Below are 56,257 nucleotides of genomic sequence, written 5' to 3' on the forward strand. Positions count from 1 at the left end.
TTTGTGGTCGATCCCATTGACGGAACCCGCGCCTTTATTGGTGGGCGGGATACATGGTGCATCAGCGTTGCGGTGGTGCATGAGGGCCGGCCGGTGGTCGCGGCGCTCGTCGCACCGGCGCTTGCCGAGGAGTTTACCGCATTTGAAGGCGGTGAAGCTCTGAAGAATGGGTTGCCCGTTTTTGCCGCGCGCGAAAATGCCGGCATCTTCCATCTGGCAGCGCCCGAAGACGTGATCACGCATCTGCCGGAAGGGGTGCGGGGCGGCGTCAAGCGCATTCCGCACGTGCCCTCGCTCGCCTACCGGCTGGCCATGGTGGCGGATGGCCGCATCGATGGAACGCTCGTCAAGGCCAACTCGCACGAGTGGGATCTCGCCGCCGCCGACCTCATTCTGGAGAAAGCGGGCGGCCGGCTGGTCGGGCTCGATGGAAAACCTCTGATGTATAATCGCCGGCAGGTAAACCACCCCGCATTGTGCGCCGCAGCAAATTATGCGCTGCCGGAACTTTTGAAAGCGTTTTCACATCTGTCTGACGGTTGACGTTTGCCGGGAAATCCCGCAGATGAAGGCCTCTCTCAGCGTTTAAGAAAGAGATAAAGACATGACGGAAACTGGCAAACCGAAACAGCTGCTGCACCTCGTCTTCGGCGGCGAACTTGAAAACCTTCAGGATGTTCAGTTCCGGGATTTGAACGCACTCGATATCGTCGGCATCTATCCGGATTACGCTTCTGCGCTGACCGCATGGAAGTCCAAGGCGCAGATGACGGTCGACAATGCCCATATGCGTTATTTTATCGTGCATATGCACCGTCTTCTCAATCCCGACGATAAAATTTGAGTCCTTTTCCCCTTGCGTTGTAATACTATTGGGTGAAGGCGGTTTTACCCGTGATTCCTGCTTGAGACAGCAGGGCACGGTATTGCGACACGAGAAAATGTGATCGCGCTTTCGTTTCCGATGACAAAAAATGACGCAATTTGAGAAGAAGTAGGCGGCGATAACAACCAGAACAGGGGCAGGGCATTGCGCGGAATGATCAAGGGCAGAATGTCATGAGCAGCCGTCTCGCACGTTTCGCTCTTTCCGGTTACCGGATTGCCGGTATCGCCGCTTACCCGTTCGCCAAGCCCTATCTTTCCTATCGGGCCGCGAAAGGCAAGGAAGACAAGCGCCGCCGGCTCGAACGTTTCGGTTATGCGAGCGCCGAGCGCCCGCGCGGGCCGCTCGTCTGGTTCCATGCCGCAAGTGTCGGTGAAACCCTTGCCCTCATCCCGCTGATCCGCGAAATCCGCAAGCGCGATATCTACGTGCTTCTGACCACCGGCACCGTCACATCGGCTGAACTCACCCGCACCCGGCTCGGTGACGACGTGATCCACCAATATGTGCCGCTCGATATCAAGATCGCGGTCAACCGTTTCCTCACCTATTGGGCGCCGGATGCCGCCATAACAGCGGAATCGGAAATCTGGCCGGTGACGATGATGGAACTGGAGCGCCGGCACATCCCGCAGATCAGGGTCAATGCGCGCCTCTCCGACCGTTCCTTTGACCGCTGGAAAGCCCGCCACGACATTGCGGAATCGCTGTTCTCAAAGCTGGCGCTGGTGGTTGCGCAGTCCGATCTCGATGCTGAACGTTTCCGCGATCTCGGCTCCTGGCCGGTGGTGATTTCGGGTAACCTCAAGGGTGATACCGATCCGCCGCCCTGTGACGAGGCGCTTTTGGAGCACTATCGCAAGCAGGTCGGCAATCGCAAGACATGGGCCGCCATCTCCACCTTCGACGGCGAGGAGAAGGCTGCCGCCACCGTGCATGCGGCGATCAAGTCGCGCAACGGCCAACTGACCATCATCGTGCCGCGCCATCCCGAGCGCGGTGATGATGTGGAAGCCATGCTGAAGAGCATGAACCTTTCCGTCGCCCGCCGCAGCCGCAATGATGTGATTACCCCGGAAACCGATATTTTCCTCGGCGATTCCATCGGCGAAATGGGGCTCTACCTTCGGCTGACCGAACTTGCCTTTGTCGGCCGGTCGCTGACGGCCGAAGGCGGGCAAAATCCGCTGGAGCCGGCGATGCTCGGCTGCGCCGTCCTCTCAGGTGCGCATGTGCAGAATTTCCGCGAGGCCTATCAGAAGCTGATCCGCGCCGGCGGCGGTCGTATCATCCGCGATGTGGAGATGTTGGCCAAGGCGGTGCATTATCTGCTGGTCAACGACAATGAGCGTTACAAGATGATCGATGCGGGCAACCGGGTCATTCAGGATATGCGCGGTGCGCTGTCCTCCACCGTCAAGGCGCTGGAACCCTATATCAATCCGCTTACCGTTTCCGCCAAGCTGCAACCGCGGAGCGCCATCGGTTCATGGTAGCGGATATTGAACTTGATGCGGCACAATCGATTGCCGCAGTCCTTTTCGACAAGGACGGAACGCTTCTCGGCTATGACGCCAGCTGGGGTCCGGTCAACCGCGAGCTTGCGACCATCGCGGCCAATGGCGATCCCGTTCTTGCCGACCGGCTTCTTTCCGCCTGCGGCATGGACCCCGTTACCGGTCATGTGGTGCCGGACAGCCTGCTGGCCGCCGGCAATACGGCGGAAATCGCCGCCGGTCTGGTTGCCGCCGGCTCGCCCTGCGATGTCGGGGAACTGACGGCGCGCCTCGACCGGTTATTTACCGAGGCTGCGGATAAATCCGTGCCGGTAACCGATCTCAAGGCATTTTTCGCAAGGTTGAAGGCGCGGGGCTACAAGCTTGGCATCGCCTCCAGCGACAATGAAAACTCCATCCGCCAGACCGCCATCCGCTTCGGTTTCGAAAAGGACCTCGATTTTGTCGCGGGATATGACAGCGGTTACGGCACCAAGCCGCAGCCCGGTATGGTCCTGGGTTTCTGCGAGGCGATAGGCTTCCCGCCGGAACGCGTGGCTGTTGTCGGCGACAATAACCACGATCTGCACATGGCAAAGAGTGCTGGCGCCGGTCTGCGCATCGCCGTTTTGACCGGAACAGGCTCACGCGAAAGCCTTGACGCGGATGCCGATTATTGTTTCGATGACATTACCGCGCTCGAAGCGCTTTTGCCGGAACGGGCTCTCTGAACCCGGCGGGTTTCCGCCGGGCGGGGTGCGGCTCGGTCAAACCCGTTTATTCCATTTTTGCAATTTACGGTTTTTTCTGGCAAACAACCTCCTGACATGTGACGGGCGAACGGAATGCCGTGGGCGACGCGGCCGGGAGCGGGAATAGATGGTTTCTGAAGCGCCGCCGTTCTGGTGGCAGAAAGCGGGATGGCAGGCGTGGCTCCTGTCTCCTTTCTCGCTTGTTTACGGCAAGATAGCCGGCCGGCGGATGCAAACGGCGAAGAGGGCAAGCGTTGCCGTTCCGGTCATCTGCATCGGCAACTTCACCGTGGGAGGGGCCGGCAAGACACCGACGGCGATGGCAATTGCGAGAGCCGCCGTCGCCAAGGGCCTGAAACCCGGATTTCTCAGCCGTGGCTACGGCGGCACGCTCGACGTCACCACCCTTGTCGATCCCCGGCGTCACCGCTCCGCCGATGTCGGCGATGAGCCGCTGCTTCTGGCACGGGAGGCGATCACAGTCATTTCCCGCAAGCGCGTGGAAGGCGCACACCGTCTGGTGAAAGAAGGCGTCGATCTCATCATCATGGATGATGGTTTCCAGAGCGCGCGCCTGACGCTGGATTATGCGCTTGTCGTCATCGATACGATGCGCGGCATCGGTAACGGCCATCTCGTGCCGGGCGGTCCGGTGAGGGCGCCGCTTGCTGAACAGATGCGGCACATGACAGGGCTTCTGAAGGTCGGCAAAGGCCACGCGGCCGATGCGCTGGTCAGGCAGGCGGCAAAGGCCGCCAAGCCCGTCTTCGTTGCGGCAATCACGCCGCAGGAGCCGCAGGATTTCAGGGGAAGACGCGTGCTGGCCTATGCCGGCATCGCCGACCCGGCCAAGTTCTATCGAACCGTCGAGGCGCTCGGCGGCGACATCGTGCTGCAGCGCTCTTTCCCGGATCATCACCATTTCAGCGACGACGAGATCGCCGATCTTTTGCAGGACGCCGGCAAAGATGATCTGCAGCTGGTGACGACGGCAAAGGATGCCGTGCGGCTTAACGGACACCACGGCAGGGCGGAAGAATTGCTGTGGAACAGTCTGGTGATCGAAATCGACATGGTGTTCGACGACCCCAACGCGGCCGCGGCGATCATCGATACGGCGGTGGGAAACTGCCGCGCGCGTTTGCTGCGGGAAAATGCGCGGACGTCGGTTTAGAGTACCGAAGAAGATAAACCGCCGTGCACCCACTTCCTTCTCATCTCTGTGACAAGCACAGGGATGAGGGAAGGCACATGACGCGCAATACTCAACGCGCCGCTTCCCAACTCACGCGGGCAAATCGCCAGCCTTCTTTTCGGCTTCCAGCGAAGCCGCCGCATCCACATAGGCCTCCTGCCGCGCCACGCTCCAGTAGCGCAGCTCATCGAGCGGAATGGTCTTGGCCGTCATGGCGCAGATGACGTGCGAGCCGGTCTGGACGATGCGGAAGTCACCGTCGAGATATTCGATGACGGCGAGGCGGTTACCGCCTCCTTCAAATCTGTTCATCCGTTTTCGTCTCCTGCTCTGTCCTGTGAGCGCACCCAGTCCGAAACGGCGCAGCGTTTTCCTGAACAATTGGGTGCTCCAGTATCTCGAATTTATATAGCGCGGCGTGGCGCAAGGCCAGCCCCGCCTGCTTGCGGCGTCAGCTACGGCCGAAGAGCCGTTCTATATCGGAAAGTTTCAGTTCGATATAGGTCGGACGGCCGTGATTGCACTGGCCGGAACCCGGCGTGTTTTCCATTTGCCGCAGAAGCGCGTTCATCTCCTCCGGCCGCATGCGCCGGCCGGAACGCACGGAGCCGTGGCAGGCCATGGTGGCCGCGACATATTCCAGCTTGTTGGCAAGCGTTGAGGCTGCGTCCCATTCGGCGATCTCGTCAGCAAGCTGGCGCACCAGCCCCTGCACATTGACTTCGCCCAGCATGCCCGGCGTTTCCCGGACGGCGACCGCGCCCGGTCCGAAACGCTCGATGACGAGCCCGAGCGCATCGAAACCGGCGGCATGATCCATCAGCCGGTCGCAATCCTCTTCCGGCAGGTCGATGATCTCGGGGATGAGCAACACCTGCGAAGGCGGCCGCCTCGAATGCAGCGCATTGCGCATCTGTTCGAACACCAGCCGCTCGTGCGCGGCATGCTGGTCGACGATGACGAGGCCGTTTTCCGTCTGCGCGATGATGTAGTTCTCGTGCAGTTGCGCCCGCGCCGCTCCGAGCGGATATAGCACAGGTTCAGACGGGGGGCTTGCGGCGGTCTCGTCAGTGTCCCGAGGCTCGGCCCTCGCAGTCGGCATGGTGATGTCGGAAAAACGTGACTGCACCGCCTCGGCAAATTGCATGTCCCCGGAAACCGCAAGCGGGCGCGAAGGCGAGGTGGCAGCGGACCATGGCGCGGCGGCTGCTATGGAAGGCGAGGGCCGAAGGCCGGACGGGCTGTAGCCGGGGCGGAAGGCGTTCATCATCTGGCTCGCCCCCGTCGTCGCAGCCCTGTCGCCGTCGCGCGTCAGCGCCTGTCGGATCGCGCCGACGATCAGCCCGCGAATGAGGCCGGGATCGCGAAAACGCACGTCGGACTTTGCAGGATGCACATTCACATCCACAAAGGCGGGGTCGAGCGTGATGGACAGCACCGCGACAGGATATCGCCCATGCGGCACGGTTTCGGCATAAGCGCCGCGAATGGCGGATAAAAGCAACTTGTCCTGCACCGGCCGGCCGTTGACGAAGACATATTGATGCGCCGAGTTACCGCGATTGAAGGTCGGCACGCCGGCAAAACCGGAGAGCGTCACATCCTCGCGCCCGGCGTCGATCTCTATCGCATTGTCCTTGAACTCGGCGCCGAGAATTTGCGCCATGCGGGCCAGATGGTCATCGCCGGTGGAGGGGATTTCAAGCGTCGAACGATCGGTGCCCGATAGCACGAAACGAATATGCGGAAAGGCGATCGCCATGCGTTTGACGACCTCGGTGATCGCGGCCGCCTCCGCCCGTTCCGTCTTCAGGAATTTCAGCCGCGCGGGGGTGGCGAAGAACAGGTCCCGCACCTCGACGATGGTGCCGGCATTCGAAGCGGCGGGCCGGACATCGGACACCTTGCCGCCGGTGACGGAAATCACCGAACCCTGTTCAGCGCCCTGTTGCCGGCTGGTAATCGTCAGCTTGGCGACCGAGCCGATGGAGGGCAGCGCCTCGCCGCGAAACCCGAGCGTGCGGATATCGTCCAGCGTATCGGAAATTTTCGAGGTGCAGTGACGCCTGACCGCAAGCTCCAGATCGGCAGGCGACATGCCGGAACCGTTATCGGTAATCCGCACCAGTCCCTTACCGCCGCCGGCCGTCGCGATCTCGATCCGCGTCGCGCCCGCGTCGATGGCGTTTTCCACCAGTTCCTTCGTGGCGCTGGAGGGTCTTTCGATGACCTCGCCGGCGGCGATCTGGTTGATAAGGGTTTCTGAAAGCTGCTTGATGGCCATGATCGTCATTTTCGCGGATTCGCTACGGCTTCGAAAGCAAAAAACTCGGGCTGCGGAAATTTGCACATGTTTTGCGGCCTGTCTGGCATTTGATCATTTCCGTCAACATGGCGCTAAGCGTTAATCCGCCTTTAATCGGCCTTGATTATGGTGAGGCGGCTTGAAATGACCGCAGGAACGGGGGCCGCCTTCGCCGGGTGGCGTGTGACGTCGACTATGGGTGAGCGTCATCTTCCCCTCAAGACTGCTTCAAGTTGCAAACCCTGATGTCTCTTTTGCGGAATTTTTCGTTTCATCCCGGCATTTGCCCTGGACGATTCCACTAGAAACATAAGCCTGACCCCTGAAAAACAGGCGGGAGTTTGCAGTTGAGTGATTTGGCGTCCTCTGGCGCGGGCGTTCATACGGTGATGCTTGATGCCCTTTGCGACGCGCTTGGCGCGGCGATAGTCGTTTACGACCGGAACGATCACATTATTTTCGCAAGCCGGAAACTCCTCAGCTTTTTTCCACTGGAAGAGGCCGTTATCGGCCCGGGTGCGCGGCTGCGCGACTATCTGAGCGCGCTATATGATTGTTATCTGCTGGAAGCGGAAAGTCTTTCCGCCAATGCCCGCCCCCTCGGCCGGGAGGAATGGATCGGCGAACGCCTGGCGCTGCACTGGAAGGAAAGATCGGAAAAAACCGAACGGCTGAAGGGAGAGCGCTTCCTGCGCTTCGTCATGAACCGCCTGCCGTCCGGCCTCGGCATCAGCGTGGTTGCGGATATTTCCGAACAGAAGAAACGTGAAGAGCAATGGCGCATCGATCTCGAGCGCGTGCAGCTCATCGAGGACATTCTCGACAATCTGCCATTTCCCGTCTTCGTCAAGGATCGGAACATGGCCTATGCCGCTGTCAACAAATCCGCCTGTGCCCTTGTCGAGACAAGTCCCGAGAGCATTCTTGGCCGTACCGTTTTCGATCTCCACTCGCGCAAGGTTGCCGGACGGATCGATGTCGCCGATCGTATGGTGCTGGATAGCGGCGTGCCGAGCATCATCCCGGAAAGGGTGCGGCGTCTGAATGGCGAAGAGGTGCTGACCATCACCCGCAAGCAGCGTGTGGGCAGGCCCGGCCGATATTTTCTGGTAACGACGATGGAGGACGTGACCGCTCTCGCTACCATCGACGCCAACGGCACGCCCGTCATCCCCTCGCTCGAACATGTCCCCTTCGTCGCCTCCACCTATGGCAAGGACGAAGAGCCGGACAATCATGGCGGGGTATTAAAAAGCAAGGCAGTGCTGATCGTCTCTGCAAGCGGACATTTTGCGGAAGCCGCCGGTCGCCGGCTGACGGCGGGCGGCATGGACCATGCGGCGGTGACGAGTGAGGACGAACAGCGTGCCTTCATCGAGGTCGCAGCCTCCGCCGGGGTGAGCATCGATGTGGTGGTTGTCGATGCCCAAATGAGCGTTGCATGCCTCGATATTGCCTCGGCGCATGCCCTGCCCGTCGTCACTATCGAGGAAGAGGAGATTGAGGCCTCCCTGCTGCATTATCTCGCCGCTGCCTCCCCGAAGGAGAAAGCCGCTGACGAAGACTGGGAAATCATGACGGATGATCTGCCTGCAATCTTGAAGACCGGCGGTGTCTGCGAAATACTTCTCGTCGAGGACAACAGGGTTAACCAGATCGTCTTTTCACAGATACTCGAAGGCCTTGGGCTTTCCTGGCGGCTCGCCACCTCGGGCGAAGAGGCGCTGCGGCTCTTTGCCGAACAGCCGCCTTCCGCCGTCCTGCTCGATACGACGCTGGGCGATATCGACGGCTTCGAAGTCGCCCGCCGCATGCGCAGCCTTGGCGGAGACAAGCACATTCCCATCGTCGGCGTCATCACCCACGCTTTCGAGGGCGATCTCGACAAATGCCGGGCATCCGGCATGGACGACATGCTTTTGAAACCCGTCAGCCCGGACATGGTCGAGGCGGTTTTCCTGCGGCTTTTCGGCAAGGACGGCTTGCGGCTACGGGCCTGAAATTGCCATTGCCGGAAGGCTATGGCTTTTTTAATACTTGCACTGCATTGTGACCGCGGGCGACACAGGATTCACGAGATGCAGAAATGAAACGGGCAGAGCCGCAAACGTTGCAGGTCAGCCAGAACGAGCTGCAGGCGATGGCCTACAGCGACCCGCTGACGGGGCTCGGCAACCGCTACCGTCTGCGGGACAAGATTCGCATGCTTGCCAGCGAGCGCTCCAGCGATCCGGCGCCCTTCACGGTCGGCATCGCCAATATAGACGGCTTCAAACCTATCAACGATCTGTTCGGCGTGCAGGCGGGCGATGAAATCCTCTGCCAGGTCGCGCACCGGCTGAAAGCCTGCATTCCCGACGGCGCGATCGTGACGCGCCATGACGGCGACGAGTTCGCCTTCGTGCTGCCGCTGGTCTTCGAGCGCATCGGCGCGGAACGCATTGGCAACATGATCAAGGACGTGCTTTCGGCCCCTTACGATCTCGGCGACCGCAACGTCCGTCTGTCCTCCTCCTTCGGTTTTGCCATCTATCCCTTCGCCGGCGATGAATTCGAGGATTTGCTGAAAAGCGCTGAAACAGCGCTTTATCGCTCCAAGAGACGCGGCCGCGGCCAGATCACCGTCTATTCGCGCGAGATCGCGCAGGAAATGAAGCGCGCCACGCAGCTGGAACAGGCGCTCAGAAACGCCATCATCACCGACGCCATCGACGTGCATTTCCAGCCCATCGTCAGACTGGAAGAGGCGAAGGTCATCGGTTTCGAGGCGCTCGCCCGTTGGAACGACCCGGATCTCGGCTTCGTATCGCCTGCCGTTTTCGTGCCGCTGGCAGAAGAGCGCGGCTTTATCGACGCACTGTCGGAAGCTTTGCTCCGAAAGGCGGCGGAGGCGGCCCTGTTCTGGCCGCGCGAGCTTTTCCTGTCTTTCAACCTCTCTTCCGCGCAATTGATGGACCCAAGCACGGCGGACAATATTTTGTCCATTCTCTCGCGTGTCGGCCTCGACCCGCACCGGCTGGAGCTTGAAATCACCGAAACGGCTGTCATGACGTCTGCCGATACCGCGCAGCGTATCATCAGCGAATTGCAGAGCGCGGGTGTTCGCATCTCCCTCGACGATTTCGGTACCGGCCAGTCCAGCCTCGGCCGCCTGAGGGATTTCACCTTCGACAAGGTGAAGATCGACCGCGCCTTTGTCTCGCGCATCAGCAGCGACCGCCCTTCCGAACATATCATCAAGGCCATCGTCGCCATGTGCGAAGGCCTCGATCTCGAGGTGGTGGCCGAGGGGATAGAAGAACGGGCGGAAGAGGAAAAGCTGCTCGCACTCGGCTGCGCCATGGGGCAGGGCTATTTCTACGGCCGCCCCGCCGACGCCGCCGCGACCCAGCGTTATCTGCACGAGAATTACCGCGAGATATTGTCGGATATTTCCTGATGCGGTGCGGCTTGGTCGTTACGCTTGTTGGAGAAAGCAGTATCTCAGCCGAGCTTGTGCGCGCCGGCGCATCCCCACAACCCTCATTCCTGCGACAAGCACAGGAATGAGAAGAGGTTGGCGGATGCCGCGCTTCACAACCGGTAAAGCGGCTCAAACCGGCCCTTGACGTCAACCCCCAGCTCGAACGTCAACCCATGCTGCGGATTGGTGGCAAGGGCGTCGTCGTCGAGATGTTCGCGCGCGGATGTCACGAGAAGGCGCGATGCGTCGGGGCCGATGAAGGCGGGGCAGGTCGTCTGTCCGCCGGGCACCTCATATCGGGCGATATGATTGCCGTCCGTGTCGTAACGATCCACGGCGCCCACGCCCCAGCGGGCGTTCCATATATGCCCTTCGGCATCGCAGACCGACCCGTCGATGCCGCCTTTGATACCCGTGGAATCGATGAAGACTTCAGCTTTGCCGGAGGGCAGGCCGGTCTCGGCATCGAGCGGCACCCGCATCAGCTTGTTTACCTTGGTATCGACGTAATATCCCGTCGCGCCATCGGGCGAGAAACAGATCGAATTCGGAATGCTGATCCCGGCAAACAGCTTGGTCACGGTGCCCTTCGCGACATGATAGATGCTGCCCGCACCGGTCTCCGCCTTGCGGCCCATGGTGCCGATCCACAGCGCGCCGGAGGGGTGCATGCGCCCGTCATTGGAGCGGTTGTCGGGCAAATCCATTTCCAGCTCCGCATGCAGGGTCAGCACGCCGGTTGCCGTGTCGCGCAGGAAAAGCCCGTCATCGGAGGCGATCAGCTGCTTGCTGTCGCTGACCTTGGCGAGCGCACTGCCCATGAAGGGCAAAGCGTGCACGGTCTTGCGGCCGGAGGCGAGATGCAGCTCATGCAGTTCCCGCTCGAGAATATTGAACCACCAGGCGGTGCCGGTCGCGGGGTCGAAGGTCGGGCCTTCGCCGAGCAGCATCGGCGTTTCGTCCAGAACGCGTCCGGTAAAGGGAAAAACAGTGGCCAAGCTCTTATCCTCCGATGGCAGCATCATAGGCTGAAAGTGTGACAGTGGCGCGTTCGCGCACCTCCGCCGCCGTCATGCCCGGCTTGTAAAGGCTGGTGCCAAGCCCGAAAGCCACGATACCGGCCGAGGTATATTCAGAAAAATTCTTGTCCGAGACGCCGCCGACGGCGGCGATGACCAGATCCTTCGGCAGAATCGTCCTGATGGCATTGATGCCGGCGGGGCCGATGATGCTGGCGGGGAAAAATTTGAGCCCGGTCGCACCGGCCTTCGCTGCCACCAGCGCCTCGGTGGGGGTGAGGACCCCCGGCATCGTCACCATGCCTTTTTCACGCGCAGCGGTAATGACCTCCGCATCGGCATTCGGGCTCACCATCAGCTTTCCACCGGCCGCATCCAGCGACGCCACGTCTTCAACGCTGAGCACGGTGCCGGCTCCGATCAGGCAATCGGCGGGCGCCATCTTCGCGGCGATCTCGATGGAGCGGAACGGATCGGGCGAGTTCAGCGGAATTTCAATGGCGCGGAAGCCGGTTTCGATCAGTGCGCCGACGACGCCTTCGGTTTCCTCGGGTTTCAGGCCGCGCAGAATGGCGATCAGCGGATATTGGATGGAAGGGAAGGGAATACGCATGGTCGATCTTTCTTCTTATGGCCAGATGGCATTTGCAGCGGCCAGCAATCCGCGCCGCACGGCCTCGTCTGCATCAATGACCGTATAGTGGATATCAAGGGCGGTGAAGGCACCTTCATAAAGCGAGCCGAGTGCGCCGGAGCCGATCAGAACCACCGGCGTCTCCCGCTTCGCCTGCGAATGCGCGCCGGCGATTTCCAGCCCGATCATGATACCGGACAGCTTGGCCTTGGCGTCGGTGGCGGTGAGGCCGTGCAGCAATTGGCCGGAGCGAAGGGTGAAAAAGCGATTGGTCGCAAGCTGCGGATTGGCATAGATGTCGCGCACCGCCGCCGTGAAAGCCTCATGCTCGCCGGTAAAGGCTTCGGCCTCGGCCACCGCATGGGAAAGGATCGTCTGTTTCGAGACGACTTCGAAGAGCTCGCCGGTCATGAACGTGGCGAAGCCGGTCACGCCGCCATCCTTCACGGTCACCCATTTGGAATGGGTGCCTGGCATGCAGACGAGTTTTTCACCGGCATCCGAGGAGGCGAGAGCGCCGAGCAATTGCGTTTCCTCGCCGCGCATGACGTCGGGCGCGGTTTTGTCCCGCTGCGCCAGCCCCGGCAGAATGCGCACATCCCGCGCCTGGCCCGGCACACGAACCGCGCCGCCCGGAACCGCCGAAAGCGACGCCGGCACGTCGATATAACCCGCCTCGACCCAGCCCTGCCGCGCCCCTGCCATGCCGCAGACGATAACCGGCAGATCTTCCGGCGCGCCGATGGCGTCGAGATGCGATTGCAGTACGTCGGCAAAACCGGTCCGCATGGCGGTGGTCATACCTTCCGTGCTTCTGCGCTCCGCCAGCACCGCGCCCGATCGGCTCATGAGCCAGAGCCGGAAACTGGTCGTACCCCAGTCGACGGCGATGAAAGCGGGTTCAGACATTATAGAAGGCCTCCGTCTACGATTATGGATTGCGCCGTGATGGCGCCCGATGCCGATGATGCGAGAAACAGGCACGGGCCCGAGAGATCGGCAGCGACGAGCGTGCGTTTCAGGCATTGCCGCGCGGTGGTGGCCGCAATACCCTCATCCGTCAGCCATAGTTCCTTCTGCCGTTCCGTCACGATCATGCCGGGCAAAAGCGTGTTGACGCGTATATTTTCCGGGCCCAGCCGGCCTGCCAGGCTTTTCGTCAGCCCGATGATACCGGCCTTGGCCGCCGCATAGGAGGGCAGATCGCCCATATTGAGCAGAAACGAGATGGATGAAAAATTGACGATGGACGCGTCTTTCGCCTGCCGGAGATAGGGCAGGGCTGCCTGAACCGTGAAGAACATCTGCTTCAGATTGACCGCCTGATTGGCGTCCCAATAGGCCTCCGTCACCGTGTCTATGTCGTGGCGGTCGTCCCAGGCGGCGTTATTGACCAGTACCTTGATCCCGCCGGTGGCGGAGGCCGCCGCCTCCACCGTCTTTCCGATCGCCGCAATATCACGGAGGTCGGTCTTGAAGAAGTGAACCGGATGCGGCGCCGTTGTCGCAAGCCGCTTGACGAGCGCCAGACTTGGTTCTTCGGCGATGTCGATGAAAGAAACCTTCGCGCCTTGCATCGCAAAGGCTTCCACCAACGATGCTCCGATGCCGGAACCGCCGCCGGTGACGAGCACGCCCGCATCCTTGAGGTCCGGAAATTGGGCTTGCGTCATCGGCGTCATCTCGTCCATGAAAGGCTTGCTTGTTCCAATATTTGGAACTAGATTTTACTAAATGGAATTATTCTCTTGGCGTCACGCTTATGTCAAGGCAGATGACGGTGGATGTTGCCATGCCCGATAATAAAAAGCCCAATCGTCAAAAGCCTGATGCGGTTCCAATGGCGCAGCGGAAGGCCGGCGTTGAGACGGGCACGCTCGGCAAAGCTGTCTCGCTGCTGGAGCTGATCGCCTTTGCTGAAAAACCGATGCGCTTTACCGATGTGGTCGAAGCCTGTGGCCAGCCGCGCGGCACGGTTCACCGCCAGCTCGCCCATCTCGTTGCCGAAGGCCTTGTCGATCACGCTGCCGATCAGACCTATGCCGTGGGGCTGAGGTTGCTGCAACTGGCCGCGAAAGCCTGGAGCGGTAACGACCTGCGCAGCGTCGCGGCACCCCATCTGGCGGCCTTGCAGGCGGTGACGCAGGAGTCGGTGCATCTCGCGGTGCTGAACGGTGGACAGGTCACCTATCTGGACAAGATGGAGGGCCGGCACACATTGCGCATGCATTCGCAGGTCGGCAAAACCTCCCCAGCCTATTGCACCGGCGTGGGCAAGGCGGCGCTGTCGCTGCTCTCCGCCGACGATCTGGCGCAGCTGGCCGCGGAACTGGATTTTCATCGCTTCACGGAAAGCACGGTCACAACGCCGGAAGCGCTGATGGGGGAAGTGGCGACAATTCGAGACAACGGCTACGGTTTTGACCTTCAGGAGCACGAGATCGGAATTCACTGCGTTGCCGCACCGGTCCGGGCGCCCGGCCGCAATTTTCGCGCGGCGATTTCCGTCACCGGTCCGGCCTATCGCGTGGATGTGGAACAGCTTCGCAAATGGGGCCCCCTGGTGCGCGAAACCGCCGACAGAATTTCCGACGATCTTGCGTGCAGATTATCCCCGGTGGCGGATGGTTGAGGAAAACGAAGACTTCTGACCCATGGATTTTATGGGGTGAAACTGCCGGCCTTGCACCCATTCAGACACGTTCAATATTATTTTCGACTATTCTGAATTAAGTTTTCAACTTTCGTTTGCATGAATCGTTTTGGTGAGTAACATCCGCAACAATTTCCGGGCAAGGGCAGGCCTTTGCGGCGGCATTTCTCATTCTCGAAGAACAGCTTTGATGCAAAAAACAGAGGCGGCCGCCGTTCAGTCGATTGGTGTTGATTGCGTTCGCGAGATCGCTGGTCTGAACACGCAATTCGATATATTCCGGTTCCTGAAACGGCTGACGGAAGCCTGGGAATTCAAGGCTTTCATGGTTCTTGACCTGTCGTCGGAAGCGGCGAGCGAATTGTCGCAATATACGATCATCACCAGCTGGCCGGCGGAGCTTCTGCAGCGTTACGATGAAGAGGGCATGCTGCAAAACAGCCGGGTGATGGCGCAGTTGAAAAAATCGACCGTTCCCTTTTCCGTCTCAATGGATTTTCTGGTCGGAGGCGAGGGAGAAATCGCCAGGAAAACCGTGATCAACCTTTTAGAACGTTTCGAGATGATCAATTCGGTCTGGTTTCCCGTTCACGACATTACCATGCGACGCGGCGCGGTATCTTTTTCCGGCAACAGGACGGCCGTGCCCACCAGCCGGCTTGCCGAGCTTTTATATATTTCCAGCCATGTCTTCGCCCGGCTGTCTGAAATCCGCCGGCTCGATCTCAGGGTCCCCGAAACACTGAGCGAGCGGGAGATCGACTGCCTGAACTGGACCGCCGCTGGCAAGACCAGCGCCGAAATTGCTGAAATCATGATGCTGTCGGAACATACCATCAATCATTACCTGAACCGCGCGACGAAAAAACTCGACACGGTCAACCGCACCCAGGCCGTCGCAAAAGCGCTGCGGGTCGGCCTGATAAAATAGCGAAACCGTAATTTTATCATTGTGATAAACCGTTTCCTGGGCGATCCTCTTTTCGAATCACCGGAAAGGAGAAATCGTTTGCCGGAACGGCATAGGGTAAAAGCAGGATTTTCTCCGACTATCGATTGCGCCGTGCTGATAGCCGCTGCCGAAAAAGGCTTTGCTGCCGATGAAGGCATAGAACTTGAACTTTTCCGAAAACAGTCCGCCCGCGCCGTGCTTGCGGCGCTTGGCGAGGATGGCGTTCACGTCGCGCACCTGCCCGCCCCGGTTCCGGTCGGCTCGGCTGTCGGCCTCGACGATCTGCCCGCCGATATTGTCGGCGTTTTCACGCTTTCCCTCGGCGGATCGGCGACGACCGTTTCCCACGGATTTTATAACGAGCTCTACCGCGAAGGGCTGAAGTTACCGGACCCGGCGGCTTTTGGACGCGCCATGGCCCGTGTCTGCGCCGCGCGCCGGGCGGCGGGCGGAAATCCTCCGGTCTTTGCGGTCGAAGATATCGTCTCCACGCCTTTTTATACCCTGCGTTACCTGCTCGGAAGCTGCGGCGTGCTGCTCGGCCGGGATATGGAAATCGTCGAGGCGCTGCCGAAGGCCATGCCGGCGCTCCTGGAAAACGGCAAGGTCGATGCGCTCTGTACCGCCGAGCCGGCGGGCAGCGCCGTGGTGCTCGGCGGCGCGGGGCGTATCGTCACCACCGGGGCGTTGATCTGGCGCAATGCGCCGGAAAAGATGCTGGCCGCGAAGAAGCGCTGGGCGGAGGAGAACCCAGCCCTGCTGGAAGGGCTGCTGCGCGCCCTCTACCGCGCCGGCGAATGGTGCGCCAATACCGCCAATATCGAGGAACTGGCCGGCATCCTCGCCGCTCCTCAATATATGGATGAGAACGGTGAATTCCTGCTGCCGGCGCTGACGGGCTATATTTCCACCTCGCAGAAGGACATGCAGCGCTTTCAGGAATTTTTCGTGACGAGCGCCAAGGCCGCCAATTTTCCATGGCAGAGTCAGGCCCTGTGGTTCTTCAGCCAAATGCTGCGCTGGGGCGAGGTTTCCGCCGATTACCGGTTCGATCCCGCCATGGTGGAGGCGGCCCGTAACGCCTACCGGCCGGATATTTTCCGCAAAGCGATGAAGCCGCTTTTTGCGCCGGTGCCGGGCGCAAATCTGAAGCTTGAGGGCACGTTGCGTGAGCCTGTTCATGTCGGCGCATCGCGCACGGGTCTGGTGCTGGGCCCCGACTGCTTTTTCGACGGTCATGTTTTCGACCCGGAAACGCTGGAGATGGACGACGAGATCTGAAGCCGCAGCGTCAAATCGTCGCGAATGCCTGACTGTTGTCGCGCTTTGGCATTGGCGAAGCGCTCCGGCTTGTCTATGGATGGCACGCAATACCCGGTCGGATGATGAAGCGGAGCAGGAATATGGCAGATGTCAGCAGGAGCCAGGTGGAAAAGGCGCTGGAAGCGGTGGTCTATCCCGGCAGCGGCAAGAGCATCGTCGCACTCGGCATGGTCTCGGAAATTTTCATCGCCGATGCGAAGGCCTATTTCTCGATCACCGTCCCGGCCGACAGGGCTGCGGCGATGGAGCCGTTGCGGCTTGCCGCCGAACACGCGGCCAAGGGCGTTGAGGGCATCGTCGGCGCGGTCGTGGCGCTGACGGCCGACCGCAAGCCTGGCCAGCAGCAGCCCGCGCCGGCGCGCCCCGCCGCCGCAACCGGCCGGCCGACCACTCAGCCCGGCTCGTCAAAGGTCGGCGTGCCGGGGGTCAAATCCATCATCGCCGTGGCCTCGGGCAAGGGCGGGGTGGGCAAGTCGACGACCGCCGTCAATCTGGCGCTCGGCCTCCAGTCGCTCGGCCTCAAGGTCGGCATGCTCGATGCCGATATTTATGGCCCCTCGCTGCCGCGGCTGCTGAAAATTTCCGGCCGTCCGAAGCAACAGGAAGACCGCATCATCCTCCCCATGGAGAATTACGGACTGAAGGTCATGTCCATGGGCTTTCTGGTGGATGAGGAAGCCGCGATGATCTGGCGCGGGCCGATGGTGCAGTCCGCCCTGATGCAGATGCTGCGCGAAGTGGCCTGGGGCGAACTGGACGTGCTGGTGCTGGACATGCCGCCCGGCACCGGCGACGCGCAGCTTACCATCGCCCAGCAGGTGCCGCTCGCCGGCGCCGTCATCGTTTCCACGCCGCAGGATCTGGCGCTCTCCGATGCGCGCAAGGGCGTCACCATGTTCCGCAAGGTGGAAGTACCGCTGCTGGGCGTCATCGAGAATATGAGCTATTTCATCGCGCCCGATACCGGTGCGCGTTACGATATTTTCGGTCATGGCGGCGCGAAGGCTGAAGCGGAAAGGATCGGCGTTCCGTTTCTCGGCGAAGTGCCGCTCACCATATCCATCCGCGAAATGTCAGATGCCGGAACGCCGGTCGTCGCCGCAGAACCCGATGGCCCGCAGGCCGCAGTCTACCGCGATATCGCGCAAAAAGTCTGGGCGCGCATCGGTGCAAGCGAGCAAAAAGCCGCCCCGAGGATTGTTTTCGAATAACACCCCAGCCATGGAGCAAAGCCGGACAGGGTTGCTTCTTCCTCGATAGTCGTTTGAAAACATAAGATTAAACGGAAGTATCCGAAAGCATTTCCGGATTTGAGATTCAGAAATGCTTCGCCTGCAATGCTGTCGAGAAAAAATATTGCTTGATTGCGTCTCGCTTTGGGCGCATACGCCTGCGCCGTTTGGCTCTTGGTCCATCGGGCCGGCGAGATTGTCAAAATCCCGCCTGTTCCGACGGTCCCTGAAGTGTCGTCCAAAGGTTTGCCGAGCGCAAACAGGATATGTTAAGCAGCATTGCGGCTGAAGCCTGCAATGTGGAGCGGAGAAACGGATTGATAAAAGCCTATCGCGCCAATTGCGAGGCGATCAGCCTGTCGTCAGACGACGGCTCCGGACAGGTCCCCGACGACATCGTCTGGATCGATCTCGTCGATCCGGACAGGGCGGAAGAGCAGCATGTGGAAAAGCTGCTGGGGCTCGATCTGCCCACCCGTGAGGATCTGAAGGATATCGAACCTTCCAGTCGGCTTTATATGGAAGACGGTAATGTCTTCATGACCGCCTCTCTGGTGTGGAAGGCGGATTCGGACGATCCCCGCCTCACCGACGTCGCCTTCATCCTTGCCGGCAAGCGTCTGGTGACAATCCGTTACGCCGAGCCGAAATCCTTCCATCTCTTCACCGCCGCCATCACGCGCGTTCCGCATGAGATGCGCAGCGGCGCGGCGCTGCTCCTGAAGCTGCTCGAAACCATCGTCGACCGCACGGCGGAGATTCTCGAAAACTCGGTTACGGGGATCGACAATCTCGCCGCCGATATTCTCGGCAGCCAGGCTCGTTCCAAACGCAAGGCGCCGCGCTATCTCGAAGACCGCCTCGGCAACATCGCCGCCTATCACCGGCTGATATCGAAGGTCCGCGTGAGCCTTGCATCGCTGGCGCGCCTTCAGACCTTTCTGTCCACCAGCGATCAGGTGCGCGAGGACAAGGGCGCGCGGGAGCAGGGCAAGTCGATCGGGCGCGATATCCAGTCGCTGAATGAACATGCCTCCTTCGTTTCCGGCAATCTGACCTTTCTCTTGGACGCCTCGCTCGGGATCATCAATATCGAGCAGAACGGCATCATCAAGATTTTTTCCATCGCGTCGGTGGTGTTCCTGCCACCCACGCTGGTGGCCTCCATTTACGGAATGAACTTTCAGCTCATGCCGGAGTTGAGCTGGACATTTGGTTATCCGCTTGCGCTGATCGTGATGGTGATGTCCGCGATCATTCCGTTTCTCTTTTTTCGTTGGAAGGGCTGGCTCTGAGGAGCCAGGATCATCATGTCTCAAATCGTCGACAAGGATGTTGCCGAGAAACCGGATGCGGATGACAAGCATCAGAACAAAGGGCTTTATGCCGCGATCCTTGGTTCCATCGGCGTCGTCTATGGTGATATCGGCACCAGCCCGCTCTACGCCTTCCGCGAAGCCCTTCGGCCGATCGCCTATGACGGCGTGACGCAGGAAGAAGTCATCGGCCTCACGTCCCTGATGATCTGGGCTTTGACGATCATCGTGACGTTCAAATACATCACGCTTCTTCTGCGTGCGGACAATGACGGCGAGGGCGGAACGCTCTCGCTGCTGGCGCTGCTGATGAAGACGGCGGGTACCCACCGCAGCGTTCTCATCGTGCTCGGCCTCATCGGCGCGGCGTTGTTTCTGGGCGACGCCATGATCACGCCGGCGCTATCGGTGCTTTCGGCGGTGGAAGGCCTGAAGCTCGTCACGCCGGAAATGGACGCCTTCATCATTCCGATTTCCGTCGGCATCCTCATCGGCCTCTTCGCCATCCAGTCCCACGGCACGGGCACGGTGGCGAAATTCTTCGGACCGATCACCGCCGTCTGGTTCATCGTCATGGGTCTGGCCGGTCTTCTTCATATCGCCGATGACTTCAGCATCCTCTTCGCCTTCAATCCGTGGCATGCGGTGGAATTTCTGGCCAATGAAGGTTTCTACGGCGTCGTCGTGCTCGGCGCGGTCTTTCTGACGATCACGGGGGCGGAAGCGCTTTACGCCGATCTCGGCCATTTCGGCCGTCGTCCCATCCAGTGGGCGTGGTTCTGTCTGGTTTTCCCGGCATTGACGCTGAATTATCTCGGGCAGGGCGCGCTGGTACTGAAAGACCCGGCGGCGATGTCCAATCCCTTCTATCTGATGTTCCCGCAATGGGCGATCCTGCCGGCCGTCATTTTGGCAACCGCCGCCACCATCATCGCCAGCCAGGCGGTCATAACGGGCGCGTTTTCGCTCGTGCGCCAGGCGATCCATCTCGGTTATCTGCCGCGCATGGAAATCCTCTTCACCTCGGAAACCAATACGGGGCAGATTTACCTTCCGGCCGTCAACACCATCCTCTTGTTCGGCGTCGTCGCACTGGTCATCACCTTCAAGAGTTCGGATGCGCTTGCCACCGCCTACGGTATTTCCGTGACCGGCGCGATGGTCGTCACCAGCCTGATGTTCTTCGAATTCGTGCGCAAGCGCTGGAAATGGTCGATCTGGCTGGCGCTTGCGGTGCTGACGCCGCTTCTGCTGCTGGAACTGATCTTCCTCGGAGCGAACCTCCTGAAGATCCACGACGGCGGTTATGTGCCGGTGCTGTTGGCCATCGCCTTCACCATCATCATGACCACATGGCAGCGCGGCTCAAAGATACTCTTTGCCAAGACCCGCCGCATCGATGTGCCGCTGAAGGCCTTCGTCGCCTCGGTGGAAAAGGAGAGCGCCCATGCGCCGGTGCGTGTGCCCGGCACGGCAATCTTCCTTACCGGCGATCCCGAGACGGCGCCGGCGGCGCTGTTGCACAATCTCAAACATAACCACGTCCTTCACGACAAGAACGTCATCCTGACGATCCGCACCGAGGACCAGCCGCGCGTCCACCCCGAAGAGCGTTATACGCTGACGAAGCTGAGCGACCGTTTTGCCGTGGTCGAATTGCATTTCGGCTTTATGGAGACGCAGAATGTCACCCAGGCGCTGGGCTATCTGAGACGCACCGGCTACAAGTTCGACATCATGTCGACCTCGTTTTATCTCGGCCGCCGCAAGCTGGTGCCGGATCCGAAATCCGGCATGCCGGGCTGGCAGAACCGCCTGTTCATCGCGCTCGCCGAAACCGCCGCCGATCCCTCGGATTATTTCCGCCTTCCGGCCAACCGCGTGGTGGAGTTGGGTTCGCACGTCGTCGTGTGACTATTAGAAGATGGTTACACATTAACGTGAATCCGCGTCCGCGCGCGGCGTTAACCAAGCATCAAGGTTAATAAGAGATTCTCGAACACCTGTAGCAAATTTGGTTGTCGGTGTTCGGAGTGCTGGTTTTGCGTTCGAAAAGAGTAATGCGTCGTCGGTCCCCCGTGTCCCGTGAGGCGTGGGCGTCAAAATGGACCTCGCCCGTCGTCTTCGGCCTTGCCGCCTGGCTCGTTTTTCCCTCCCTCGCTGCGCGCGCGGATCTGGCCTCGCTTCTGGCCGGTCTGGATAATGGCGGCGAGCAATGGCGCATGGTGCTGACGGCCTCTCCGGCGGGCTCGGTGCACAATGCCTCGCTCACCTTCAACGATGCCGCAGGGGAGGCGGCGCTGCACGGCGGCGGCATGACCCTGCCCAATGGCAGCAAGGTCGCTTTCGTCACCAATAAGAAGGGCGAGGCAACGACGCCCGACAGCGAGCGCGTCAACCGCGCCGCCAAGAAGGGTCGTGTCGTCGCCACCGAAATCATGCAGCCGCCCAAGGCTTTCACCGCCGGTTCCGTCTTGCAGCGCACCAGCATGCTGGACATCGAGCCGCTGAAGCGTAAGGACCGCACCGCTTTCGTCAAACCGAAGCGTGGCAAGGACGTGGAACTCGCCTCCTTCTATTTCCGTCGCGAGGAAAAGAAGGCGGACAGAAGCGTCTCGCCGATGCTGGCCGAACTCATCAACAATCGTACGCCGGATATTCTGGCCACGGCCTATGCGCCGGCCGAACCGGATTTCGCCCGCGAGTCACCCTTCGACGCCATTCTCAAGAAGCCCGACGCCGGCCGTTTCGTGCCGCAAATCGCCGAGGGCGACCACGCCTGGGCGGCCACCCCTTTGCCCGCCGCCGTATTTTCGGCAGCCGAACAACAATGCCTCGCCTCCGGCATCTATTTCGAGGCGCGCGGAGAATCGGTGAAGGGACAGGCGGCGGTCGCACAGGTCATCCTCAACCGCGTGCGCAATCCCGCCTATCCGAAAACCATCTGCGGTGTCGTTTACCAGAACAAGGACTGGCGCAACCGCTGCCAGTTTTCCTTCGCCTGCGACAATATCAAGGATCGCGTGAATTCCGAACGCCACTGGAAAATGGCGCGCGAAGTGGCAATGGCCACAACGGCTGGCAAAATCTGGTTGAAGGAAGTGGGATCGGCAACCCACTATCACGCCGTTTATGTGCGTCCCGCCTGGGGTCGCACGATGAAAAAGGTCGGCAGGATAGGTTTGCACGTGTTTTACCGTACCTATGGCGGCGGCTGGAGCTGATACCACCGCCAATTTGTCGCATTTTGCGTGTCAAAAATGCCGATTCCCTGGGGAAACATCGCCGCCAAACCGCGACTTGATGTCAAGCCATTGTTTTTGCATGATTAATTTGTGTCGAAACAACCGTCGACAGTGCCTTGACTAGAGAAGCCCCTAAACCTATGTTGCGCGCGACTTCAGAGCGGGCTGGAACAGGCTTAATCCGTCACCGTTTACAACTCCAAAGGGTTCTGGCATGGCTGGAACGGAGAAAATGGGTGGGATTTTAAGATGACTGGCAACCGTGACGATAGTCTGGACGAGCGTCGCAAGCGCCTAGCCGATGAGTTGGCGAAGGTGAAGGCGGAGGATGAGGCGGAAGTGAGGGCGGAGACCAACGCTGCGGAAAACCGGAAAGGTTTTGCGATGGCGGTCAAGCTCTCATCGGAGTTCATTTCTGCCATCGTGGTCGGCGCTATGCTGGGTTATCTTCTGGACTATTTTGCCGGCACGACGCCGTGGGGGATGATCGTTCTTCTTCTTCTCGGTTTCTGCGCAGGCGTATTGAATGTGTTGCGCTCCACGGGCGCGGTGGCCAAGCCGCCGCTACTTGAGAAGGCGGACAGACAGGATGAGGGTGGAAAAGGCGGCCTTTAGGCTGTTTTTCCTTACAGTTGAGATGCCGCGACAGGCGGCGACAGGTAAAGAGGGCAGCCGGTGGCAAACGATCCGACCCATCAGTTCTTGGTGCAGCCGATCATTCCGATCGAAATTGGCGGCGTCGATTTTTCCTTCACCAATGCGTCGCTCTTCATGGTCGCGACCGTGGCTGCGGCTTCCGGTTTCCTTTATTTCGCAACGTCGAACCGCGGTCTGATCCCGACGCGCATGCAGTCCGTTGCCGAAATGTCCTATGAATTCATCGCCTCCATGCTGCGCGAAGGCGCCGGCAAGAAGGGCATGGTATTCTTCCCGTTCGTGTTCTCGCTCTTCATGTTCGTGCTGACGGCCAACCTTCTCGGCATGTTCCCGTATTTCTTCACGGTTACCAGCCAGATCATCGTCACCTTCGCGCTCGCCTGCCTCGTTATCGGCACGGTCGTCGTTTATGGTTTTTACAAGCACGGTCTGCATTTCTTCGGCATCTTTGCCCCTTCGGGCGTTCCGAAGGCGCTTTTGCCGCTGGTCGCGTCGATTGAAATGATCTCGTTCCTGTCGCGCCCGATCAGCCTTTCGGTTCGTCTTTTCGCGAACATGCTGGCCGGCCACATCACGCTCAAGGTTTTCGCAGGCTTCGTCGCCTCCATGGGTGCGCTCGGCGCACTCGGCGTCGGCGGTGCAGTCCTGCCTCTCATCATGACGGTCGCCATGACCGCTCTCGAATTTCTCGTTGCCTTCCTGCAGGCTTATGTGTTCGCGGTACTGACTTGCATGTACCTGAACGACGCCGTGCATGGTGGTCACTGAGAAGTAAAGTCGCTGGCCCCGGCAACGGGCGCCAAAAGATAGCCGCAACAACCTATATCTCAAGGAGTCTCACATGGAAGCGGAAGCAGCAAAGTACATCGGCGCAGGTCTCGCATGCCTCGGCATGGCTGGTACGTCCCTCGCACTCGGCCGTATCTTCGGTGATTACCTGTCCGGCGCACTGCGCAACCCCTCTGCTGCCGACAGCCAGTTCGGCCGTCTGGTATTCGGCTTCGCCGTTACGGAAGCTCTGGGCATCTTCTCGCTGCTCGTAGCTCTCCTTCTCCTGTTCGCTGTTTAATACCGGCATCAGGTCTGGATCACGGCCCGCAACTGGCGTGCCGTGATCCTTCGCATTTGCAGTACCCCTGGAGGTGAGCATGTTCGTGACCGAGGCTTATGCCCAGTCAGCACCGACCGTAGGTGAAACGCATACGGAAACTCCGGCTGTCGGCCAGCCGCAACCGGAAGCCACGCACACGGAAACCGGTGTGGCGCACGGCGCCGAACACGGCGCTTCCGGCGTATTCCCGCCGTTCGATCAGTCCACTTATGCATCGCAGGTTCTCTGGCTGGCGATCACCTTTGGCCTTTTCTACCTGCTCATGCAGAAGGTCATCGTTCCGCGCGTCGGCGGCATTCTCGAGAACCGTCATGGACGCATCGCACAGGATCTCGACGAAGCGGCACGGCTGAAAAGCGAAGCCGACGCAGCCGTCGAGACCTATGAAAAAGAACTCGCGGCAGCCCGCGCCAAGGCAAGCTCGATAGGCTCCGCGGCTCGTGACGCCGCCAAGGCCAAGGCTGATGCCGACCGCGCCGCAATCGAGGCAGGACTTGCTGAGAAGCTTGCCGCCGCCGAAAAGCGCATTGCAGGCATCAGGGATCAGGCATTCGCCGATGTCGGCGCCATCGCCGAGGAAACCGCGACCGCAATCGTTGACCAGCTGGTCGGCGCCAAGGTCAAGGATGCCGACGTCAAGGCCGCCATCGCTGCCGCTTCTGCCGTGAAGGGAGCCTGATATGGCATTTGATGCATCATTTTTCGCTCTCGTCGGTCTCGTCCTTTTCTTCGTTCTGATCGCCTATCTCAAGGTTCCCGGCATGTTCGCCAAGTCTCTGGACGAGCGCGCCCAGAACATCCAGGGCGAGCTGGCCGAAGCCAAGCGCCTGCGCGAAGAGGCTCAGCACCTGCTGGCCGAATATCAGCGCAAGCGCAAGGAAGCAGAAGCCGAAGCCGCAGGTATCGTTGCTGCCGCTGAACGCGAAGCAGCAGCGCTGACGGAAGAAGCCAGGCAGAAGACGGAAGAATTCGTCGCCCGCCGTACGGCCCTTTCGGAACAGAAGATCAAGCAGGCCGAAGAAGACGCCATCGGCGCCGTCCGTTCCGCCGCCGTCGACATCGCCATCGCCGCTTCCGAGAAGCTGCTGGCGGAAAAGACAACGGCTGCCGCAAAGGCCAAACTTTTCGCCAACACCATCGGCGAAGTGAAGTCTAAGCTGAACTGAGTTCATCTCGGCATTGTTCAAAACCCCTCCGGCGCACGCCGTGAGGGGTTTTTTGTTTGAGGTGGAAAAGCTGGTTCGGGATATGGTGCCGCCTGTACTATGGAAATGCGGCATGCGCTCCAGCAGGCCTCCGTCGGAGGGGCGGTGATTGGCTTTATTGTTTTTGATACTCAATGTCGGATTGCGCTTCCGCTTTGCGCCAGAAGCGAACGGATGAAGTGTGCATCGCTGATTGCCGTGGCGCCGAAAGCGAAGGCGGCCATTCCATACCTGGCGCAGCATTTTCCGAGGGTCGACCGTCAGCAGTGTGGGCTTAGCCGCCGTTCGTCTAATCGTTCAGACTCTTTAGAACTTGTTGGTAGAATGCGCCTTGTGCGTTCTCAGCAGTAGACCTTACGACCCATTCCCAATCTAAATTCAGTTTTCCTGCCGGGACCATTTGCTGCGCGATTTCAGCCGGTGTGGTTTCGTTGCTGGTTCCGTTCTCCCAGTCGTGAAAGGCCGATGAGTATCGAACGACCGCTCCGCTGACAGGCAAATCGAGTAACCCTCCCTCGGCAAAAAAACTTAACCCGTCGCCCATTTCTTCGCCGATGAGTTTGAGCCTGCGTCCCAGACGATGTTTGAGAATGGCTACAAATACTATCGCTGCGGAAAACGTGAATTTGTCGACAAGCACAGCGACCTGCCCGCCTGCGTTTTCTGAGATGGCGTCGATCAAGGGCATCGTTTGAAGGAAGTCGCCACCGGTGTTTCCGCGAACGTCAATCAAGAGTTTTTTGTTCGGGCAGGCGCTTACATGCTCCGCTGCACCGGAGATGGCTTTCGGCAGCGCAGTTTCGCTTGGATCGAAGAAACTTGGCAATGATATTGAAAGCCCAAGCCCCTGCCAGTCCTCGATCTCCACAAATCGCTCGGGCTTCCAGGCTGGATCAGCCTTGCCATGCTCGTTTCTCGGGTAAAGCATCGGTGCAGGAACTGTCTGCCCGTTCTCCAGTTTGAAATTGGATATCCGCCCATTAGCGTCTTTCACGCAATATTCGGTCGTATTCTCTTTTGAAGAGAAACCGAGGCGGGTCAATGCAAACGGCCATGCCAGAAGAATCGGTCCGATGACCCTTTTCCTCTGACGCGTTCCTGCCAGAAATTCTTCTGCGGCGGCTTCAATTTGGCCCAACGGTGTGCCGTTGACTGCTATCAGCTCTCCTCTTGGTGCAGTCGTTTCCAGTGCCGTTTCAGTTAACTGCACCGCCGTCCCGACGCTCACGAACCTCAGCGGCAGCACCGAGATGCAATCGTTCGGGATCAGCCGTGTATGTCCGTTTTGAGGAAGTGCGAGCAGGCGCATCGCGGAAAACAGAAAGGCCTCTTTGGAGCCCTCCAAAGCATAACGTCGGGTGTCACAAATGCAGCTGTCTATCGCCGCCTGTTCGATCCGGCGAAAGCTGGGATCGGTTGGCAGGACGGTTGCCAGAATTTTCTCGAGATCTTGCGTCAGGGACATGATTTACGGTGCGCATAGTTGCTCGTCGATGTCCAGATCGGGTCGATAGCGGTTGTTCTGGTTGGAACTCCATTAGTTGTGATCAATCCCGCTTCAGCGGCCTGAAACTCATCCGGTGCAGCACGCAAGGCCCGTGGTTTTCAATGGCGCGCAGGTGGGCCGGCGTGCCGTAACCGGCATGGCCTTCGAAGCCGTAGGATGTGTGCACCACACCCGCGCGTTCCATCATCCGGTCGCGGGTCACCTTGGCGACGATCGAGGCGGCGGCGATGGAGAGGGAGCGGGAATCGCCCTTGATGACGGCCTTGGCTTCGCAGGCGATGCCGGGCGGGCGGTCGCGGCCGTCGGCCAAAACGAGGGCAGGGGAGATTTCGAGGCCCAGCACGGCGCGGCGCATGGCGTCGAGGCTGGCGCGCAGGATATTCATGCTGTCGATCAGGCCGGGGCCGGAGGAGGCGACGGATACGATCGAGCTTTCCATGATCTGGACGAACAAGCTTTCCCGTTTCTGCTTCGTCAGCTTCTTGGAATCGTCCATACCCTTGGGAATATTGTCCGGATCGAGAATGACGGCTGCCGCAACCACCGGTCCGGCCAGAGGTCCCCGGCCTGCCTCATCCGTGCCGGCCACGGGCCAGAGGCCCTTCTTTTTCGCTTCCAGTTCGAAGGAAAAATCCGGGCCGGTATCGGCAAGGTCGAAAAGAGCAGGAGAATCGGGTGTGGCCGTGCGTTTCATGCGGCGAAACTCGCATACACACCCGATCTCCTGCAAGCCCCCGGAAGCGGGCGATGACAGGCACGGTGAGCCGGGGTCAAGGGGCGTGGCTCACCGTGCCCCTGAGGTCATCATGACCTTTGATCCTCCAACGGGGCGGCGGAGGAAAAACGATCGCACGCGAGGCGGCGGTTCCGGGGGCAATGTCCGGCAGGCCAGGGAAAACCCGCCGGGCATTTCGTGGGAGTGTGGCGGGTCTATAAAAGAGCCACCGCTCCCTGTCATAGTCTGCCTGATATCGCCGCACGTTCCGTATGGTGCTTCGATCAGGCGGAGTTCTTTTCAGCATCGGTCTTTCAAAGCAGCGACAATTGCACGCCTGCACCGCCCGGCGGCACGAAGAGATCGTCGCGCAGGTGGATGCCACGGCGGATGAGGCCGAGCCTTTTTGTCGCCATCTCGAAACGCCTGCCTATCTGCCAGGCATAGGGGCCGGCACCCTTCATGCGTTTCCCGAATTCCGCGTCATAGTCTTTGCCGTCACGCATGGAGCGCACCAGCGACATGACATGACGGTAGCGGTCCGGATAGTTGCGCAGCAGCCAATCGCGGAAGAGCGGGCTCACCTCCAGCGGCAACCGCAAAAGCACATAAGACGCCTCGGTCGCACCGGCGGCCTTGCCGGCCTCGAGAATACGTTCGATCTCATGATCGTTGAGCGCCGGAATGACGGGCGCCATCATCACGGCCACGGGAATGCCGGCCTCGGTCAGCGCCTTGACGGCTTCCAGCCGCTTCTCCGGCGTGGCGGCGCGCGGTTCCATGTTGCGCGCGAGCTTCCGGTCCAGCGTGGTGACGGAAATACCGACCTTGGCGAGCCCCTTTTTGGCCATGGGCGCGAGAATATCGATATCCCGCTTGATCAGCGCCGATTTGGTGACGATGGCGACGGGATGATCGGCCTTGGCGAGCACTTCCAGTATCTGCCGCATGATGCGCCATTCGCGCTCGATCGGCTGATAGGGATCGGTATTGGTGCCGATGGCGATCACCCGCGGCTTGTAGCCCGGCTTCGCCAGTTCCCGTTCCAGCAGCTTTGCCGCATCCGGCTTGGCGAAGAGCTTGGCCTCGAAATCCAGCCCGGCCGAAAGCCCCATATAGCTGTGCGTGGGGCGCGCAAAGCAATAGATGCAGCCATGTTCGCAGCCACGATAGGGATTGATGGAGCGGTCGAAGGGGATGTCGGGCGATTCATTGCGGGTGATGATGCTGCGCGGCTTTTCCACCTGCACCTCGGTGCGGAATTCCGGCATGTCCTCGAGAGTCTGCCAGCCATCGTCGAAAACCTCGTGCTGCAGTGTCTCGAAGCGTCCATCCGGGTTCAGCCCGGCGCCACGGCCGCGACGGCGGTCGATCTCGATGCGCAGGCCGGATGCATCGGCCAGCGCATTGGCAATATCCGGCATATGGCTCGGCTGGAATGCAGCCTGCCCCGAAAGCGTATGGTTTCTCATCTGGATGCTCCCAGGACGCCGCACGCCTTTCGAGGCACGCTCAACGCCCTAAACCGTTTCCATCCGGACAGGCTTTCAACCGCCTTCCGAATGATTAAATTCCTACATCAGGAATGAGAACAATACAAGAACAAAATTGCAAATTCGGCTCGTTCTCCAGAGGTGGGCGCGGCCCCGTCCGGAGACTGTGCGCCAGGTGGGCAAGGACAGCCTTGGATTTTTACCGCGACGAGCGTAGTGGCAATTTATTGTGCGATGCGTTAGAGCTATGCAGATGTTGACAGTCATAATGGAATGCCGGGATCACGAGCCGGAACTGGCGCACACATTGTCTGCGCTCGTCACCGGGGCCGTGGAAGGGCTTGTAAGCGATGTTGTGATTCTCGATCACGGCTCGCGCGATGGATCGTCGCGCGTCGCCGATGCCGCCGGCTGCCGTTTTTATGGGCAGTGGGACATCGAAGACGTGGTGAAGTCTGCACGCGGCGGCTGGCTGCTTCTGATTGAGCCCGGCGCGCGCCCGCAGGCGGGCTGGATCGACGAGATTCTCGAATATGTGGCGATCTGCGCGCAGCCGGCCCGTTTTTCGCCCTCTCGCTATCACCGGCGCAATGTCTTCAGCCGTATGCTGCGGCGTATTCCGCCATTGGAACACGGATATCTTCTGCCAAAGAAGCATGCGGTGTCGATTGCGAAATCGGGCATGAGCCTGACACAATTTGTCGGCGCGCAGAAGCCGCGCCGGCTGAATGCGGAAATGGTGCCCGCCTGGGCGCTGCGGGCCTCGGCGTAAGCTTGAGGCCGCTTTAGCCGGCCAGAACCTTGCCGGGGTTCATGATGCCGGCGGGATCGAAAGCGTGCTTGATGCGCCGCATCAGTTCCATTTCGATGCCGGGGCGGATGGCCGCCAGCTCGTCGCGCTTCAATTGCCCGATGCCGTGTTCGGCCGAAATGGAGCCGCCGAGCGACAGCACGATGCCATGCACGATCTCGTTCATGTCCCGCCAGCGGCCAATGAATTCGGCCTTGTCGGCTCCCACAGGCTGGGAAATATTGTAGTGAATATTGCCGTCGCCCAGGTGTCCGAAGGCGCAGACGCGGGCGCCCGGGATGGTGGCAAGAACCGCCTTTTCCGCCGTCGCCATGAATTCCGGTATTTTCGACACCGGAACGGAAACATCGTGCTTGATCGAGCCGCCTTCGGGTTTCTGCGCCTCCGACATGCTTTCGCGCATATGCCAGAGCGCCTGCCGCTGCGCTTCGGACGCGGCGATCACCGCATCCTGAACCAGCCCGGCCTCAAAACCGCGCTCCAGCAGCGATTGCATCATGCTATCCGCCGTCTCGGCCGAATCGGAGGTGGAGATATCGATGAGCGCGTACCAGTCATGCGGCTGTTCCAGCGGATCGCGCACGCCGGGAATATGCCGGGCGGTGAATTCGACGCCGATTCGCGGCATGAGTTCGAAGCCGGTCAGCGCCGTGCCGCAGAGATTGGAGGCCATTTCGAACAGTTTCAGCGCGTCTTCGGTGGAGGTGAGCCCCGCAAAGGCCACCTGATGGCCGAGTGGCTTCGGGAAGAGCTTCAGCACCGCGCCGGTGATGATGCCAAGCGTGCCTTCGGAACCGATGAAGAGATCGCGCAGATCGTAACCCGTATTATCCTTTTTCAGCCGGCGCAGCCCGTTCCAGATTTCGCCGGTCGGCAGCACGACTTCCAGCCCGAGGCAGAGCTGGCGCATATTGCCATAAGCGAGCACCGCCGTGCCGCCGGCATTGGTGGCGAGATTGCCGCCGATGCGGCAGGACCCTTGAGAGCCGAGCGACAGCGGGAACATCCGCTCCACGGAATCAGCAGCCTTGTGAATGTCATCGAGAATGCAGCCGGCATCCGCTACGATGATATTGGCGACCGGATCGATATCGCGAACGCGGTTCATGCGCTCCAGCGACAGGATGATGTCGGTGCCATCAGCGCGCGGTGTCTGTCCGCCCACGAGGCCGGTGTTGCCGGTCTGCGGCACGATGGCGGTGCCGGTTTCGCTGGCGAGCTTCAGGATGGCGGCAACCTCTTCGACCGAACCGGGCTTGATGAGCAGCGGCGAGGCGCCGCGATAAAGCCCGCGATTTTCCACGAGGCGCGGCGCCATTTCCGCCGGGTCGCGGACCGCGTTCTTTTCGCCGACAATGACGGCAAAGCGGTCGAGAATGTCGGAGGAGGGGATGGCGGTGGTCGTCATGGGCGGCGTCTCGCTGGCTTTTGAAACATGGGCGAAAGGATTGGGCGCCGTTAGCCTCGCGGCGCGGCGGCGCGGGACAGGCGGTCGTTGATCGCCTCTCCGAGGCCATGGGTGGGAATGGCGGTGATCGCGATCATGTCTGCGCCGCTTGCATCGGCGGCTTTCAGATAATCGAATAGATTGGCGGCGGCCTCGGCAAGATCGCCGGAAGGGCTGAGATCGAGCACGGCGCGCGCCATCTCTTCGCCGGCAATGGCGACGCCGCCGAATCGGATCAGCGCTTCACCTGGCCGAACCGATGTGGCGTGAAGGCGCACGGCCGCACCCGGCGCATAATGCGATGCCAGCATTCCCGGCGCCTCAATGGCGGCGGCGGCCTTTTTCGGCCGGTCGAGGTTTTTTCCCGCAACGCGTTCTATATCCTCGGTGACGACGCCGCCGGGACGAAGCAGCCGCACCCGGCCATCCTCCTCCACCTTGACGATGGTGGATTCGACGCCGACGGTGGCCGCGCCGCCATCGAGAATGAGATTGATCTTCTGGCCAAGATCCGCCTCCACATGGGCTGCACTTGTCGGGCTGATTTTGCCGGAACTATTGGCGCTGGGGGCGGCGAGCGGCCTGTCGAATCGGCGGATCAGATCACCGGCAAAACCCTGCGGCACACGAATACCGACCGTATCGAGCCCGGCCGTCGCCAGCGAATGAATGTCGCTTCCCGCCTTCAGCGGCAGCACCAGCGTCAGCGGGCCGGGCCAGAAGGCCTTTGCGAGCTTCAGCGATATGGGATCGAAGACGGCGTAACGTTCGGCCATGGCGATATCGGCCATGTGGCAGATCAGGGGGTTGAACTGCGGCCGGCCTTTCGTCTCGTAAATGCGGGTGATCGCCGCCGGATTGGTGGCGTCGGCGGCAAGGCCGTAGACGGTTTCCGTCGGCAGGGCGATGGGTTGGCCGGCGGCAAGCTCCGCCACGGATGCTTGCAGGGCTGTTTCCCGCTCATGTTCAATGTTGATGTGACGCGCCATGATGCTGCCTTTCAGGGCGGTCAATAGCGTATTTCAGGCTGGAATGGAAATCGCTATCGCGGCTTTTATATCGCCTTGATGATCCTGCGCATCTCCTCGGACCGCGCGCCAAGCATCAGCACGTTTTTCAGCGCCACGCGCGGATCGTGGGTCTGGAACAGCAGGCCGCCGCGATGCACGGAGGTATCGACGGCGACCTCCTGGTCGGGAAGCGCGTTGATGGCGACGGCGAAATACATCCGCGAGTAGCGCGCATCGATATTTTCGAAGAAGTTTTCAGCCCCGCTCAGCTCGGCGAAGAAATTCGCGAAATAAAAGGACCAGAGCACATGGCGCTCGGCATCGAAGCTGGTTTTCGCCGCCGTGACGTGACAATAGCCGAGATGCGGCCGGTCATTGAGCAGATGGTGAAAAACCATCTTCGGAAAACGGATGGACTGGTGAAAGCCGTTCAGACGGCTGTGGGTGGCGTCGGCGGCAGCTTCCAGCTTTCGCCCCGTCAGAGCAGCCACTTCGTCATGGCTGTAATAGGCACGTTCTTTCGGCAGCCATCGCTCTTCATAACGGCTGATGCGCCCTGTCCGCAGAAAATCGGAATGCGCGGTCTTCGAGCGTATCGGTGCGACCGAATGCCTGCTCGCATCGAAATAGCGTATGCGTGTCGCCTTCTCCACCAGGAACACCCTCGTTGCTGCGGTCCGGCAAGATAAATTGGGGTGCGTTAATACTCCGTTGCGCCGCATCCCCCGTTTTCTTACGGGTGGGGAGTAAAGAGTGCGGTATTATGCGTCATATTGCGACGTCGTTGCAGGCGCTAAATAGCTGTCGGATTTAGCAGTGGAATGGCTTGTGGCGGCGGATTGCGCATGTCGCAATTTGTCGCCAATGCGGAAGCCGATGTCGCTGTCTGTGCTGCCGCAAATGACCGCCGGTGTTTAGATGAGTACATGCTTCCGCAACCCCGCAAATGGTGTCGGGCAGGGCGGTTTGATCGAGGATTTGGCCATGGAATTGCGTGATACCGTATTGCGCCAGCTGAAAAACCGCCGCGAAGGCTTCAGCCTGGAGCAGCCCTTCTACACGGACCCGGATTATTTCAAACTGGACATGGAAACCATCTGGTATCGCGACTGGCTGTTTGTCGGCCATGATTGCGAAGTCCAGAAGTCCGGCAGCTATTTCACTGTGCAGGTCGGCGCTTATTCTGTGGTCATCGTTCGCGGCCGTGACGGGCAAATCCGCGCTTTCCACAATTCCTGCCGCCATCGCGGCTCCCGCGTCTGCACCACGCAGAAGGGCCAGTCGGCCCGCCTTGTCTGTCCCTATCATCAGTGGACCTATGATCTCGACGGCAAGCTGCTGTTTGCGCGCCATATGGGCGAAGAGTTCGACAAGGGCGATTTTGGCCTGAAGCCGGTCGCCTGCGAAACCGTCGCCGGTTACGTCTTTATCTGCCTTGCCGATCAGCCGGCCGATTTCGAGCCGATGCGCAAGGAAGTCGAGAGCTACATGGCCCCGCACCGCATCTGGGAGGCGAAGGTCGCGCATGAGAGCACGATCATCGAAAAGGGCAACTGGAAGCTCGTCTGGGAAAATAACCGCGAGTGCTACCATTGCGCCGCAAACCACCCGGAACTGTGCCGCACCTATCCCGAAAACCCGAGCGTGACGGGAACGGACGGCGGTGCGAGCGATCCCGAGATCGGCGGCCACTGGGCGCGCTGCGAGGCCGCCGGCCTGCCGAGCCGTTTCAAGATCGACAAGAACGGACAGTTCCGCGTCGCCCGTATGCCGCTGATCGGTGAGGCGGAGAGCTACACCATGTCCGGCAAGCCCGCCGTGCGTCGGCCGCTGTCTGATGATGTGAGCATCAGCCATATCGGCGCGCTGTTGCTGTTCCATTACCCGACGACCTGGAACCATTTCCTCGGCGACCACACCATTTCCTTCCGTGTGCTGCCGCTCAGCGCCACGGAGACCATGGTCACCACCAAATGGCTGGTGCACAAGGATGCCGTCGAAGGCGTGGACTACGATCTCGAAGACCTCACCCACGTCTGGAACGAGACCAACGATCAGGATCGCCGCATCGTCGAGGAAAATGCCTTCGGCATCCGTTCCCCCGCCTATGAGCCCGGCCCCTATTCCATGGAGGACGAAGGTGGCGTGATGCAGTTCGTCAACTGGTATTCCGATTTCATGATCGACCGGCTCTCGGGCGACAAGTCCCGGCTTTCGGCTGTAGCGTGATGCGAAGATGAATATGGTTGTGACCTATAAACATATTGATGAGATGAAGCCCTGGAGCGACAAGCTCCAGCTTCTGGAATGCATCTCGGTGACGCCCGAGACGGCGGATGTGATGACGTTTCTGTTCCGTTCGGAGGATCAGAACTGGTTCCGTTATCTGCCGGGCCAGTTCGTCACGCTGGAACTGCCGGTGGGCAAGGAGCCGCTTTACCGCACCTACACATTGTCCTCCAGCCCGTCGCGGCCCTATGCGCTGTCGGTCACGGTCAAGGCGCAGGCCAACAGCATCGGCACGCGCTGGATGTTCGACAATCTGAAACCCGGCATGAAAATCCGGGCGCTCGGCCCGCTCGGCGACTTTTCCTACGTAAAGCATCCCGGCGACAAATATCTGTTCATTTCGGCAGGCTCCGGCGTCACGCCGATGATGTCGATGGTGCGCGACATGAGCGACCGCGCCCCGCAGAGCGATATTGCTTTCATCAATTGTTCGCGCACGCCCGGCGATATCGTCTTCCGTCACGAACTGGAATATCTCGCCCGGTTCATGCCGAACCTGTCGCTCGGCTTCATTGTCGAAAAATGCGGGCGCACCGATCTGTGGTCGGGGCTGAAAGGCATGGTCGACAAGGCCAAGATCGCGCTGCTGGCTTCCGATTTCATGGAGCGAACCGTCTTCTGCTGCGGCCCGGAACCGTTCATGGCAGCGGTCCGTTCGATGCTCGACGCGTCCGGTTTCGACATGGGGCGCTATCATCAGGAAAGCTTCGCGCCGGCTGCGCCGGTCACCGTTGGTGAAACCGTACTTACTGGTGCGGATGGCGAAACGCTGTCGATGGTGGGTTTCACCCTTTCCGGAAAAGAGATGGCCTGCCAGCCCGGCCAGACGGTCCTGATGACGGCGCGCGCCGCCGGCGTCCGTATCGGGGCGGCCTGCGAATCCGGCATCTGCGGCACCTGCCGGGTACTGAAGCTTTCCGGCGAGGTGGAGATGAACCACAATGGCGGCATTCTCGACGAGGAAATCGAGGAAGGCTATATTCTCGCCTGCTGCTCGCGCCCGTTGACAGATGTGAAGGTGGAGGCCTGACGCCAGCAGGCGTTTCAAACCTCCTTCATTCACCGGATGGTTGTCATGGAACCAAATTTTCCTAAATTCGTTTGCACGTCATCGAATTCTTTTCGGGCATAGAGCGGGGGCTAACCTTGATCTCCGACAAGAGCGAGTGAGTGAAAAAGGCGCGGTCAACGCGCTGAAGCAAATGGAGGAAGGTCATGATGAATTTCCGGAGAACGAGTGTCGCGACAGCGATTGTCGTGTTCCTGACCAGCTTTACCCCATCGCAGGCGTTTCAGGTTCCTGTTCCGGTGACGAAGCCGGCTGTGGCGACTGAAAATGTGGTGCCGGTGCAGTACCGTGAATGGGATCGTCGCCGCCATTGGGATGGGCGACACATGCGCCGCCCGCCACCGCATCGAAACGGCTGGTACAACGGTCACCGTGGTTATCGCGATCGTCGGCCGGGTTACCGTTACCACAACGGTTACTGGTTCCCGCTGGCAGCCTTTGCGGCAGGTGCGATTATCAGCGGCGCAATGCAGCAGCCGCGTCCGGCCTATGGCGGCAGCCATGTGGCTTGGTGTCAAAACCGCTGGCGCTCGTATCGCGCCTATGACAACACCTACCAGCCGTATAACGGTCCGCGCCGCATATGCGTGTCGCCTTACAGCCGCTGATGACGGTTTTTCGAAAGCCCGGATTAATCCGGGCTTTTGCTTTTGCAGCGCCGCTGTCGATAAACGAAGCGTGATGACGCCGTTAATGCTGGGTTCAGGCGCAAACGCCTAGCCTGTATTGCGTAAGTTGCAGCCAGATGAAACAAACTGGCCCAATGGGAAGAAAAAAGTGTTATTATTCACGGACAGCGGCCTGTTGACCGTCGTGGATGGAGGAAGTCAGATGAAAAGCTATATGAAGAATATCCTGGCTGCCGGTCTTTCTGCAATCGTGGTTGCGGGAGCGATCGTTCCGGCGGAAGCGGCAATGCCATTGCCGACCGCACCGAAGAGCGTCGAGACCGCCGGCAGTGACGCCGGCAACAATGTCGTGAACGCGCAATATTGGCGCGATCGCGACCGCTGGGGCGATCGCCGCGGCTGGTATCGCGGTCATCGCGGCTATCGCGAATATCGTCCGGGTTACCGCCACCACGACGGCTATTGGTTCCCGCTCGCAGCTTTTGCGACGGGCGCCATCATCGGCGGCGCATTGTCGCAGCCGCGTGAAGTCTACCGCCCGGTTCCGGAATATCGTCCGCGCCCGGTCTATCGGGAATACCGCCCGATCTATCGTGGCGGTCTGAGCCAGGCGCATGTGAATTGGTGCTATGGTCGCTATCGTTCCTACGATGCCCGCACCAACACCTTCCAACCCTATCACGGCCCGCGCCAGCTTTGCTATTCGCCTTATAGCTGATGGCTTGCCAGGCTGAAATTGACAGAGCCGTCCGATCATACCGGGCGGCTCTTTGCGTTACAGGATTCGCGCGCGCTTCAGCACGAACCAGGCAAGCGCCACCGAAATAACGATGAAGATACTGGCCGACAGCGTGCCGCCGGTGCCGACGGTAAACGGCAGTTCATCCGTGTTCATACCGAAAAAACCGGTCACCAGCGAGGGCGGCAGCAGGAACGCCGTCATCAGCGACAGGATATAAAGATGTCGGTTGGTTTCGGAGGAGAGCTTGGAATCGATTTCCTCATGCAGCAGCCTTGCCCGCTCCTGCAGGGCGTAGACGTCGTGATCGACAGCCTCCAGACGGCCCATCAGGCGTGAGGCGACATCCTCGAAACCATCCGGCATCTCGTCATCATCGGCGGCCGAAGCTCGCCGCATCAGGGTCAGCACAGTGCGCAGATGCCGGTGCAGGCGAACCACCGTGCGGCGCAGCGGGGCAAGACGCCGCCGTTCGTCGCGTGTCTCGCTGTCATAGACCAGATCTTCGATGGCGTTGAGTTCCTCCGTCGTCTCCATCACCAGATTGATGAGCGAGCGCTGGAATTCCGCCACCAGCCCCTCGAAGACATGCGACGGCGTGAGGTAGCGGTTGGAATTTTTGTCCACCGCGGCCTTCAGCCGGTCCACCGAATGCAGCGGTTGCAGGCGGGTGGTGATGATGAAACGGTCACTCACCGCAAAATGCAGCCAGCCGAAATCGCGCGTTTCCTTGTCGAATTCCCGCTGGAAATCGACCAACGTGCCATAGAGCGATTTCTCATCGACCACGATGGAAGGATGCGTCTCATGGGTGGTGAGGCTTGCGCGCGCCGCCGGGTCGAGGCCGTCGATGGTCTCGAGAAAACCCGCCACACGCTGATCCGCAAGGTTGAGGTGCAACCAGAAGAACCCGGCGCATCCGGCCATTTCATCAAAGCCGGCATCGGGCGCAAGCCGGCGGCACGGGGCTGTGCCGGGGTGGAATTGATAGGCCCAGACAAGGCCCGGAATAACGGGTGTAACGAGATCCATCGTGGCAGTCCTGACCGGCTGGATGGGAGGAAGGAGGCGTCCGTCGTTCCGGTGTGGGAGCGGCGGCGGCGAGGCGCCTTTCAGCGCATGCTGAACAAATTCACATGACAGTTTTATAACAATCCCGCTGAATAGGCCGGAATTTTCAAATTGACGTTTACGTAAAAATCATTTAGCCCGAGGGCAGTAGCAAGATGCCAGAGCTTCGGGAGGAGGCAGCATGTATAGCGCGCCGGTGGACGATATCGCCTTTACACTCAAACATGTAGCGGGTCTCGAAGACGCGCTGTCGGCGGGTGCGCTGGGAGACCTTGGGGAAGATCTGGTCGATGCCATTCTGCACGAAGCCGGCCGCTTCGCCACCGCAGAGGTCGCACCTCTCGCCGAAATCGGCGATCGCCAGGGCGCAAAGCTAACCGATGGTAAGGTGACGACACCGGATGGCTGGGCCGATCTTTACCGCCGCTGGGCGGAAGCGGGCTGGAATAGCCTCACGGCGCCTGAAGAATTCGGCGGCCAGAACCTGCCGCATATGCTGAATGTCGCAGCACTCGAAATGTGGAATTCCGGCTCCATGGCCTTTGCGCTGGCCCCGACGCTGACCATGGGCGCGGTGGAGGCCCTTGTCGCCCACGGCAGCGATGCGTTGAAGCGCACCTATCTGCCAAAACTCGTCTCCGGCGAATGGACCGGCACCATGAACCTCACCGAGCCGCATGCGGGTTCGGACCTCGGCGTCCTGAAGACCCGGGCGGAACGCAACGGCGACGGCACCTACCGCATCTTCGGCCAGAAGATTTTCATCACCTGGGGCGAACACGACGCGGCGGACAATATCATCCACCTCGTTCTCGCCCGCCTGCCGGATGCGCCGGCCGGAACGCGCGGCATCTCGCTGTTCCTCGTGCCGAAGTTCCTGCCCGATGAAAATGGCGCACCGGGCAGTCGCAACGATCTTTTCTGCCATTCGCTGGAACACAAGCTCGGCATTCACGGCTCGCCCACCTGCACGATGATCTTCGGCGATGGCAAATTCGGTGACGAAAAGGGCGCGCTCGGCTGGCTGATCGGCGAGGAGAACAAAGGTCTCGCCTGCATGTTCACCATGATGAACAACGCCCGCCTTGCCGTCGGCATGCAGGGCGTGGCGATCTGCGAGGCCGCCACCCAGAAGGCCATCGAATACGCCAGGGAGCGCACGCAGGGCAGGGCGCCCGGCTGGCAGGGTTCCGGCATGAGCCCGATCATCGAACATCCTGATATCGCCAGAACACTTCTGACGATGAAGGCACTGACGCAGGGATCACGGGCGATTTCTTTCAGCTGCGCGCATGCCATCGACATGGCGCATGCGACTGAAGACGCCTCGCAGCGCGCTCACTGGCAGGAGCGCGCTGCTCTTTTGACCCCGATCGCCAAGTCTTTCTCCACCGATGCCGGCGTCGATGTCGCCTCCATGGGCATTCAGGTGCATGGCGGCATGGGCTTCATTGAAGAAACAGGTGCTGCGCGTTATCTACGCGATGCTCGCATCGCGCCGATCTACGAGGGCACCAACGGCATTCAGGCCATCGATCTGGTGCTGCGCAAGCTGCCGCTCTCCGAGGGTGCGCAGGTGCGCGGTTTCATCGCTGAGCTGCGTGAGATTGCTGCCCGGACGGCCGCGTCTAACCGCGATGACCTTGGCGAGACCGCCCGTTATCTCGAATCGAGCCTCAACGATCTGGAAATCACGACTGACTGGCTGCTGGAGCGCATCAAGGCTGGCGAAACCGAAACCGCGCTTGCCGGAGCGACGGCCTATCAGCGGCTCTTCGGCCTGGCGCTGACAGGCGCCTATCTCGCCAAGGGCGCATTGGCCGCCGTCGATGATGGCAGGGGCGGGCATCGCGCCGCCCTTTGCCGGTTTGCAGCGGAAAACCTGCTGGCGGAAACGACGGCGCTGAAGGATCGCGTTATATCAGGTGCGGCAAGCCTTGCCGCCGCCCGCACCGTATTGGCTTGAGGAGGCTCAGATGTCGGACGAACACATTCTCGTCGAGCGCGTCGGCCATGCGCCGGAAGTCTCGACCATCCGCTTCAACCGGCCGGACAAGAAAAACGCCATCACCGATGCCATGTATCTGCGCATGGCAGACGCCCTGCATGCCGCCAATGCGGACCCGGAAATTCGCGTCGTCGCCTTTCTCGGCACGGAAGGCTGCTTCTCCGCCGGTAACGACATGGCCGATTTCCTCGCCTTCGCCATGTCGGGCGGCAAGGGCAAACTCGCCGCGCTTGAGCTTCTGAAAGCGCTCGTCGCCTTCGAAAAGCCGATGGTATCCGGCGTCGACGGGCTCGCCATCGGCATCGGCACGACGCTGAACCTGCATTGCGACCTGACGGTCGCCTCCAGCCGCAGCCTGTTCAAAACCCCATTCGTGGACCTCGCTCTGGTGCCGGAAGCGGCCTCCAGCCTGCTCGTGCCGAAACTCATGGGACACCAGCGCGCCTTTGCGCTGCTTGCCATGGGCGAAGGTTTTTCCGCCGAGCAGGCATTGCAGGCCGGAATGATCTGGAAAGTCGTCGCCCCTGAACATGTGGAAAGCGAAACGCTGGCGCTCGCCACCCGGCTTGCGGCCAAACCGCAGCAGGCGCTGAAGATCGCCCGCGATCTGGTTCGCGGCAATCCGCAGGACATACTGGCCCGCATCGAAGAGGAAGGCCGCCATTTCATCGCGCAGCTGCAGAGTGCGGAAGCGCGCGCCGCCTTCGAGGCATTCATGCGTCGCTGAGTGCCGCGGGAATCGGGAAGCCCGCCGCTTGTTTCTTCTCCCCGCCGGGGAGAAGTCCGCGGCAGCGGGATGAGGGGGCGACGGTGGAGATATACCGAGAGCTAGCCCCCTCATCCGACCCTTCGGGCCACCTTCTCCCCGGCGGGGAGAAGAAGCCGGCGGCATCGTCGGAAGTTTGAAGCCACTGTGCTTGCGAAGGTGGATTATGTATGGTCGATCAAATCGGTCCGACCAAGACCGGATCGTACAAGCTCTACGCCCGAAAGCCAACCGCATGCGTCACGTCGTTTTCGCCCTGTCCGTCTTCCTCTGCGCCGCCACTGTCACCGAAGCGGCGGCGATAACGCGCCCTCCGGCGGCTTCCGCCGGCAATGTCATTCTGGCGCAATCCGTCATTACCGAAGACGATGGCTCGGATCATTACTCCGGCAGCAACCGCGACCGCCAGCGCCGCGCCCGTTTCGTCTGCGTCATCACCCCGCCGGAGAGCGCCAATCGCCGCCGGCCCTATATCTGCCCTATCGAGCGCGGCCGTGTTGGCGGCGCCTGCCGGTGCTCGGGGGTCGTCGGCAACGGCACGGTCGATACGGCCTGGTGATTATTTCTCCAGCGTCGCCACCGCTTCCACATGCGGCGACCACAGGAACTGGTCGACCGGCGTGACGCGGGTGATGCGATAGCCGCCTTCCGTAAGGATGGTGAGATCGCGCGCAAGCGTCAGCGGATTGCAGCTCACCGCAACGATCTTCTTCACCGTGCTGCGGGCCAGTTCCTTGCACTGGAATTCCGCACCGGCGCGCGGCGGATCGAACACGACGGCATCGTAATTCTTCAGTTCGCTTGTCATCAGCGGCCGGCGGAAAAGGTCGCGTTTCTCGACGCTCACCGGTTTCAGGCCCTGTGTGTTGCGGGCGGCGAAATCCAGCGCCTTCAATGGCTTGTCTTCCGCTTCCACCGCATGCACCTTGCCGATGCGTGCGAGCCTCAGCGCGAAAGTGCCGGAACCGCAGAAAAGATCGGCAATACGTTTGGACTTGCCAACATGGGCCAGCACCAGCTCGGCCATGGCGTCTTCCGCCTGCTTCGTCGCCTGCGTGAAACTACCGGCTGGCGGGGAAACCGCAACGCCACCGAATTCGATGATCGGCTTTTGCGGTTCGATCAGAATTTCACCTGAGAGCGAAACACGGGCAATGCCGCGCATGGAAAGCACCGTTTCCGTGAGTGTGCGCCGCTGCTTGTCGCTGACCGACTTGATGCCTTCGACCGAAATATCGAGACCCGAGAGCGTTTCGAGAACGGTGATGCGGAACGGTTCGGCATTCGCCACCATGGAAAGGCCGATGGCTCTGATAGCATCCAGCCGCGAAACGATGCCGGGCGATGTGACCGGACACTCCTCGATGGCGACGATGTGATGGCTGTTCGCCTGGCTGAAACCGAGCAGCAGGCCCTTTTCCGTCTTGCGGGCGGCAAACACCGCGCGGCGGCGCTCGCCGGGACGACAGATGACGAGATCGTCGACATCGGGAGTCAGGCCCTTCGATTTCAGTGCCGTAACCACCAGCTCCCGCTTGTAGGCGTGGTAAGGCTGATCGGAAAGATGCTGCAGCGAACAGCCGCCGCAGGTGCCGTTCTTGCCATCGGGACCGAAGTGGCGGCAGGCCGGTTCACGGCGCTCCGCCGAGGCTGCCGTTATCGACATGACGGTGCCGTGATCCTTCACCTTGGCGATGGCCACCGTTTCTCCAGGCAGTGCGAAGGGCACATAGACCGGGCCGTCGGGACAGTGCGCGATGCCGTCGCCCTGCGCGCCGAGGCTCTTGATGGTGACGGTCTGTGTGCTCATGGCTTTTCGCCTCCGAGAAGAAATTCGATATTGCCGTCGCCGCCGGAAATTGGCGAAGGAATGAGGCCGAGGCTTTTCCAGCCCATGTCTTCCGTCAGCCAGCGCTCCAGCTCGGCGGCCACGGCAGGCGCCGTTTCCGGCTCTTTCAGAAGCCCGGCCTTGCTGATGGCATCACGCCCCGCCTCGAATTGCGGTTTCACCAGCAGAACCGCGAGAGCACCATGCTCAGCAAGTTCGAGCGCCGGAGCAAGCGCGAGCTTCAGCGAAATGAAGGACACGTCGGAGACAATGAAGCCGATGGGCCGGTCATCGATATCTTCCGCCGTCAGGAAGCGGGCATTCAGCCCCTCCAGATTGGTGACACGCGGATCGTTCTCGATCCTTGCATGCATCTGTCCGTGGCCGACATCGATGGCGATGACGTGTCTGGCGCCACGTTCCAGCAGCACCTCGGTGAAACCGCCCGTCGAAGCGCCGACGTCGAGACAGTCATGGCCCGAAGGATCGAGCCGGAAATGATCGAGCGCGGCCACGAGTTTCAGCGCCGCGCGGGAAACATAGGACTGTGCCGGGTCGCTGATAGCGATTTCGGCATCGCCGGCGACCGTCTGGCTCGGTTTGGTGACGATTTTGCCGTTGACGCTGACGGTGCCGCGCGCAACCGCGTCGCGCGCACGCGAGCGGCTGGCAAAGTGGCCGAGCGACACAAGAAGCTGGTCAAGCCGTTCATTTTCAGATGTTTTGGACATGGTCCCGTGTCAATGACCGCCAAACCCCGCCGATGCAAGCAATTTATCGCGAAAAGGGACCGGCGATGCCCGTCGCCTTCCATGGATGTTGCACCGCAAAGTCCGAATGTTCGATTAATCCAATATAAAGGCTTGTATTGCACTTTGTGCCCACGGCCCGTGCGGCCGCCGGAACCTGCCATGACGGCGTCTCCTCCCATTCACAAAATTGCGGCCGTTGCAGCGCAGACGCTTGCTTCGAGGCATCGGGTCGCCGAGAGAGTTTGCGATGTCGCTGAAAAACCTCCCCATTAACCTGAAGCTTATTGCCACCTTCTGTGCATTGATGAGCGTGTGCCTGCTCGCTTCCGCGGTCGTATTCTGGCAGACGCTGGGGAGCGAGCGAATCGCGATTGAGAACAATCGCACCAACAACATCATGCACGCCGTGGATGGTGCGACGGCCGCCATGCTGGAGCAGGCCGTTAACCAGCGCGGCTTTCTGTTGTTTCGCAGCGATAGCACCTATAGTGATGTTTTCGCTCAGCGCGACATCATGCTGAAGAAGCTGAATGAGGCGCGCACTTTGGCCGCCGGTGAGCCCGAAATTCTGAAATCCATTGACGATATGGAAAAATCGGCGACCGTCTTCTTCAAGGAACTGGCGGAACCGCAGATTGCCGCGCGCAAGACGACCGAAGCGCCGATTTCCGACATCATCGAGATCGGCCGCAATCAGGCCAAGGGCCAGCTCGACGGCTTCCGCGCCTCCGCCGCCAAGATCAAGGAGCAGCTGAACGGTCTGTCCGCCGCTTACGCCGCAGAACAGCAGGCAGCCGCGCTCCACCTCAAATATGCGCTTCTGGGCGGCGGCGCGGTTGCCGGTCTTCTGGCCGTTGCCCTTATCTGGGCGCTGTCGCGCTCCATCGTTACGCCGATTGTCGGCATGACGGCGGCCATGAGCCGGCTTGCCGATGGCGATCTGACGACGGAAGTACCCGCCACGGATCGGGGAGACGAAGTGGGCAAGATGGCGAAGGCGGTTCTTGTCTTCAAGGAAGCTGGTCTCGAAAAGTCCCGCCTTGCCGGCGAGACCGATCGCATGCGCTCCGCGACAGAGGCTGAACGCCGCCGCAACGAGGAAGAAAAGGCCAAGGACGAAGCCGCCAGCGCTTTTGCCAGCGCCGAGCTTGGCAAGGGCCTTGCCGCTCTCGCAGATGGCGATCTTTCCTATCGCATCGAGACGCCTTTTGCGCCCGCCATCGATCCCGTTCGCGTGAATTTCAACAGCGCCGTCGAAAAACTCCAGCAGGCGCTGCGCACCGTCGGTGAGAATGCAGCCGCGATCAATGCCGGTGCCGCGGAAATGCTCTCCGCCGCCGACGATCTTTCGCGCCGCACCGAACAACAGGCGGCATCCATCGAGGAAACCGCCGCAGCGCTCGAAGAAGTCACCACCACGGTGCGCGACAGCGCCCGCGGCGCAGAAGATGCCGGCAATCTGGTTCAGCGCGCCCGCGCCGGTGCGGAGAAATCCGGTGTCGTGGTCCGCAAGGCGGTTGCCGCCATGCGCGAAATCGAGAAATCCTCGGGCGAAATCGGTAACATCATCGGCGTCATCGACGATATCGCTTTCCAGACCAACCTGCTGGCCTTGAACGCCGGCGTGGAAGCCGCCCGCGCCGGTGACGCCGGCAAGGGTTTCGCCGTGGTTGCGCAGGAAGTCCGCGAACTTGCGCAGCGTTCTGCCAACGCCGCCAAGGAAATCAAGACACTTATTAGCGCCTCCAGCCAGCAGGTGGAAAACGGCGTCAATCTGGTCGATGAAACCGGCAAGGCTCTGGAACTCATCGTGGCGGAAGTCGAAGAGATCAACGCCCATGTCAGCGCCATCGTCGTCGCTTCCCGCGAACAGGCAACCGGCCTGCAGGAGATCAACACGGCTGTAAACACGATGGATCAGGGCACGCAGCAGAACGCCGCCATGGTGGAACAGCAGACCGCCGCTAGCCATTCGCTGGCGCGCGAGGCGGAAGCGCTGAACGGCCTGCTCGGCCAGTTCAGGATGGGCGGCGCGCGCGCTGCCGTTGCCAGTGCCGGAGGATATTCCGCGCCGCGCCAGTCCTCCGCCAAGCCCGCCTTCCAGCCCGCGCCCGCCGCACCGGTTCGCAAGGCTCCGGTCAAGCCGGCTTCCGCAACCGCACGGCCGGTAGCATCGCCAGCCCGTGCACTTGGCCAGAGCCTCGCCCGCGCCTTCGGCGGTGCGGCCGAAGCGCCGGCCGCCAAGGATCAGGACTGGACGGAGTTCTGAGACGGGTTTTCAGACCGAACCTATGGATTGGGGGCCCAAAGGCCCTCTTTTTATTTTGGCGCTTTTCCTGAACATGCTCTATGCGCCCTGTAGCCGGAACATTCGCGCAAAGAACAGTTCGTCCGACAGGCGGTCAAGCAGGGCGGCAATGCCGGCGGTCGCGGCAATGGCGAAAACAAGCCGTCCGGCCAGTACGCCATAGACATCCGCGCCGAGCGACATCACCACGAGCGTGTCTTCAATCACGCTATGGGCAAAACCCATGAACACGCAGGACAGAAATACCTGCCGGGGCGATATTGTGCCCGATCGCGCCTCGCGGATCAGGAAGCCGGCGCCGTAGGAAATGCCGAGAAACAACCCGATGGCGGTGAGATGTTCGGCCTCGCCGCGAATGCCCGCAAGACGCAGCAAGGGCGAGAGCGCTTTCATCATCAGCGCCAGCAGGCGCGTCAGTCTGAGGATTTCAAGGCAAAGAGAAAGTGCCAAGAGGATCACGAACATCCAGACCATGGTTTCCCCGAGGCCGAGGAAGTAGGCGGACCATTCGGGCGTGGCGCTCATCGCAATCCAGGCAGGGTTGACCGGCGCGGAAAGCCACCCCGTCGCCTCCAGAACGTGATGCAACATGAAGGCATAGAGCAATCCGCCTCCAATTCGCAGGGCCGTGGTGACGATCATGCCGGGCCCCGCCTTTTCAATGATCTTCTGCTCGATGGGCAGGCCATGGGCGAACAGGATGAGCGCCGAAAAAACGGTGATATCCGCAACGGTCAGCGACGATGCGGGAACAAGCGTGAAGATGAGCGGTACGGCCCCCCATATGCCGACCAGCATTGCGGTCAGCCAGGCAAGACCGAGCTCCGGCGGCAGCCCCACGAGGTTCATGACCGGCGCAAAGGCAGGCGCCACCGCCTCGATCGCGCCCATCCTCGACAACAGCTCGGTCAGTATTGCGATCGGAACCGTAATCCGCACCAGCACCCAGTAGATTGCAAGCGTTTCCCGCGTTTTTTGCCAGATGGACTGAAGAACTGACATGTGAAGGCTCTCCTGAAGATTGTTCCCAATCACTACTGCCGGCCCATTCGCATTTGCGATCAAAGATTGCAGTTTTATGCAATTTTATTGCAAAGATATCGGTGGGCATTATGCTGCCGGCATGGACAGGATCGACCGGAAACTTCTGAACCTTTTGCAGAACGATGCCTCGCGCACCAATTTGGATATGGCCGACGAGGTGGGGCTGTCTCCATCCAGCTGCCTGCGCCGCCTGCAGCGGTTGCGCAAGTCCGGCGTGATCGACCGCATCGTGGCGATCCTCAACCCGGCAAAGGCGGGACGCGTCCTCAAGGCTCTGGTGACGGTTGAGCTGAAACTGCACGGTGAGCAGCAGATGCGTCGCTTTCTGGATATTGCCAGCGCCGAAGAGGCCGTGTCACAGGCTTATGCCGTCACAGGCGCAACAGATGTGGTGCTGATGTTGCGCCTGCGGGATATGGAAGAATTCGACGCCCTGTGTGACCGATTGTTCCGCGACCAGCACAATGTGGCGCGCTTTTTCACCATGGTCGTCATCAAGACGGCGAAAGAGGAGACGGCCATTCGGCTTTGATTGTTGTCCCGCTCGTCGATCTATGCGGCGTGATCTGCCCGCATGGGGCGCCAGACGGAAATATCGCGCGGGGCGTCGAGAAGCTCTGGCAGGGCGTCGTGCCATGCCTGGCGATAGGGCCGGTGGATCTGAACGTCGATGACGTCCTGATGGTCGCTCCAGGTCTCATGCAGCAGGAAGCGGTTCTCGTTCTCGCCATCCCGGTGCAGGGTTACGTTCACGAAGGTTTTCTCGTGTCGCATGGCGTCGAGCAGCGCGTTCAGCAATTCGAGAAAACGCTCGCGCTGGCCGGGGCGCACCTGAAAGCCGATAAGATAGGTGGTGTGCATGGGCCTTACTCCTTGGTGCTGGGCATCAGTGCTTCGCGGGTTGCCGCATCGGCGGGGTAGAAACATTCCAGCACCAGCTCGGACAGTGTCACGTCGGTGGCAGTGCCGAAAACCGTGGTGGTTGAAATGAAGCTCAGGATAGCGCCCGAGGACGGATCACGAAGCTGGAGAGGTATCGCCAGCGGATCGGCACCGGCGGTATAGGCAGAAAGCTTCGGTGCGGGATAGGCCGCAAGCTCTGCTTTCAGGCGGGAAAGTACGTCGTCTCCCGTTTCCTCCACCTGACGTTTCAGCCGTTCCAGCAGGTGGTGCCGCCATTCGGCAAGGTTGACGATGCGGGAACTCAAGCCATCGGGATGCAGGCTCAGCCGCAACGCATTGAGCGGCGACTGAAGCAGTTCGGCGGAAACGCCGGCGAGCAGCGATGTGATCGCATCATTGGCAAGAACCACGTTCCAGTGCCGGTCAACGGCAAGAGCGGGGAAGGGCATGTGCCCATGCACCACGGTTTCGGCGGCTTGCCGCGCTGCTGCCATGTCAGGTGCATCCAGCGATCGTTCGGAATGAACAGGCGCATAACCTGCCGCCAGCATCAGCCGGTTGGCGGCGCGGGCGGGCATTGAAAGCTGCTCCGCCAGCCTCACCAGCATGTCACGGCTGGGAGATGAGCGCCCGCTTTCCACAAAACTCAGATGGCGCGTGGATATGTCAGCCTCTACCGCCAGATCGAGCTGGCTCAATCTGCGGCGAGCTCGCCATTCTTTCAGCACCTGGCCGACATGTTCTCGATGATGTGTCATGCCCCGCAGCCTAGCAGAAGATATCGCCAATGCGATTACCTCGCAGGTAATTGTTCCGCTTCCCAGACCCCGGCATGTTTGGGCCGTCAACCCACAGGAGAACAATCATGACACAGCATCTCGCAATCGCCGAAACCTATCTCGCGGTCTGGAACGAGGAAGACGGCGAACGCCGCAAGCAGTTGGTAAACAAGGCATGGGCCGAAACCGCCCGTTATATCGATCCCCTGATGCAGGGCGAGGGCCAGAAGGGGATCGCCGCGATGATCGAGGCGGCGCGGCAGAAGTTTCCCGGATATCGCTTCGTGCTGACGGGAACCCCTGACGGACACGGCGATTTCACCCGTTTCTCATGGCGTCTGATTTCGCCTGACGGAGACGATGTTGCCGGCGGCACCGATGTTGTCAGCCGCGATGCCGACGGGCGGATCGATAATGTCGTCGGCTTTCTTGATGGCGCGGCGGGATAACACCGTGAGGGGGGCAGGATCATCTGCCCGCCTCCTTCACCTTGGGAAGCGTGATTCAGCCCGCAAATCCCACGCCGGCCTGACGCTGGCCAAGCGCATTGAACACGGTGGAAACGATGCCGGCCCGGTCGAGGCCGGCATTGGCATACATGGTCTCGGGCTTTGCCTGTTCCACCCACTGGTCGGGCAGGGTCAGTGTGCGAACCTTCGGGCCGTGGTCGAGCAAACCGGCACTGGCCATGAAATGCAGCACATGTGCGCCAAAACCGCCGACAGAGCCCTCCTCAATGGTCACCAGAACCTCGTGATGGCTGGCAAGCTGGCGGATGAGGTCGAGATCGAGCGGCTTGGCGAAGCGCGCATCGGCAACCGTGGTCGAAAGTCCGGCGGCATCCAGATCCTCGGCGGCGGCCAGGCATTCCGCAAGCCGGGTGCCGAAGGAGAGCAGCGCAACCTTGGAGCCTTCCTTGATGATGCGGCCCTTGCCGATCTGCAAAATCTCGCCGCGTACAGGCATTTCGACGCCCACACCTTCGCCGCGCGGATAACGGAAGGAAATCGGGCCTTCATCGTAAGCTGCAGCCGTGCGGACCATATGTTTCAGCTCCGCTTCGTCCGATGCAGCCATCACCACCATGCCGGGCAGGGTGGCAAGGAACGTCGTGTCGAAGGAGCCGGCATGGGTCGGTCCATCGGCGCCGACGAAACCGGCGCGGTCGATGGGGAAACGCACGGGCAGGCTCTGGATGGCCACATCATGCACCAGCTGGTCGTAACCGCGTTGCAGGAAGGTGGAATAAAGCGCGCAGAACGGCTTGTAACCATCTGCCGCAAGTCCCGCCGCGAAGGTGACGGCGTGCTGTTCGGCAATGCCGACATCGAAGGTGCGGGCCGGGAAAAGCTCGGCCATCTTGTCGAGACCGGTACCATTCGGCATGGCGGCCGTCACACCGATGATCTTGTCGTCGAGCGTCGCTTCCTGGATCAGGGCTTCGGCAAAGACGCTGGTATAGCTCGGCGCATTCGGCTTGGCTTTCGCCTGCGCGCCGGTAATGACGTCGAACTTGTTGACGCCGTGATATTTGTCCGCTGCCGCTTCCGCCGGCGCGTAACCCTTGCCCTTCTGGGTCACCACATGGATGAGGACGGGACCTTTCTGGTTGTCGCGCACATTGCGCAACACCGGCAAAAGGTGATCGAAGGAGTGACCGTCGATCGGGCCGATGTGATAAAAGCCAAGCTCCTCGAACAGCGTGCCGCCGGTTACGTAACCGCGCGCATGTGTCACTGCGCGGGTAATGGCGCGGTCGATGGTCTTGCCGAGATAGGCCGTCAGTTTCTTGCCGAAATCGCGAAAACCCATATAGGTGCGGCCGGAGGCCAGCCGCGCCAGATAGGCGCTCATGGCGCCGGTCGGCGGCGCAATAGACATATCGTTATCGTTGAGGATGACGATCAGCCGCGCATCGAGCGCGCCGGCATTGTTGAGCGCCTCAAACGCCATGCCCGCCGACATCGAGCCGTCGCCGATGACGGCGATCACCTTGCGGTCGCTGCCTTCAAGACCCGCCGCCACCGCCATGCCGAGACCGGCGGAAATGGAGGTGGAGGAATGGCCGGCGCCGAAATCGTCATAGTCGCTTTCCGCACGGCGGGTGAAGCCGGAAAGCCCGTTTTCCTGGCGCAGCGTGCGGATGCGGTCACGACGGCCGGTCAGGATCTTGTGCGGATAACATTGGTGGCCGACATCGAAGATCAGTCGGTCTTCCGGCGTGTTGAAGACCTTGTGAATGGCAATCGTCAGTTCCACCACACCGAGGCCGGCCCCCAGATGGCCACCGGTTTTCGACACGGCGTCAATCATCTCGTCGCGCAGTTCCCGCGCCAGTTCCGGCAGGTCGCGATCATCGATCTCCTTGAGATCGGAGGGGAAATTCACCCGGTCGAGCAATGGTGTCTGTGGCATTCCGGTCAATCGTTCGGCCTTTTCTTGTCGTCAGCAGGGCGCGCCAGAGCGGCTTTCATGGTGAAAGCCAACGGTTCGGCCTTGCATGTCGTACACTTCTATAGAATTTCAACCTTCCGGCAAAGGGACAAACTCTTCTTCGTCGCCGGGAACAATATCGAAGCGTCCGGTTCTCCACTCCTGTTTGGCCTGTTCTATGCGTTCTTTTGATGACGAAACGAAGTTCCACCAGATGTAACGGCGCTCATTCAGCGCCGCCCCGCCGAAGATCATGATGTGACAGCCATTGCTGCCGGCCTGAAGAGTGATGTCGTCGCCCGGCCGGAAAACGAGGAGCTGGTCGGCGGCGAAGATATCACCGGCCACATCCAGCGAGCCGGAGAGAATATAGATCGCCCGTTCTTCATGGTCGGCGGAAAAGGGAAACTTTACACCCGGTTCCAGAGTCAGGTCGACATAAAGCGTATCGGTAAAGGCCGAAACAGGGGAGGTGAGCCCCTCGAATTCACCGATCACCACCCGGCCGGACGCGCCCTTGATATCGATCAGCGGCATGTCTTCCTTGGCCGTATGGGCAAAGGCGGGTGCGATTTCTTCCATATGGTCTGGCAGGGCAAGCCATGTCTGCAGGCCGGACATGGACAGCGGATGGCCGCGCAGGTTTTCCGGCGTGCGTTCCGAATGCACGATGCCGCGCCCGGCCGTCATCAGGTTGATGTCGCCGGGGCGGATGACAAGCTCGGTGCCGAGACTGTCGCGATGCTTGATTTCGCCGTCGAACAGATAGGTGACGGTGGAAAGGCCGATATGCGGATGCGGCTTCACATCAAGCGCCTCACCGGCCTTCAGGATCGCCGGGCCCATGCGGTCAAAAAAGATGAACGGGCCGACAAGCCGCCGCTGCCGGGTCGGCAGCGCACGCCGCACCGCAAAGCCGCCAATATCGCTGGTGCGGGGAATGATGAGGTTCTCGATGGCGTCGCAGGCAAAAGCATCACCCGCGACGGGATCGTTACCGGGAAAGAAGGACATGGCTTGCTCCTCGTATCGTCTGGCGGGAGTTTAGCATAACGGATGGGGAGGGGGAGGGTCGGGATATCGAACGCTGCGTTAACTGCGGTTATGGAAACACCCCTGCCGTCATCCTCGGGCTTGACCCGAGGATCCACAACCCGTTGAAATCAATGGATCCTCGGGTCAAGCCTGAGGATGACGTCGAGTATGCTGATTGGGGACGTAGCAGCCTGTGGAATCACGTCCAAACGCTGCCGCCATGGCCGATCACTCCCCGTCCAGCGGCTCCACGCCCTGCGGCTTGCCCGCCCGGTCAAGACGGATTTTCTCGATCCGCTTCTCGGCGGCATTCAGCAGCGTCTCGCAATGTTTCTTCAGGGCTTCGCCGCGCTCGTAGATGGCGATGGATTCGTCCAGCGCCACGTCGCCGCGTTCCAGACGTGCGACAATGCTTTCCAGCTCGGCGACGGCTTTTTCGAAAGAATAACCGCTGACATCGGCTGTGTTGGCATTTTCCGTCATGTTCAACCCTTCATCATTCTCAAAATATGCATGGCTGCCGATTCCGCCAGCCCTTCCAGATCATAACCGCCTTCAAGCAGGCTGACGACCCGGTTCGAGGCGTATTTGTCGGCCATTTCCAGAAGTCGGCCCGTCGCCCAGTCGAAATCTTCGCCCACCAGATTGATCTGCGCCAGCGGATCGCGGTGATGCGCGTCGAAACCGGCGGAGATGAGGATGAGGTCTGGCGAAAAATCGGCAATCGCCGGCAGCACGCGCGACTTGAACGCTTCGCGAAAATGCTCGCTGCCGGTGTTGGGCGAAAGCGGCGCATTGACGATATTGTTCTTCACGCCGGTTTCGTTTTTATCGCCGCTCCACGGGTAAAGCGGCATCTGATGGGTGGAACAGAACAGCACTGACGTGTCGTTCCAGAAGATGTCCTGGGTGCCGTTGCCGTGGTGCACGTCCCAGTCGATGATGGCCACGCGCTCCGCGCCGTGCGCCTTCTGCGCGTGGCGGGCGGCAATCGCCACATTGTTGAAAAGACAGAAACCCATGGCCTTGGCTGTCTCGGCATGGTGGCCGGGCGGACGGGCCGCGACGAAGACATTGTCGGCCGAGCCGGTAAACACGTCATCCACGGCCGCCATGGCAGCGCCAATGCCGGTCAGCGCCGCCTGCAGGCTTTTTGGCGAGAGATAGGTGTCGGACTCGATCCGGTTGATCTCGCCATCCTCTTCGGGCACCTGCCGCATGACGGCAAGCAGATGCTCTTCCGGATGCGCCAGCAGCACCGCATCCTCATTGGCCTGCGGCGCTTCCTTCCGTTCCAGCCGCTCGAAATTCGGATGTTCAAGCGCGATGTTCAGCGACCGCAGCCGGTCCGGCCGCTCGGGGTGACCTTCGGGCGTGATATGTTCAAGGAAGATCGGATGTTCGTAAAGACGTGTCGCCATTCTATCCTCCAGGAGAAAACGTTCAGGCACGCTGCGGCAGAAGCGGATAACCCGCCATCACGGCGCGGCCGGCAAGGGCTGCGAGCACGGCCTTCAGCGCATCGCCCGGAATGAAGGCGAGCGAGCCCATGAAGGCCTTTTCGAAACCAAGCCCGACGACCAGCGCCAGATAGGTGATGCCGAAAGCATAAAGCACGACCACACCGCCGATCAGGCTGGCGACGAAGAAACCGATGCCCTGTGTGAGAGCGGACTGGCCGCGATTGACGAGTTTTTCCGAGAGCGTGCCGGTAACGAAGGCAGCTGCGATCCAGCCGATCAGGAAGCCCGTCGTCGGCGTGGTGAAGATCGAAAGGCCGCCGCGTCCGCCCGACAGGACAGGAAGACCGATGGCAGCGATGAGAATTGTCAGGAGAACCGCAAGCGTACCGCGCTTCGCGCCCAGCACGACACCCGCCAGCATGACGCCGAGCGACTGCGCGGTGATGGGCACGGGAATGAAACCGAGCGTGATCGGCGGTAGAAGCCCGAGTGCGATGATGATGGCGGAAAACAGCGAAATCAGCACGAGGTCGCGGGTTGTCATGGCTCGGAAACTCCGGATGGTTATCTGGCCGTCAGCTTTGGCCTCTGAAACCGCGCGCGTCAATGGCGTCGGCAATGGCGTCCGCATCCTTCAACGTCATAATCACCAGCGGCACGATGATGGTGGCCATCCGCACGGGCAGGCCGCGCGCCAGATGCGCATCACGCACCGCATGGTAACGATTGACGATCTCAGGCACGAACCGCACCACCAGCCCGACGGCAAGCCCGATATCGGCGGCCTTCACCAGCCCCAGCCTTTCAAGCGGCGCAGCGGCAAGGGTGATCTCGTCCATGAACTGCGAAATACTGACGGTGATGGTGACGGCGGTTGCAAGCAGCGCCAGCGCCGTCAGCCGCAGGAGATTGACGCTGGCGTCATGTGTGGTAAGCAGGAGATAACTGAAGGCGGCGACAAGGAAGATGGTCAGCATCACCGGCCGCAGCCGCAAAGCGACCTCGCGGAAGGGCAGCCGCGTAGCGCCCAGAATAAGGGCGGCCAGAACCGTCGCGCCTGCGAGAACCAGCAGATCGCGGGTGAGGAACAATGCGATGCTGAAACCCATGAGCGTCAGGAGCTTGAGGCGCGGCGAGACGCGGTAGAGCCAGCCGGTGCCTTCTACATGCAGCGATTTCATCGCGATACCACCTCCAGATAGCGCGCCACCGCTTCTTCTGGGGCGGCGTCGGCAACCAGTGCGCCTTCATGGAAAACCAGCACCCGGTCGAAACCCGCAACCAGCGGCAGATCGTGGGTGATGACAACAAGCGCCTGCGACAGCGCCGCCATGGTCATTTCCACGATGGCGCGGTTCTTGAGATCAAGCTGGTTGGTCGGCTCATCGAGAATGAGGATTTGCGGTTCGGTGACCAGCAGCGCAGCCAGCGCCGCCAGCTGCAATTCGCCGCCGGAAAGCTCATGCGCGCGCCGTTCTTCGAGATGAGAAATGCCGAGCCGGGCAAGAACGGCCTTCACCCGGTTTTCGATCTCGGCTCTGCCAAGCCCGAGCTGCTTCAGCCCGAAGGCGACGTCGTCGCGCACGATCGGCAGGATGATCTGGTTCTGCGGATTCTGGAAGATGAAGCCGACCGTCTGCAAGACCGCCCTGGCGTCCGTCACGGTATCGAGACCGTTCACCGAAACCGTGCCTTCGCTCGGTCTGTTCAGCCCGTTGATCAGCCGCGCAAAGGTAGTCTTGCCGGAACCATTAAGGCCGATCACGCCGACACGCCGTTCGGTCAAGGTCAAAGACAGCGGCCGCAAGGCCTGCCGGCCCTCGAAAGCGACACCGGCGGCGTTAAAACGGATTTCCAAGCTTACATCCTCACGCTCGTTTCCGGTTCTATACCCCGTCATCAACAGAAGTGAAACAAGGAACAAAAAAAGAACATTGCAATCCTGAAAAAGCCGTTCTACCTTCGCCACCATGGCGATCAAGGTTTCGAACGAAGCGGCAAGGCGGATTTTTCTGGCGCGGCAGGGGCTTTCCTCTCCGCCCGGCAAGGCGCTTTCCAAGAGCGACCTGCTGCAGCTCATCACCGATATCGGTTTTGTGCAGGTGGATAGCATCGGCACGGTGGAGCGCGCCCACCACCAGATTATTTTCTCCCGCAACCAGACCTACAGGCGCGGCCATCTGACCACGCTCTTGGAAAAGGACCGGGCGCTTTTCGAGCACTGGACGCATGACGCCTCCATCCTGCCGACGGAATTTTATCCCTATTGGAAACATCGCTTCCGCCGCCGCGAGCCGATCATTCAGGAACGCTGGCGCAAATGGCACGGCGAGGGTTTCGACGCGGCTTTCGGCGAAACGCTTCAGCGCATTGCCGCAACCGGTCCGGTTCTGGCGCGGGAGTTGAAGGAGGAGGGGCACCAGTCCGGCGGCTGGTGGAACTGGCATCCCTCCAAGACCGCGCTTGAATATCTCTGGCACACCGGCAAGCTTGCCATTTCCGGCCGCGTGAATTTCCAGAAGGTCTATGATCTGGCCGAACGGGTCATTCCCGGGGAGCATCACGAGACCGAGGTGGAGCACGCCGAATTCGTTGACTGGGCCTGCCGCGAGGCGCTGAAGCGGCTGGGTTTCGCCACCCATGGCGAAATCGCCGCCTTTTTCGATCTCGTCACCCCGCAGGAGGCGAGGGACTGGGTCAAGAGCAACCGCGAC

The 56,257-nt window shown here is 60.6% G+C and carries 56 protein-coding genes (2 of these 56 cut by a window edge); 31 read left to right on the forward strand and 25 right to left on the reverse strand.

Translation table 11 applies throughout. The annotated features are described in order from the left end of the window. The 5 genes from PL597_RS04750 to lpxK form a co-directional block, all read left to right on the forward strand. Positions 1-543, forward strand: the 3' portion of a protein-coding gene (locus PL597_RS04750; protein WP_271364679.1) for a 3'(2'),5'-bisphosphate nucleotidase CysQ. It extends 264 nt beyond the left edge of the window; only the last 543 of its 807 coding nucleotides appear in the window; the start codon falls outside the window, past its left edge; its stop codon occupies positions 541-543. 61 nt (positions 544-604) lie between these two features. Beyond that, positions 605-844: a DUF4170 domain-containing protein gene (locus PL597_RS04755; protein WP_006313175.1), complete on the forward strand. Its 240-nt coding sequence runs from the start codon at positions 605-607 to the stop codon at positions 842-844. Between the two features lie 215 nt (positions 845-1,059). Then, positions 1,060-2,382 (forward strand): lipid IV(A) 3-deoxy-D-manno-octulosonic acid transferase, encoded by a 1,323-nt coding sequence (waaA, locus tag PL597_RS04760; protein ID WP_137409841.1) that lies wholly within the window; start codon positions 1,060-1,062, stop codon positions 2,380-2,382. After that, the gene (locus tag PL597_RS04765; RefSeq protein WP_271364680.1) at positions 2,376-3,113 is read left to right on the forward strand and encodes an HAD family hydrolase; all 738 of its coding nucleotides are present in this window, start codon (positions 2,376-2,378) and stop codon (positions 3,111-3,113) included. Before waaA ends, PL597_RS04765 begins: the two co-directional genes overlap by 7 nt. Before the next feature lie 148 nt (positions 3,114-3,261). After that, a complete protein-coding gene (gene lpxK / locus PL597_RS04770) occupies positions 3,262-4,308 on the forward strand; it encodes a tetraacyldisaccharide 4'-kinase (protein WP_269823289.1) in 1,047 nt (348 codons plus the stop codon). 111 nt (positions 4,309-4,419) lie between these two features. On the opposite strand, the gene PL597_RS04775 is transcribed toward lpxK, so the two are convergent. Together PL597_RS04775 and mutL are read right to left on the reverse strand one after the other, a co-directional pair. Further along, positions 4,420-4,641: a DUF2093 domain-containing protein gene (locus PL597_RS04775; RefSeq protein WP_137409844.1), complete on the reverse strand. Its 222-nt coding sequence runs from the start codon at positions 4,639-4,641 to the stop codon at positions 4,420-4,422. Between the two features lie 139 nt (positions 4,642-4,780). Continuing rightward, positions 4,781-6,613, reverse strand: coding sequence for a DNA mismatch repair endonuclease MutL (mutL, locus tag PL597_RS04780; protein ID WP_271364714.1), 1,833 nt, complete (start codon positions 6,611-6,613; stop codon positions 4,781-4,783). A gap of 410 nt (positions 6,614-7,023) precedes the next feature. Here mutL and PL597_RS04785 point away from each other — a divergent pair, with 410 nt between their 5' ends. Both PL597_RS04785 and PL597_RS04790 read left to right on the forward strand, forming a co-directional pair. Beyond that, positions 7,024-8,634: a response regulator gene (locus PL597_RS04785; RefSeq protein ID WP_165691209.1), complete on the forward strand. Its 1,611-nt coding sequence runs from the start codon at positions 7,024-7,026 to the stop codon at positions 8,632-8,634. Between the two features lie 86 nt (positions 8,635-8,720). Continuing rightward, complete coding sequence (locus PL597_RS04790) at positions 8,721-10,073, forward strand: putative bifunctional diguanylate cyclase/phosphodiesterase (protein ID WP_077982856.1); 1,353 nt, start codon at positions 8,721-8,723, stop codon at positions 10,071-10,073. 134 nt (positions 10,074-10,207) lie between these two features. On the opposite strand, the gene PL597_RS04795 is transcribed toward PL597_RS04790, so the two are convergent. Genes PL597_RS04795 through PL597_RS04810 form a run of 4 tightly spaced genes read right to left on the reverse strand, consistent with a single transcriptional unit; the run spans position 10,208 to position 13,441 of the window. Then, positions 10,208-11,095, reverse strand: coding sequence for an SMP-30/gluconolactonase/LRE family protein (locus tag PL597_RS04795; protein ID WP_142912828.1), 888 nt, complete (start codon positions 11,093-11,095; stop codon positions 10,208-10,210). 4 nt (positions 11,096-11,099) lie between these two features. Continuing rightward, positions 11,100-11,729, reverse strand: a complete 630-nt coding sequence (locus tag PL597_RS04800; protein ID WP_077982855.1) for a 2-dehydro-3-deoxy-6-phosphogalactonate aldolase — start codon at positions 11,727-11,729, stop codon at positions 11,100-11,102. A gap of 15 nt (positions 11,730-11,744) precedes the next feature. Next, complete coding sequence (locus PL597_RS04805) at positions 11,745-12,659, reverse strand: 2-dehydro-3-deoxygalactonokinase (RefSeq protein ID WP_271364681.1); 915 nt, start codon at positions 12,657-12,659, stop codon at positions 11,745-11,747. After that, a complete protein-coding gene (locus tag PL597_RS04810) occupies positions 12,659-13,441 on the reverse strand; it encodes an SDR family NAD(P)-dependent oxidoreductase (protein ID WP_173988245.1) in 783 nt (260 codons plus the stop codon). The genes PL597_RS04805 and PL597_RS04810 overlap by 1 nt, the downstream gene beginning before the upstream one ends. A gap of 71 nt (positions 13,442-13,512) precedes the next feature. On the opposite strand from PL597_RS04810, the gene PL597_RS04815 reads away from it, so the two are divergent. The 12 genes from PL597_RS04815 to PL597_RS04870 all read left to right on the forward strand — a co-directional run bounded on the left by PL597_RS04815 (position 13,513) and on the right by PL597_RS04870 (position 25,405). Continuing rightward, positions 13,513-14,382: an IclR family transcriptional regulator gene (locus tag PL597_RS04815; RefSeq protein ID WP_269823287.1), complete on the forward strand. Its 870-nt coding sequence runs from the start codon at positions 13,513-13,515 to the stop codon at positions 14,380-14,382. Between the two features lie 211 nt (positions 14,383-14,593). Then, the gene (locus PL597_RS04820) at positions 14,594-15,334 is read left to right on the forward strand and encodes a helix-turn-helix transcriptional regulator (protein WP_269823286.1); all 741 of its coding nucleotides are present in this window, start codon (positions 14,594-14,596) and stop codon (positions 15,332-15,334) included. 78 nt (positions 15,335-15,412) lie between these two features. Beyond that, a complete protein-coding gene (locus PL597_RS04825) occupies positions 15,413-16,636 on the forward strand; it encodes a CmpA/NrtA family ABC transporter substrate-binding protein (RefSeq protein WP_137409852.1) in 1,224 nt (407 codons plus the stop codon). A 122-nt stretch (positions 16,637-16,758) separates the two neighbouring features. Next, positions 16,759-17,889: an Mrp/NBP35 family ATP-binding protein gene (locus tag PL597_RS04830; protein WP_271364682.1), complete on the forward strand. Its 1,131-nt coding sequence runs from the start codon at positions 16,759-16,761 to the stop codon at positions 17,887-17,889. Between the two features lie 338 nt (positions 17,890-18,227). Further along, positions 18,228-19,205 carry a magnesium transporter CorA family protein gene (locus PL597_RS04835; protein WP_162520479.1) on the forward strand — a complete coding sequence of 326 codons (978 nt, stop codon included), beginning with the start codon at positions 18,228-18,230 and terminating at the stop codon, positions 19,203-19,205. Positions 19,206-19,220: 15 nt separating this feature from the next. Continuing rightward, positions 19,221-21,140 carry a potassium transporter Kup gene (locus tag PL597_RS04840; RefSeq protein ID WP_080791263.1) on the forward strand — a complete coding sequence of 640 codons (1,920 nt, stop codon included), beginning with the start codon at positions 19,221-19,223 and terminating at the stop codon, positions 21,138-21,140. Positions 21,141-21,286: 146 nt separating this feature from the next. After that, a complete protein-coding gene (locus PL597_RS04845; protein ID WP_162520480.1) occupies positions 21,287-22,450 on the forward strand; it encodes a cell wall hydrolase in 1,164 nt (387 codons plus the stop codon). A gap of 270 nt (positions 22,451-22,720) precedes the next feature. Next, on the forward strand, positions 22,721-23,086 hold the full coding sequence (locus PL597_RS04850; protein WP_077982850.1) for an AtpZ/AtpI family protein: 366 nt from the start codon (positions 22,721-22,723) through the stop codon (positions 23,084-23,086). Positions 23,087-23,146: 60 nt separating this feature from the next. After that, positions 23,147-23,896: a F0F1 ATP synthase subunit A gene (locus PL597_RS04855; RefSeq protein WP_271364683.1), complete on the forward strand. Its 750-nt coding sequence runs from the start codon at positions 23,147-23,149 to the stop codon at positions 23,894-23,896. Positions 23,897-23,969: 73 nt separating this feature from the next. Continuing rightward, positions 23,970-24,197 carry a F0F1 ATP synthase subunit C gene (locus tag PL597_RS04860; protein ID WP_003494147.1) on the forward strand — a complete coding sequence of 76 codons (228 nt, stop codon included), beginning with the start codon at positions 23,970-23,972 and terminating at the stop codon, positions 24,195-24,197. Positions 24,198-24,276: 79 nt separating this feature from the next. Beyond that, positions 24,277-24,918 carry a F0F1 ATP synthase subunit B gene (locus tag PL597_RS04865; protein ID WP_077982849.1) on the forward strand — a complete coding sequence of 214 codons (642 nt, stop codon included), beginning with the start codon at positions 24,277-24,279 and terminating at the stop codon, positions 24,916-24,918. A 1-nt stretch (position 24,919) separates the two neighbouring features. Continuing rightward, complete coding sequence (locus tag PL597_RS04870; RefSeq protein WP_271364684.1) at positions 24,920-25,405, forward strand: F0F1 ATP synthase subunit B; 486 nt, start codon at positions 24,920-24,922, stop codon at positions 25,403-25,405. Positions 25,406-25,733: 328 nt separating this feature from the next. Here the strand turns inward: PL597_RS04870 and PL597_RS04875 are convergent, their stop codons facing one another. The 3 genes from PL597_RS04875 to PL597_RS04885 all read right to left on the reverse strand — a co-directional run bounded on the left by PL597_RS04875 (position 25,734) and on the right by PL597_RS04885 (position 29,138). After that, a complete protein-coding gene (locus PL597_RS04875) occupies positions 25,734-26,909 on the reverse strand; it encodes a peptidase S41 (RefSeq protein WP_271364685.1) in 1,176 nt (391 codons plus the stop codon). An 82-nt stretch (positions 26,910-26,991) separates the two neighbouring features. Continuing rightward, positions 26,992-27,645, reverse strand: a complete 654-nt coding sequence (locus PL597_RS04880) for a ribonuclease HII (RefSeq protein ID WP_271364686.1) — start codon at positions 27,643-27,645, stop codon at positions 26,992-26,994. A 335-nt stretch (positions 27,646-27,980) separates the two neighbouring features. Further along, entirely contained in the window at positions 27,981-29,138 is a 1,158-nt protein-coding gene (locus PL597_RS04885; protein WP_020810756.1) for a PA0069 family radical SAM protein, read from the reverse strand. 274 nt (positions 29,139-29,412) lie between these two features. Here PL597_RS04885 and PL597_RS04890 point away from each other — a divergent pair, with 274 nt between their 5' ends. Next, on the forward strand, positions 29,413-29,931 hold the full coding sequence (locus tag PL597_RS04890; protein WP_003521054.1) for a hypothetical protein: 519 nt from the start codon (positions 29,413-29,415) through the stop codon (positions 29,929-29,931). 13 nt (positions 29,932-29,944) lie between these two features. Here PL597_RS04890 and PL597_RS04895 read toward each other — a convergent pair whose 3' ends face one another. From PL597_RS04895 to PL597_RS04905, 3 genes are all read right to left on the reverse strand, one after another. Beyond that, entirely contained in the window at positions 29,945-31,378 is a 1,434-nt protein-coding gene (locus tag PL597_RS04895; RefSeq protein WP_269823281.1) for an FAD-binding oxidoreductase, read from the reverse strand. Positions 31,379-31,428: 50 nt separating this feature from the next. After that, positions 31,429-32,406, reverse strand: coding sequence for an L-threonylcarbamoyladenylate synthase (locus tag PL597_RS04900; protein WP_271364715.1), 978 nt, complete (start codon positions 32,404-32,406; stop codon positions 31,429-31,431). A 65-nt stretch (positions 32,407-32,471) separates the two neighbouring features. Continuing rightward, the gene (locus PL597_RS04905; RefSeq protein ID WP_162520482.1) at positions 32,472-33,080 is read right to left on the reverse strand and encodes a DUF6656 family protein; all 609 of its coding nucleotides are present in this window, start codon (positions 33,078-33,080) and stop codon (positions 32,472-32,474) included. A 331-nt stretch (positions 33,081-33,411) separates the two neighbouring features. On the opposite strand from PL597_RS04905, the gene PL597_RS04910 reads away from it, so the two are divergent. The 4 genes from PL597_RS04910 to PL597_RS04925 all read left to right on the forward strand — a co-directional run bounded on the left by PL597_RS04910 (position 33,412) and on the right by PL597_RS04925 (position 37,132). Continuing rightward, a complete protein-coding gene (locus PL597_RS04910) occupies positions 33,412-34,656 on the forward strand; it encodes an aromatic ring-hydroxylating oxygenase subunit alpha (RefSeq protein ID WP_077983039.1) in 1,245 nt (414 codons plus the stop codon). Between the two features lie 7 nt (positions 34,657-34,663). Continuing rightward, positions 34,664-35,746, forward strand: coding sequence for a hybrid-cluster NAD(P)-dependent oxidoreductase (locus PL597_RS04915; RefSeq protein WP_089153226.1), 1,083 nt, complete (start codon positions 34,664-34,666; stop codon positions 35,744-35,746). A gap of 185 nt (positions 35,747-35,931) precedes the next feature. Next, a complete protein-coding gene (locus tag PL597_RS04920) occupies positions 35,932-36,393 on the forward strand; it encodes a BA14K family protein (protein WP_137409862.1) in 462 nt (153 codons plus the stop codon). A 223-nt stretch (positions 36,394-36,616) separates the two neighbouring features. Continuing rightward, positions 36,617-37,132, forward strand: coding sequence for a BA14K family protein (locus PL597_RS04925; RefSeq protein ID WP_271364687.1), 516 nt, complete (start codon positions 36,617-36,619; stop codon positions 37,130-37,132). Positions 37,133-37,189: 57 nt separating this feature from the next. On the opposite strand, the gene PL597_RS04930 is transcribed toward PL597_RS04925, so the two are convergent. Next, positions 37,190-38,185, reverse strand: coding sequence for a transporter (locus PL597_RS04930; protein ID WP_269823279.1), 996 nt, complete (start codon positions 38,183-38,185; stop codon positions 37,190-37,192). Between the two features lie 220 nt (positions 38,186-38,405). Here PL597_RS04930 and PL597_RS04935 point away from each other — a divergent pair, with 220 nt between their 5' ends. The 3 genes from PL597_RS04935 (at position 38,406) to PL597_RS04945 (ending at position 41,557) form a co-directional block, all read left to right on the forward strand. After that, complete coding sequence (locus PL597_RS04935) at positions 38,406-40,190, forward strand: acyl-CoA dehydrogenase (RefSeq protein WP_269823278.1); 1,785 nt, start codon at positions 38,406-38,408, stop codon at positions 40,188-40,190. Positions 40,191-40,200: 10 nt separating this feature from the next. Continuing rightward, positions 40,201-40,959 (forward strand): crotonase/enoyl-CoA hydratase family protein, encoded by a 759-nt coding sequence (locus PL597_RS04940; RefSeq protein ID WP_271358975.1) that lies wholly within the window; start codon positions 40,201-40,203, stop codon positions 40,957-40,959. A gap of 274 nt (positions 40,960-41,233) precedes the next feature. Continuing rightward, positions 41,234-41,557 carry a hypothetical protein gene (locus PL597_RS04945; RefSeq protein WP_269823276.1) on the forward strand — a complete coding sequence of 108 codons (324 nt, stop codon included), beginning with the start codon at positions 41,234-41,236 and terminating at the stop codon, positions 41,555-41,557. Here the strand turns inward: PL597_RS04945 and PL597_RS04950 are convergent, their stop codons facing one another. Next, the gene (locus tag PL597_RS04950) at positions 41,558-42,808 is read right to left on the reverse strand and encodes a class I SAM-dependent RNA methyltransferase (protein WP_173988268.1); all 1,251 of its coding nucleotides are present in this window, start codon (positions 42,806-42,808) and stop codon (positions 41,558-41,560) included. Then, the gene (locus tag PL597_RS04955) at positions 42,805-43,557 is read right to left on the reverse strand and encodes a TlyA family RNA methyltransferase (protein WP_271364688.1); all 753 of its coding nucleotides are present in this window, start codon (positions 43,555-43,557) and stop codon (positions 42,805-42,807) included. The genes PL597_RS04950 and PL597_RS04955 overlap by 4 nt, the downstream gene beginning before the upstream one ends. A 268-nt stretch (positions 43,558-43,825) precedes the next feature. Here PL597_RS04955 and PL597_RS04960 point away from each other — a divergent pair, with 268 nt between their 5' ends. Further along, on the forward strand, positions 43,826-45,847 hold the full coding sequence (locus tag PL597_RS04960) for a methyl-accepting chemotaxis protein (protein WP_077982837.1): 2,022 nt from the start codon (positions 43,826-43,828) through the stop codon (positions 45,845-45,847). A gap of 78 nt (positions 45,848-45,925) precedes the next feature. On the opposite strand, the gene PL597_RS04965 is transcribed toward PL597_RS04960, so the two are convergent. Beyond that, the gene (locus tag PL597_RS04965; protein ID WP_271364689.1) at positions 45,926-46,888 is read right to left on the reverse strand and encodes a nucleoside recognition domain-containing protein; all 963 of its coding nucleotides are present in this window, start codon (positions 46,886-46,888) and stop codon (positions 45,926-45,928) included. Between the two features lie 121 nt (positions 46,889-47,009). Here PL597_RS04965 and PL597_RS04970 point away from each other — a divergent pair, with 121 nt between their 5' ends. After that, the gene (locus tag PL597_RS04970; protein ID WP_137410964.1) at positions 47,010-47,462 is read left to right on the forward strand and encodes an Lrp/AsnC family transcriptional regulator; all 453 of its coding nucleotides are present in this window, start codon (positions 47,010-47,012) and stop codon (positions 47,460-47,462) included. A gap of 20 nt (positions 47,463-47,482) precedes the next feature. Here PL597_RS04970 and PL597_RS04975 read toward each other — a convergent pair whose 3' ends face one another. Then, positions 47,483-47,791: a putative quinol monooxygenase gene (locus PL597_RS04975; RefSeq protein WP_137409871.1), complete on the reverse strand. Its 309-nt coding sequence runs from the start codon at positions 47,789-47,791 to the stop codon at positions 47,483-47,485. A 5-nt stretch (positions 47,792-47,796) separates the two neighbouring features. Beyond that, on the reverse strand, positions 47,797-48,591 hold the full coding sequence (locus PL597_RS04980) for a helix-turn-helix domain-containing protein (protein ID WP_271364690.1): 795 nt from the start codon (positions 48,589-48,591) through the stop codon (positions 47,797-47,799). 107 nt (positions 48,592-48,698) lie between these two features. Between PL597_RS04980 and PL597_RS04985 the strand changes: the two genes are divergently transcribed. Then, positions 48,699-49,061 carry a nuclear transport factor 2 family protein gene (locus PL597_RS04985; protein ID WP_137409873.1) on the forward strand — a complete coding sequence of 121 codons (363 nt, stop codon included), beginning with the start codon at positions 48,699-48,701 and terminating at the stop codon, positions 49,059-49,061. Between the two features lie 55 nt (positions 49,062-49,116). On the opposite strand, the gene dxs is transcribed toward PL597_RS04985, so the two are convergent. The 7 genes from dxs to PL597_RS05020 all read right to left on the reverse strand — a co-directional run bounded on the left by dxs (position 49,117) and on the right by PL597_RS05020 (position 55,401). Further along, the gene (gene dxs / locus PL597_RS04990; RefSeq protein ID WP_271364691.1) at positions 49,117-51,036 is read right to left on the reverse strand and encodes a 1-deoxy-D-xylulose-5-phosphate synthase; all 1,920 of its coding nucleotides are present in this window, start codon (positions 51,034-51,036) and stop codon (positions 49,117-49,119) included. 99 nt (positions 51,037-51,135) lie between these two features. Continuing rightward, a complete protein-coding gene (locus PL597_RS04995; RefSeq protein WP_269834121.1) occupies positions 51,136-52,059 on the reverse strand; it encodes a pirin family protein in 924 nt (307 codons plus the stop codon). Between the two features lie 249 nt (positions 52,060-52,308). Then, entirely contained in the window at positions 52,309-52,563 is a 255-nt protein-coding gene (locus tag PL597_RS05000; RefSeq protein WP_003503059.1) for an exodeoxyribonuclease VII small subunit, read from the reverse strand. A gap of 2 nt (positions 52,564-52,565) precedes the next feature. After that, entirely contained in the window at positions 52,566-53,501 is a 936-nt protein-coding gene (locus tag PL597_RS05005; RefSeq protein ID WP_191217009.1) for a histone deacetylase family protein, read from the reverse strand. A 22-nt stretch (positions 53,502-53,523) separates the two neighbouring features. Then, on the reverse strand, positions 53,524-54,087 hold the full coding sequence (locus PL597_RS05010) for a biotin transporter BioY (protein ID WP_080856029.1): 564 nt from the start codon (positions 54,085-54,087) through the stop codon (positions 53,524-53,526). 31 nt (positions 54,088-54,118) lie between these two features. Then, positions 54,119-54,724 (reverse strand): energy-coupling factor transporter transmembrane component T family protein, encoded by a 606-nt coding sequence (locus PL597_RS05015; RefSeq protein WP_271364692.1) that lies wholly within the window; start codon positions 54,722-54,724, stop codon positions 54,119-54,121. After that, entirely contained in the window at positions 54,721-55,401 is a 681-nt protein-coding gene (locus PL597_RS05020) for an energy-coupling factor ABC transporter ATP-binding protein (RefSeq protein ID WP_271364693.1), read from the reverse strand. Before PL597_RS05020 ends, PL597_RS05015 begins: the two co-directional genes overlap by 4 nt. Positions 55,402-55,513: 112 nt before the next feature. Between PL597_RS05020 and PL597_RS05025 the strand changes: the two genes are divergently transcribed. Further along, positions 55,514-56,257, forward strand: the 5' portion of a protein-coding gene (locus tag PL597_RS05025) for a winged helix-turn-helix domain-containing protein (protein WP_271364694.1). Its footprint extends 450 nt past the window's final position; the window shows 744 of its 1,194 coding nt (coding positions 1-744); its start codon is at positions 55,514-55,516; the stop codon falls past the right edge of the window.

Origin of the sequence: Agrobacterium sp. ST15.13.013, from assembly GCF_027956525.1 — a bacterium.
Taxonomy (GTDB): domain Bacteria; phylum Pseudomonadota; class Alphaproteobacteria; order Rhizobiales; family Rhizobiaceae; genus Agrobacterium; species Agrobacterium salinitolerans.

Bases quoted from the DNA above. Each gene is read 5' to 3' on its own strand.
- PL597_RS04755 (WP_006313175.1), top strand. From the start codon at position 605: ATGACGGAAACTGGCAAACCGAAACAGCTGCTGCACCTCGTCTTCGGC.
- waaA (WP_137409841.1), top strand. From the start codon at position 1,060: ATGAGCAGCCGTCTCGCACGTTTCGCTCTTTCCGGTTACCGGATTGCC.
- PL597_RS04765 (WP_271364680.1), top strand. From the start codon at position 2,376: ATGGTAGCGGATATTGAACTTGATGCGGCACAATCGATTGCCGCAGTC.
- lpxK (WP_269823289.1), top strand. From the start codon at position 3,262: ATGGTTTCTGAAGCGCCGCCGTTCTGGTGGCAGAAAGCGGGATGGCAG.
- PL597_RS04775 (WP_137409844.1), bottom strand. From the start codon at position 4,641: ATGAACAGATTTGAAGGAGGCGGTAACCGCCTCGCCGTCATCGAATAT.
- mutL (WP_271364714.1), bottom strand. From the start codon at position 6,613: ATGGCCATCAAGCAGCTTTCAGAAACCCTTATCAACCAGATCGCCGCC.
- PL597_RS04785 (WP_165691209.1), top strand. From the start codon at position 7,024: ATGCTTGATGCCCTTTGCGACGCGCTTGGCGCGGCGATAGTCGTTTAC.
- PL597_RS04790 (WP_077982856.1), top strand. From the start codon at position 8,721: ATGAAACGGGCAGAGCCGCAAACGTTGCAGGTCAGCCAGAACGAGCTG.
- PL597_RS04800 (WP_077982855.1), bottom strand. From the start codon at position 11,729: ATGCGTATTCCCTTCCCTTCCATCCAATATCCGCTGATCGCCATTCTG.
- PL597_RS04805 (WP_271364681.1), bottom strand. From the start codon at position 12,659: ATGTCTGAACCCGCTTTCATCGCCGTCGACTGGGGTACGACCAGTTTC.
- PL597_RS04810 (WP_173988245.1), bottom strand. From the start codon at position 13,441: ATGGACGAGATGACGCCGATGACGCAAGCCCAATTTCCGGACCTCAAG.
- PL597_RS04815 (WP_269823287.1), top strand. From the start codon at position 13,513: ATGTCAAGGCAGATGACGGTGGATGTTGCCATGCCCGATAATAAAAAG.
- PL597_RS04820 (WP_269823286.1), top strand. From the start codon at position 14,594: ATGCAAAAAACAGAGGCGGCCGCCGTTCAGTCGATTGGTGTTGATTGC.
- PL597_RS04830 (WP_271364682.1), top strand. From the start codon at position 16,759: ATGGCAGATGTCAGCAGGAGCCAGGTGGAAAAGGCGCTGGAAGCGGTG.
- PL597_RS04840 (WP_080791263.1), top strand. From the start codon at position 19,221: ATGTCTCAAATCGTCGACAAGGATGTTGCCGAGAAACCGGATGCGGAT.
- PL597_RS04845 (WP_162520480.1), top strand. From the start codon at position 21,287: ATGCGTCGTCGGTCCCCCGTGTCCCGTGAGGCGTGGGCGTCAAAATGG.
- PL597_RS04850 (WP_077982850.1), top strand. From the start codon at position 22,721: ATGACTGGCAACCGTGACGATAGTCTGGACGAGCGTCGCAAGCGCCTA.
- PL597_RS04860 (WP_003494147.1), top strand. From the start codon at position 23,970: ATGGAAGCGGAAGCAGCAAAGTACATCGGCGCAGGTCTCGCATGCCTC.
- PL597_RS04865 (WP_077982849.1), top strand. From the start codon at position 24,277: ATGTTCGTGACCGAGGCTTATGCCCAGTCAGCACCGACCGTAGGTGAA.
- PL597_RS04870 (WP_271364684.1), top strand. From the start codon at position 24,920: ATGGCATTTGATGCATCATTTTTCGCTCTCGTCGGTCTCGTCCTTTTC.
- PL597_RS04875 (WP_271364685.1), bottom strand. From the start codon at position 26,909: ATGTCCCTGACGCAAGATCTCGAGAAAATTCTGGCAACCGTCCTGCCA.
- PL597_RS04880 (WP_271364686.1), bottom strand. From the start codon at position 27,645: ATGAAACGCACGGCCACACCCGATTCTCCTGCTCTTTTCGACCTTGCC.
- PL597_RS04885 (WP_020810756.1), bottom strand. From the start codon at position 29,138: ATGAGAAACCATACGCTTTCGGGGCAGGCTGCATTCCAGCCGAGCCAT.
- PL597_RS04890 (WP_003521054.1), top strand. From the start codon at position 29,413: ATGTTGACAGTCATAATGGAATGCCGGGATCACGAGCCGGAACTGGCG.
- PL597_RS04895 (WP_269823281.1), bottom strand. From the start codon at position 31,378: ATGACGACCACCGCCATCCCCTCCTCCGACATTCTCGACCGCTTTGCC.
- PL597_RS04900 (WP_271364715.1), bottom strand. From the start codon at position 32,406: ATGGCGCGTCACATCAACATTGAACATGAGCGGGAAACAGCCCTGCAA.
- PL597_RS04910 (WP_077983039.1), top strand. From the start codon at position 33,412: ATGGAATTGCGTGATACCGTATTGCGCCAGCTGAAAAACCGCCGCGAA.
- PL597_RS04915 (WP_089153226.1), top strand. From the start codon at position 34,664: ATGAATATGGTTGTGACCTATAAACATATTGATGAGATGAAGCCCTGG.
- PL597_RS04920 (WP_137409862.1), top strand. From the start codon at position 35,932: ATGATGAATTTCCGGAGAACGAGTGTCGCGACAGCGATTGTCGTGTTC.
- PL597_RS04925 (WP_271364687.1), top strand. From the start codon at position 36,617: ATGAAAAGCTATATGAAGAATATCCTGGCTGCCGGTCTTTCTGCAATC.
- PL597_RS04930 (WP_269823279.1), bottom strand. From the start codon at position 38,185: ATGGATCTCGTTACACCCGTTATTCCGGGCCTTGTCTGGGCCTATCAA.
- PL597_RS04935 (WP_269823278.1), top strand. From the start codon at position 38,406: ATGTATAGCGCGCCGGTGGACGATATCGCCTTTACACTCAAACATGTA.
- PL597_RS04940 (WP_271358975.1), top strand. From the start codon at position 40,201: ATGTCGGACGAACACATTCTCGTCGAGCGCGTCGGCCATGCGCCGGAA.
- PL597_RS04945 (WP_269823276.1), top strand. From the start codon at position 41,234: ATGCGTCACGTCGTTTTCGCCCTGTCCGTCTTCCTCTGCGCCGCCACT.
- PL597_RS04950 (WP_173988268.1), bottom strand. From the start codon at position 42,808: ATGAGCACACAGACCGTCACCATCAAGAGCCTCGGCGCGCAGGGCGAC.
- PL597_RS04955 (WP_271364688.1), bottom strand. From the start codon at position 43,557: ATGTCCAAAACATCTGAAAATGAACGGCTTGACCAGCTTCTTGTGTCG.
- PL597_RS04960 (WP_077982837.1), top strand. From the start codon at position 43,826: ATGTCGCTGAAAAACCTCCCCATTAACCTGAAGCTTATTGCCACCTTC.
- PL597_RS04965 (WP_271364689.1), bottom strand. From the start codon at position 46,888: ATGTCAGTTCTTCAGTCCATCTGGCAAAAAACGCGGGAAACGCTTGCA.
- PL597_RS04970 (WP_137410964.1), top strand. From the start codon at position 47,010: ATGGACAGGATCGACCGGAAACTTCTGAACCTTTTGCAGAACGATGCC.
- PL597_RS04975 (WP_137409871.1), bottom strand. From the start codon at position 47,791: ATGCACACCACCTATCTTATCGGCTTTCAGGTGCGCCCCGGCCAGCGC.
- PL597_RS04980 (WP_271364690.1), bottom strand. From the start codon at position 48,591: ATGACACATCATCGAGAACATGTCGGCCAGGTGCTGAAAGAATGGCGA.
- PL597_RS04985 (WP_137409873.1), top strand. From the start codon at position 48,699: ATGACACAGCATCTCGCAATCGCCGAAACCTATCTCGCGGTCTGGAAC.
- PL597_RS04995 (WP_269834121.1), bottom strand. From the start codon at position 52,059: ATGTCCTTCTTTCCCGGTAACGATCCCGTCGCGGGTGATGCTTTTGCC.
- PL597_RS05000 (WP_003503059.1), bottom strand. From the start codon at position 52,563: ATGACGGAAAATGCCAACACAGCCGATGTCAGCGGTTATTCTTTCGAA.
- PL597_RS05005 (WP_191217009.1), bottom strand. From the start codon at position 53,501: ATGGCGACACGTCTTTACGAACATCCGATCTTCCTTGAACATATCACG.
- PL597_RS05010 (WP_080856029.1), bottom strand. From the start codon at position 54,087: ATGACAACCCGCGACCTCGTGCTGATTTCGCTGTTTTCCGCCATCATC.
- PL597_RS05015 (WP_271364692.1), bottom strand. From the start codon at position 54,724: ATGAAATCGCTGCATGTAGAAGGCACCGGCTGGCTCTACCGCGTCTCG.